This is a genomic window from Nocardia sp. NPDC004718 (assembly GCF_053601535.1).
Window position 1 is genome coordinate 1 of the sequence record NZ_JBSGCA010000030.1, and the last position, 57,025, is coordinate 57,025.

The window sequence follows — 57,025 nt, forward strand, 5'->3', positions numbered from 1 at the left end:
TCGGCTCACCCCGATCGAGTTTGAGACAATAAACCGGCCCGCAGTCGCGGCCTGAAAGACCAAACCCACGAGTCAACCAAACTCGGGGCAGTCCCAACCGGTCCGCGCGGAATCCAGCCGGGTCGCCACTTCGTCGAGATCGTCATCGAATAGATCCGAGTACACACCGAGCGTAATACTCGGCTTGTGGTGACCAAGCATCCGCTGAACAACCGCCAACATCGAAGCGCCTTGCGACACCGCCAAACGACACTGCTGTATGCCGCATCTCGTGGGGGTTAGTCCTTCGAGGCCAGCGTCCATCGCCGCACGGCCCCACCAACACCGGCGCATGTTGCACACTCGAAGAACTCCGCCACATCTCGAGGTGAAGACCTCGGTCTCGGCGCTCCTGCCCGCCACATGCTCAGCATGTATGGGGCGTGTCGAACCCATCGCAAGTCCGCATCCGGTGGCGTGGACTTGATCGCGCTGAACCTCGTCAGGGGATGCCCCCTTCTCGAGCAGGACTGCCCAGGGCCTCTCGTGGCCCAGCTTCTGCGCCCGCAGCCGAACGCGGCTCGGCCTTACCTCGACCGACGCGACGCAGAGCTGCTCGCCCGATGAAGTCGCGGTTGGGATTCAGGTCTCTCGGTTCTGCCAGTCGCCGAATGTCGTACCTGTCTCGGGGGTCCTCCACGATTCCCGCCCATTCGTATTGCGACCTGCGACGACGGCAGCAGCAGCGGACGGAGAAGAGAACGGATAGTCACGGGTGAAGGCGGCCACCTCACCGGAACTGGTTGCCTCGAGAACGCCTTCACCGACAAGGTTTTGATGCAACCGCTGATAGTTACTGGGCCAGCCCGACCATGATGAGCGCGCCAACGACCCGGCGCGGACGACGAATTCGCCGTCGATCTCCTGTGCCGTCGCGGTGATCCCGTGCTTGCGGATAGCCATCTCGAACACGGGCGAGAGTGATTCGGCCATGGGGTCTTTGGGAGCCGCCGAAGGGGTCGGCATCACGGATACCGATCGGAAGATGTTGACGTTGAGGACAGGGAGCACGATGCGCGCCTCTGCGATGAAGCTCTCCATATCGGAGATGTCTGCTTCGGGGAGGGGCGACAGCGGCGGCGCGGTGCCGTTGACGAGTTTGGCGCGGCCGGCTTGCTGGGCGAGCTGAATGAGCCTCGCCTCCAGATACCTCGCATGCGCCTTGGTGATGTTGGCGTCCTTGCTGGTGATTACTATCGCTCGATCCCAAAAGTCCTTGCCGTTCTGGGACTTGGGCTCGGCATGTCGCCGAATGCGGACACCGACCTCGTCCCCTTCGCCGATGTAGGCAAGGATTCCGCCGGTGTCCGGATCCTCACCGATCAGGACGTAGACACCCGTTCTGCCGACTTCGCGGCGAGCGAGCAGCCTAGCAAGATCCGAGCGGGGCGCCGCGACTATATGACCCGTCCAGTTCATGATCTCCGCCGTCTGCAGGCCGCCCGGCGTTCCATCGGCAAGGAACATCCTGACCGTTTTGCCGAGGTTCTTCTGCCCGCTGTCCACGTGGTGACTGTATCGGGTTGCGGCCGCAAGGCTCAGAGGATCGGGGTGGTTCGCCGCACCGGTATTCATCGTCCGCAGAGCGTCAGCAGTAGAGGCAACACGCACCCACCCGTCACCAACACACCCAACATCGAAACACGCTGGCCACGAAAATGTTCCAACGGCACCAACAATGCCCGTGACCAGCCGAAACACCCTCTTCTGTCGTTCGCATTTCGCCGTAGTCATCAGCGACTCAATCATCACGGACGACTACGCATTCATCACCGCCCGCATGCCTCCCGCACAAGGAAGCCAGGTAGAACGAGCGAATAGTTACCGATGCCGTGGATGACGGCCAGTCAGTCGCATTGGTCGTACCGGCCGAGAAACAGCAGAACAAGAGGCACCACCCGTCACTACAGCTGATAATTCGCTTCGACAACCAGCCGCCCACCCGAAATCCGCCTGTCGTCCCCGTTCCCATGTTCGACACGCCCCGCCGAGGGCACCGACCTGCGACAATGATTGCCGCAGGTCAGACGTTGCGGGGAAACACACTCCCGCGCGAGGCCGCCGCTGGCTGCAAAACCCCAGGGGGTGTTGCAGGTTCGATTCCTGGGGTTCACGAACCTGCGTCCGGAGTTTCCCTGGTCGGCAGAGCGCTCGCGACGGCCTCCCGGGAGCGCGCAGTCCAGCTTCTCGCTAGACGCGAGCGTCGTAGTGCTTCCGACAGTTCAGGGTGGACAGCGAGGACGCCGGTGCCGGTGTCGCCGAACTCGGCAGCGTCAACACTTTCGTCTCCGCGATCCTCAGCCCTGCCTCCGGAGCACAGAGCCTGCCCCCGACGGTTGATGTGGCTCGGTTCGCTGCTGAAAGTATCGACAGCTCAGGGGTTCGGGCTTGCTGGTGGTGGGGTCGCTCGAATTGTGGCGGGAGTGTGGGTCGGGGTTCTGTTGTTGCGGCGGTGACCTATCTCGATTCGTTCGTAGGGCACGCCCGCGGGGGCCGGCCCCGCGAGGGCGAGAGCCGTGGAGCGGACCGGCAAAGGCACTCGGTGAGTCGACTCCGGGGGCCGCCGCCCTGGGTGGATCGGAGTGTGCATTCCGTCCAATCTGTCACATGTGGTCGATATTCTCCGTTACGTTGTTGAGCCGCAATGGTCTTGGAGGGGTGCGATGGTAGAACAGCTCGACGTAGGCAACGCCAAGCTCAACGTAGGCAACGCCAAGGAGGGCATCGGCAGGACCGTCGACGGTATCGGCAAGGCGGCGCGAACTGCTTCATCGCAGTTCGCCGGGCAGGTCGGCAACGTCAAGGACGCTGCCAGAGGCAGGGTCGAGAAGCTGACTGCGAAAGGGCCGGACCCCTACGAAGTGGCCGTAGCGGAATACAACGGCGTCTTTACGGCGATGGCCGACAGGGGCCTGTGTCTGTTGCGTCAGCGCGAACGTTCGACGGACCTGATCGAGCTGGTCGAGCAGTTGGTGAACAGCATCGCCAACACCCCGAAATCATTCGATACCGACTTCGACGAGATCGAGGTACATCGGAAAAGGTTCCTGAACGCGGAGGATTTCGCTCGCAAAGAGTTGGAAGCGGCGCGGTTGTCGGCAGCAGGCGCCGGCGCCGGGTTCGCGGCGGGCACCGCGGTAGCGGGCCTGGCACCGTCGGCGGCGATGTGGGTCGCCACCACCTTCGGGACAGCGTCGACCGGCACCGCGATCTCGACCCTTTCCGGGGCGGCAGCCAGCCAGGCAGCACTGGCGTGGCTCGGTGGCGGCGCGCTGGCCGCCGGTGGCGGCGGCACTGCGGCAGGCACCACACTGCTCGCGCTTGCCGGGCCGATCGGCTGGACCATCGCGGGCGCAACCCTGCTCGCGTCGATCGCCCTGTTCGCGAAGAAGAAGTTCGAGAATCGAGAGGCGAAGCACGAAGCGCTGACTGCGATAAAGCGCAATACCGCCCTCGTCGAAGGCATGGATGCTCAGATCGATGACCTCCTCCAGCGGACGACCTCGCTGCGCGAAGGGCTGGTGAAGAGTTACGGCGAAGCCTTGGTGCACTTCCGCGCCGATTTCCACGCGCTCGCCCCTGCCGAGCGGTCGACACTTGCTATGTTGGTGAACAACACGAAGTCGTGCGCGAGCATGCTGAGCATGCGCATCGAACAGGATGCCGATAGTGCGTGACGCTGCCGAGTTCGTCACGGGCGCCCAGGAGCAGGCAGTTGCTTCCTGGGTGAGCTATCTCAACCAGCTCCGCATAGACAACCTCCTGAGCGCGCTCAGCCAGCAGGACGAGTACCTTCGGGACGCGCTCACCAGCGTCGATGAAGCCGTCAAGAAGATCGACCTCGAGGTGGTCGCCGCCAACCGCGGCGGACAGCGTGGCATGCACGGCTTCATCGCCGAGATCGCCGAGGTCGGGATCGGCAACGCCCGAAAGCAGATCCTCGGCCACGAGCCCGTCTACCAGTGGGTCAACGACAACGGCCCCGTCGACCTGATGCGCGGAAGTATCGAGATCCAGCAGAAATTCGTCGCAGCGGGTGGCCGCTTCTCACTGGGCGCGATCGCCGAGCACCTCCAGAAGTATCCCGAATACGTGCGCAACGGTGGGAAATACCAGATCCCTCGTGATCACTTCGAGGTGATCCAGCGGCTCCATGCCTTGCCGCCCGAGGAAGCGAGCAAGCTACTGTCACGCAGCGGCGACGGACCTTCTCTCAGAGACTGGCAGCGGGTTCAGGCGTTCTTCCAAACCGGATCGGTCGGCTTCGAATCGCTCGAGCCCTCGACGCTCGAATACAACCAAGTGCAGCGCGATGTCTACACCTCGACCATGGCGGCCGAAAAGGGCTCGCTCCACGCCACGGACCAGTCTTTGCGCGAGGATGCCTACCAGCGCAGCGGTCCGACGTTGCGAGAAGGAGGCACCGCCGCGCTCACCGCCGCCGCGACTGCGGGCGCGACTGCGTTCGTACTGGCCGTGGTCGCCAAGCGTCGGGAAGGCAAGCGGCTCAGTGAGTTCAGCGAGCGCGACTGGATCGACCTCGCAGGCGAGACCGGCTCAGGTTTCGGCAAGGGCGGCGTCCGAGGACTGAGCATTTACGCGCTCACAAATTTCACCGCGACCTCCGCAGCCGTCGCCAGCTCGATCGTCACCACATCCTTCAGCATCGCAGAACAAGCGAACAAGCTGCGCCGGGGCCAGATCGACGAACTCGAGTTCATCGAGAACTCCGAACTCATCGCCCTGGAGGCCGCAGTACGCGCGCTGGCCTCTTGCGTCGGCCAGGCGACCATCCCCCTCCCGGTCCTCGGCGCCGTCATCGGCACCACGGTCGGCACTGTGCTGTACAAGGCCGCCGCATCGTCGTTGACGAAGCGAGAGGCGGCGCTGATCGAGCGTTACCTCGACGAGCAACGCACGCTCGACGAGCAACTCGCCGCGGAATACCAGGCCATACTGGAAAAGCTGGACCAGAGCATGTCGGACTATCTCGGGCTGCTCGAACGAGCCTTCTCGCCCGACGTGCAGGTCGCGCTCGCCGGATCGATCGAACTAGCGGCGGAACTCGGCGTAGCTTCGGACGAGATCCTGGATTCCGATGAGAAGCTCGACGCCTACTTCCTCGACTAGCGAGAGGGAGGCCACAGCCGACGCAGCAACCTATCCATCACCTTGCGCTGCGGGCGGCGTGCACAACGGGGAGACAGGGGCGCAGCAGTTCGGCCGGGGCGCTGCCATTGGCCGGGCGCAGATCGTTGGAATGGGTGAATCTGCATTCGTAAATCGGATTGGCACCGCCCTTGTCGACTGCCATGTCTAGCGCGATCAACCGTGTCACGACCCCGTCCCTCGACGACATCGCAGCCATGCGGCATCCAGGGCGGTTGTTGGTCAAGACGATTGCTATTCGAATCCGCCGGCCCGGTCCCGGTGGACACAGCTGCACACGCGACCGCGTCGATTTCGGTGAACAGGATCTAGGACCAAAGCGGGGGTAAACGCGGGGCCTGACACAAAAAACAGGTCAGGCTCGGTCTAAGACCGGGCCTGACCTGCTATTTCTGTGGAGCTAAGGGGACTCGAACCCCTGACCCCCACACTGCCAGTGTGGTGCGCTACCAGCTGCGCCATAGCCCCTGGTTGTTGCGCTCCGGGCGTCCCCGCCGCGCTTGAATGAAGTTACACCAACGGTGTGTCGGCAACCAAATCGCCTTGATTCGGGGGTGACAGGAGGCGGCAGTTGAGGTTAGTATCGAACATGTGTTCGAAGTGATTTCGATCGTGCGGGGTGTGGGGAGGTAGGCGGTTGGACACTCGGGTTGGGCAGAGCAGATGGGGTTGCTGATTTGTTCGTTCCCGAGTGTCCAGCGGTCGTCTGGTGCGAGTCGGATGCGTGAGGGTGTGGGCGGTTGCAGTGCCGGACAGGGATGTGCCGATCGGTCGGCACGTTTCGCGGGTCGGGACGAATGCCGAAACAGCGAGCGGTACACCCGGTCTCGCAACTGGACATGGAGACATCTCGAGGCGCGGTCCAGGACAGGGGGCCGGATCGCGGCGTCGAGTGCGCGGGCCGGGCGGCGGCAGGTGGAGCCGTTGCCCGGCCCCAGACCAACTGAAAGCTCGGCGGATGGCGACCTCGGGGGCTGGGGATGTCGGGTCGCGCCGTCGAGTGGGCCGGGGCGTCGATTTGGTGGAGTCGGCGTTCCGGCCCTTCCCTTCGCCGCGAGACCGCATCGCCTTGCCGAGTCCGTGGCGGATCGGCGCTTCGTGAGGGAGATCACCAGATCATGGTCTACCGGGAACAGCGCAGGCGTTCGCTGCTCACCGGGTGAGCGAGACCACCCAGTTCTCGTCGTTGGTGTCGACCTTGGTCGTGCCGTCGAAGACCGCGGGTGTGGCCGCGGAGCCGCCCAGCGCCGCGCCGAGCGCGGCCGTCTGTGCCATGGCGCTGCTGCGGGCGGACTCGACCTTGGCGCCGGTGGCGATGCATTGCCGCACGGACTCGGCGGCTCCGGCGTCGCCCGCGATAGCGGCGAGTTCCTCGTTGCTCAGATCGGCGCCGCCTTCGCTGGGGCGCTTGGTAGTGAACAGTTCGGTGTGGAACTTGGAGTAGACCGGGCCCGAACCCGCCTCGGCCACACACTGGTTCGCCGCGACCGCGCGGGTGGAGTAGTCCTTGCTCCGCGAGCGGGCGTCGAGGAAGTTCACCAGGCGATAACGGACCGCCAGCGCGCCCTCATCGATCTTCTGCGCGATCTCTTGACCGTAGATGCGCTCCAAGCTGCCGCAGCCGGGGCACAGCGGGTCCTCGAAAATGTCGATGGTCTTCTTCGCGTCCGGGCGGCCGAGCAGGATCGAACCGTTCTGCTCGAGCACCGAGTGCACCGCCTCGTTCCGCACCGAACCGTAGCCGTCGTTGCGGACGGCCGCGTCGTCCCGCCCCCAGCGGATCGCCGCGATGACGATCACCACGATCAACACGAGAGCGACCGCACCGAGCGCATAGGTGGTCGCACTGGACATCGGCCGGGGTGTGTACTTCGAACGCGATTCGCTCACATTGACACTTTGCCGCAACGAACCGCCATCCCCGCCGCCGGGCCACCGATCCGACCTCCAATGGACACCCGCGCACCTGACCTGGTCAGCGGCAAACGGCTTGGCCACGCGTCCGGTTCGGTCCTCGCACTTCCATCGCTCGACAGCGCATGGAATGCGGTCATCGTCGCCGACCTGGTACCGGCTCGGCAGCGATGGCTCCGACGGCCGCGTTCCGGTGCCCTGCGGCGCGGCACTCGTTGCCGCCTGCCGGCTTCGTCTGTGGCCGGTTCCCCGATGCCATCGGCCGCTGCACGAGTGAGAGCCGGGCGACCCGCGCGCGACCACGGTGGTGACCGCATGTCACCGACCGGACAACCACGGCGGCCGCCACCCTGAGCCTGGCGACGAGGTCAGCGGTCCCGCTGGACGGGCGCGCTGCCGTAAGTGACGCCGGTGAAGGCTTCAGCGTCCGCGGCGGGTGCGCCGTACCGGCCGCGGACGTTTGCCACGGGACATCGGTCGCCCCGACGCCCCCGGGTATTCAGCTCCGTCCGAGTCGGCGACCGCCGTACCCGGCACCGCCCGCACAGGTCCGGCATCGACCGCCGTACCACGACGATCACCGCTCACAACCGACGGAGGGCTCACCGTGCCACCGGATTCAGCAGCCGTCCTGACGCCGTTCGTCATCGATCGGCGACGACCGGCCGCCGCACGGGAATCTTCGACGGCCGCTGCGCGATCACCCGGAAGCTCGGCAGACTCGGCCACCGCCGGCACCGGGCTGTCGGCGATCGGCGCGCCGGACACCTCGTTCAGCGCACGCTCGATACGAGCAGCGCGCCGCTCGGTGTCGTCCGCTCCGCCGGAATGTTCGGACGGGCTCTCCGAGGGAACCGAACTCCCCCGCCGCAACGGCTCGGGCACCACAGCCCAGACGAGCGCGGCGACAGCGAGCAAAGCTCCGGTCACACCGAGCGCGAGCGCATAGGACACCTGCTGCGCCAGGGCGCCCACGGCGACCGGGCCGATGACGGTGCCGAGGTCGGCGGCCATCTGGAAACCGGCGAGCACCGGGCCGCCGCGCGCCTTGGGCCCGATGATGTCGGCGACGGCGGCCTGCTGGGTCGGCGTGAACATGCCGGACCCGAGCCCGGCCAGGAACGAGGTGGCGAGCAGCCACGGGAGGTCGGTCGCCAGGCCGAGCCCCGCCGTTCCCGCCGCACACACCAGCGAGCCGACGATCACGAACGGTTTGCGCCCCCACCGGTCGGACAGTCGCCCCGAGGCGAACAGCACCGCGACGTTCCCCGCGGCGAACACCGTCAACGCGACACCGGCCATACCCGGCGCCTGGTGCAGCACCTCGACGACGAGCAGCGGCACCAACGCCATCCGGACACCGAACACGGCGGCCCCATTGGCGAAATTCGACAGCAGCACCGCCCGGTACTCCGGCCGCGCCAACCCCTCCCGGAAGGACATCATGCGAACACCGCCGACGGGCTCCGGCGCGGCCAGTTCCGAATGCCGCAAGCTCAGGTACACCACCACGCTCACGGCGAGCAACGCGACGGCGTAGATGACGAACGGCCAGCGCAGCCCGAGCCCGGACAACCCGCCACCGACCAGCGGCCCGCTCACCGAGCCGACCAGGAAGCTGGTCGACCACAACCCGGAGACCCGGCCGCGCTGCTCGGGCGGGGAGATGCGGATGACGAGCGCCAGCGACGACACGGTGAACATGGTCGATCCGATGCCGCCGAGCGACCGCAACAGCATGAGCTGCCAATAGTTCTGCGCCAACGCGCTGGCGCCGGTGGACACCGCGACGATCAGCAGCCCGCCGAGATAGACCGAGCGCTCCCCCAGCCGCTGCACCAGCCGCCCGCTGAGCGGCGCGAACAGCAGCCGCATCAGCGCGAACGCGGACACGATCGCCGAGGCGGCCGCCACGCCGACGCCGAAGCCGCGCGCGAACTGCGGCAGCACCGGGGCGACCAGACCGAACCCGATGGCGATGACGAACGCGCCCCCGACCAGCACCCAGATCTCGGTGGGCAGGGGCTTGGATCTACCGGTCACCGGACAGCGCCTGCCCCACCAATTCCTCCGCGGCCGTCTGCACCTCGGCGAGGTGCTCCGGGCCGTGGAACGATTCCGCGTAGATCTTGTACTTGTCCTCGGTGCCGGACGGGCGAGCGGCGAACCACGCGTTCTCGGTGGTCACTTTGAGACCGCCCAGCGGCGCTCCGTTGCCCCGCGCCCTGGTGAGCACCGCGGTGACCGGCTCCCCGGCGACCTCCTTCGTGGTGATCATGTCCGGAGTCAACTTCGCGAGCAGCTCTTTCTGTTCCGCGGTGGCCGGTGCGTCGATCCGCGCGTAGGCGGGGCTGCCGTAGCGGCGTTCGAGTTCGACGTAGCGCGCCGACGGGCTCTGCCCGGTGACCGCGGCGATCTCGCCCGCGAGCAGGGCGAGCAGGATGCCGTCCTTGTCGGTGGTCCAGACCGTGCCGTCCATCCGCAGGAACGACGCGCCCGCGCTCTCCTCGCCGCCGAAGGCAAGGCTGCCGCTGAACAATCCGGGAACGAAGAACTTGAACCCCACGGGCACCTCGTGCACGTCGCGCCCGAGCACGGAGACCACCCGGTCGATCATCGACGACGTCACCGCGGTCTTGCCGATCTTGGTCAGCGCGTCCCAGCCCATCCGGTTGGCGACCAGGTATTCGATGGCCACCGCGAGGAAGTGGTTCGGATTCATCAACCCGCCGTCGGGCGTGACGATGCCGTGGCGGTCGGCGTCGGCGTCGTTGCCGGTGGAAATGTCGTAGTCGTCCTTGATCGCGATCAGCGAGGCCATCGCGTAACGGGAGGACGGGTCCATCCGGATCTTGCCGTCGCTGTCGAGCGTCATGAACCGCCAGGTGGGGTCCACGAAGGGGTTGACCACTTCGAGCTCGAGGTCGTAGCGCTGGCCGATCTCCTCCCAATAGTCGACGCTGGCGCCGCCCATCGGGTCGGCGCCGAGGCGGATGCCCGCGCCGCGGATCGCGTCCAGGTTCAGCACGTTGGGCAGGTCGTCGATGTAGTGGTCGAGGTAGTCGTAGCGTTCCACGCCGGTGGCCAGCGCGCGCTCCAGCGTGGTGCGCTTGACTCCGGTGAGCCCGTCGCGCAGCAGTTCGTTCGCGCGTGCGGCGATAGCGTCGGTGGCCGTGTTGTCGGCCGGGCCGCCGTGCGGCGGGTTGTATTTGAAGCCGCCGTCGCGGGGCGGGTTGTGCGACGGGGTGACCACGATGCCGTCGGCCTGATGCTTGGCCCCGCCCCGATTATGGCGCAGCACAGCATGACTCAGCGCCGGCGTGGGGGTGTAGCGGTCGCGCGCGTCGATCACCGCGGTGACGTCGTTGGCGGCGAGCACCTCCAGCGCTGTGGTCCAGGCGGGCTCGGACAGCGCGTGCGTGTCCCTGGCCAGGTAAACCGGCCCGGTGATGCCGCGAGTGGCGCGATACTCCACGATCGATTGGGTGATCGCGAGGATGTGCGCCTCGTTGAAGGCGCCGTCCAGGCTGGAGCCGCGATGTCCCGACGTGCCGAACGTCACCCGCTGGGCCGGATCGTCCGTGTCCGGAACACGGCTGTAGTACGCCGTCACCAGGTGTGCGATGTCTTCCAGATCGGTGGGACGTGCGGCACGCCCGGCTCGATCGTGGGCCATGCTCGGGTCTCCCTTCCGTATCGGCTGCGCCCGGCTCGTCATCAGGATCATGTCCACGACCGCCCGGTCACCGCCGACCCCACGGCCACGTCGTTCATGTCGGCCGCCGGCCGGAACGTCGCGCAGCCCTCCATGCTGAACGTGGTCGGCACGGTGCGGAAGCCCGCTTCCGCGGCGGCGAGCGGTCGGTCGCCCGCCGGCGCGCCGCTCAGATCGCCGAGCCGCGCCGAACCGACAATGGTAACGGCCGACGTGCCCGGCGGCATCGGCGAGGCGAAATCCGCTGGTGCCGCCAGGGCTACGGGAGAACCGGCCGGTGCATCGGGCTTGCCGCGGGGTCTGGTCATCGCTCACCTTCCTGCCACTGGTCCACCGGTGCCAATGTGACGTTGACCGAGGTGAACAGTTCGGCGTTCCGCTCGACGAAGGCGCGCAGGCGTTCGAAATCGTCGACCAGCACCAGCATCAGCGGAAGGTGGTCGGCTATATCCAGGATCCGGGTGGTGTGCACATGCGAGGACGCGCCGTATCCCTCGATGCCGCGCCACACGCTGGCGCCCGCCAGGCCGATGTCCCTGGCCCGGCGCACGATCTCGTGATACAGGGGCGTGTGCCGCCATTTGTCGTCCTCGTCGAGCAGCACGGTGAGCCGTGCCGCGGGCCGCCACCGTCCCGCCGCGGCGGCATCCGCTTGCGAACCACTCATGCCTGCCCCCTTCCGTCGTACCGTTCCCGTCGATCGCCGAGCCGAACCAGGTACTCACCGTGCCATGCCCGCGCCGGGCTCCGACGCCCCGGCTACGCCACCGCCACCCCCGAGGCGGAGGAGCGCGGGAAGTGCCGCGCCCGGTCCGAGGAGTCTACGAACCTCGCGGGTGGGGTGGAGAAGGTGGTGCGACCGCCGGGTGCGCCGATACCGAGAAGGGTGCACAGCAGCCTCTTGGCTACCCACACCGAAGCGGTCGGAATCATCGGGTTTCCGATTGCAAAGCATCCCATGACATTTACCGCGTACGCCGGGTAGAGGACCGCCCACCTCTGCACGAGACCGGATCGAGCACAATGCCCATGGCGTTCAGCAAAGCCCGCCACATCTGCTTACCTCGTATTTTGCACCAATAATGGTGATTCGGGAGCGTTTTGCCGTGTGCGGCGGACGAGTACCGCGTGTCGTGCGCGATGCTCGGCGACGGGCTCCGCGATCCGGATCATTGCCACGGCCCATGGCGGAAGATTCATCCCCCCACGGGAGTAGACCGCCAGGAGTGGCCGATCAGGCAATCGCAGAGCACAGTCCCGCCACCCCTCCTCGCGAGGGCACCGCCGCGCTCGCCGACGAACCCGCGATCGTCCGGCTCGGACAGCGACGACGGCCGCCGCCCCCGCGACGGAATCGCGGGGACGGCGGCCGCTGTGCCGGAAACCGGGTCGGCGGTGCCGCACTCGGTTCAGTGGGCGAGCACCGGCTCTCCCTCGGCGGGCACCGGCGCCGTGCTCGGCATGAGCACCGCGGTGAGGATGCCGCCCACCACGAAGATCGCCGTGGCCCACCAGAAACTGGTGGTGTAGCTCTCGATCGCGGACTGGGCGATGGTGAGCGGGTCCGGGGTGCGGGCGGACAGGTAGTCCGTGGCCGCGGACGCCGCGATGGTGCTCAGCAGCGCGGTGCCGATCGATCCACCGACCTGCTGGCTGGTGTTGATCATGGCCGAGGCCACGCCGGCGTCCTCGTGCTGCACGCCCGAGGTGGCGCCCTGGAAGGCGGTCGACATCGAACCGCCGAGGCCGAGCCCGAGCAGGATCAGGGCGGGCAGGATGTGGGTGGCGTAGCCGGTGTCCAAACCGATCCGGGTCAGCCACGCCATGCCCGCCGCCGCGATCAGGAAGCCACCGCTGACCACGACCTTCGGGCCGAGTTTCGGCAGCAGCAGCGACGGGCCGGTGGTCGAGGAGGCCACCATGGCGGCGACCATCGGCAGGAACGCCACGCCGGTCATGATCGGCGAGTAGCCCAGGGTCAGCTGCATGTAGTAGGTGAGGAACAGGAAGATGGCGAACATCCCGATGCCCATGACGAAGACCGTCAGGTAGGAGGTGCCGCGCATCCGGTCGAGCACGATCCGCACCGGAAGCAGCGGGTGCGCGACCCGGGTCTCCAACCAGGCGAACACCGCGATCAGCGCCGCACCGCCGAGCAGGAACGCCAGGGTGACGCCGTTGGTCCAGCCGTCCGATTCCGCGTGCGAGAACCCGTAGACGATGCCGAACAGGCCCGCGGTGACCACCACCGTGCCGGGTATGTCGAGCTTGGGCCGCTCGGTGCTCGTGTGTTTGGCCAGCAACAGCACGGCACCCACCAGAGCGACGGCGGCGAAGGCGAGGTTCACGAACATCACCCAGCGCCACGAGGCCCATTCGGTCAGTGCGCCGCCGAGCAGCAGCCCGATCGCGCCGCCGGTGCCCGCGACGGCGCCGAAGATGCCGAACGCCTTCGCCCGCTCGGACGGTTCGGTGAACGTCACGGTGAGCAGCGAGAGTGCGGCGGGCGCCAGCAGCGCGCCGAAGACACCCTGTCCGACACGAGCCGCGACGAGCATCTCGAAACTGGTGGCCGCGCCACCGACGGCGGAGGCGACCGCGAAGCCGACCAGACCGATGATGAAGGTGGTGCGCCTGCCGAACAGGTCGCTGAGGCGTCCGCCGAGCAGCAGTAGGCTGCCGAACGCCAGTGCGTAGCCGGTGACCACCCAGGAGCGGTCGCCGTCACTGAAGCCGAGGTCCTGCTGGGCAGCGGGCAGGGCGATGTTCACCACGGTCGCGTCCAGCACCACCATGAGCTGAGCGACGCCGAGAACGGCCAGCACCCACCAGCGCAGGGCGTGCGAGCCGCGCCGCCCACTTCCCGTTCGCTCCGGGGCCGGGGCCCCGCGGTCGATCGCGGTAGTCATGTGTACCCTTTGTCTCGAGCATTGATCCGGAGAATGCTCCTCCGCTTACTCGAAGAAGCTATCACGATAACGGAGACAACACCTCCGGTTAATCCCCGATGTTGATAGAATGGCGGTGTGAATCACGCCACGGTCGCCTCTCCACCCCGGCGCCTGCGGGCCGATGCCGCGCGCAATCAGCAGCGGATCATCGCCGCGGCGCGGGAACTGTTCGCCGATCACGGACTCGAGATCACTCTCGACGACGTGGCCGAGCGCGCCGGTGTGGGTGTCGGCACGGTGTACCGCCGCTTCGCGAACAAGAAGGAACTGATCGTCGAAGTCTTCGACCAGAACCTGAACGATTTCGCCGACGCGGCCGACGCCGCCTACCGGCATCCAGATCCCTGGTTCGGACTCGTCGAGTTCTTCGAATACGCGTGTCGGCACATGGCCACGAATCGCGGATTCAGCGAAGTCATGCTGGAACTCGAAGACGACGAGACCGACCGATTCGCGGTCGTGCGCGATCGCATCAAGCCGAAGGTGCACGCCATCTGCGCACGCGCCCGCGACGCGGGCGTGCTCGCCGACGGCATCGAGCCCTCGGATTTCTTCGCGCTGGTGCACATGGTCGACGGTCTCGCCGAGTTCGCCAGGCCGGTCAATCCCGATGTCTGGCAGCGGTATATGGCCATCATGCTGAACGGCGTGCGCGGCGACAAGACGCCGCGTCAGCATCTCGTCGTCCCCCCGCTGAGCGACGACGAGGTCGAGCAGGCCAAGCAACAGCTGACCTGCAGCTGGCGCAAGAGGTAGCGAAAACGAACCGTAAGTAGCGCGGGTCACACACACTCCCGTAGAGTTGGACACATGACCAATTCGTGGGTGAACTGGGCCGGCGATCAACGCTGCGCACCCGCACTCCTTGCCACGCCGCGCTCCGTCGACGAACTGTCCGGCCTGCTCGCCGACGCCGAAGCCGACGACCGGACCGTGCGCGTCGCGGGCAGTGGGCATTCGTTCACCGACGCCGTCCTGACCGACGGCACCTTGCTGAGCCTGGCGAACCTGAACCGTGTGCTCGACGTCGACCGGGCGAACGGCCTGGTCCGGGTGGAGGCGGGCATCAGCCTGAACGCCGCCAGCACCGCCCTGCACGAGTACGGCCTCGCCTTCCCGAATCTGGGCGACGTCGACGTGCAGACCGTCGCGGGCGCCATCGCCACCGCTACCCACGGCACCGGCGCGACTTTGCAGAACCTCTCCGCCGCGGTGCATTCGGTGGAACTGATGCAGGCCGACGGAACCCTGGCGGAACTGAACGAGCAGACCGATCCCGACGGTTGGCGCGCGGCGCGCGTCGGCATCGGCGCATTGGGCGTCGTCACCGCCCTGACGCTGCGGATGGTGCCGTCCTTCGTGCTGGAGGGCATCGAGCGGCCGATCCCGGTGGAGGACGTGCTCGCCGATCTGGATTCGTTCGTCGACGGCAACGAGCATTTCGAGTTCTACATGTTCGCGCACAGCCCGCTGGCCATGACCAAGCGCAACAATCGCGTGCTCCTGCCCGAACAGCCGCGCCCCAAAGCGGTGGACTGGTTCACCGACATCTTGTTGTCCAACTACCTGTTCGACGCGCTGTGCGGCCTGAGCCGCAGGCAGCCGCGCCTGCTCCCGTTGATCCAGCGCAGCGCCGCCTACGCGGGCAGCTACCGGCGTCAGGTGGACCGCTCCTACCGGGTGTTCGCGTCGCCGCGCCTGATCCGCTTCACCGAGATGGAGTACGCGATCCCGCGCGAGCACTCCGTCGACGCGATCCGCGAGATCAAGGAACTGTCCACTCGATTCGACACCCCGATGCCCATCGAGGTGCGGTGGGTCGCGCCCGACGACGCGTTCCTGTCCCCGGCGGCCGGCCGCGACACCTGCTACATCGCGGTGCACCAGTACCAGGACATGGACTTCGAGCCATACTTCCGCGCCTGCGAAGCGGTTTTCGACCGCTTCCAGGGCCGCCCGCACTGGGGCAAACGCCACTTCCAGACCGCCGCGACGCTGCGCGGCCGCTATCCCGACTGGGATCGGTTCGCCGAGGTGCGCCGCCGCTTCGACCCGAAAGGGCGTTTCGCCAATCCCTACCTCGACCGGGTACTCGGCCCGGTCGGCTGAACCCGGCGCACCGCGGGCATCACTCCGGTCGATCGGCGAGGAGTTCCGCGACCAGACGGGGCACGGCCGTGCCGATGGGTTCGCGGATGATCTCGGTGGCCATGGCGTCGTACGGCGTCGGCTCGGCGTTCACGATCACCAGATCCGCGCCGCTGCGCACGGCGATGGAGCACATCGACGCGGCGGGCTCGACCTGCAACGACGTTCCGATGGCAAGGAAGATGTCGCTCGTCTCCGCGGTGAGCGCGGCCTTGGTCATGGTGCGGCGGTCCATCTGCTGGCCGAACATCACGGTGGCGGATTTGAGGATGCCACCGCAGCCGGGACACGGCGGGTCGGGTTCTCCCGCGGCCACTCGCTCCAAGGTGGCGGACATCGAGGTCTGGTAATCGCATTCGATGCAGACCACCTCGAACATGTTGCCGTGGATCTCGATCACCCGATCCGGCGATGACCCCGCCCGCTGATGCAGGCGATCGATGTTCTGGGTGATGATGGTGACCGTCCGCCCGGCCCGCTCCAAGTCGGCGAGCGCGTTGTGCGCGGCGTTCGGGACGGCCTGCCAAGCCGGATTGTCCCGCCGCGCGAGCCAGGCGCGTTCCCGCAAGCCGCGGTCGGCCACGTAGTTCTGATAGGTCGACAGCAATTCGGCGATCGGATCCTTCGTCCACACCCCGCGCGGGCCGCGGAAATCGGGGATGCCGGAATCGGTGGAGATGCCCGCGCCCGTGAGTACTCCGATCCGGCCGGTACGACTGCGCCACTCGGTCGTCATATCTGCACAGCCTAGGGGCAGCGACGAGATCGGACACGGGTAGACGATGAGAGATTGCTATGGCTATCATCTCATTGTATTAGTTCGGCCGATCAAGGGAGATCACGATGACCGCGTCCGTCGCACGCGAATCCACCGGCGCGCGTTCGCTGCCGCCCCGCCGCCCGATCGAACCGGGAACCCGCATGTGGGAACAGACCGGTCTGATCACGTTCTCCCTCACCGCGGGCTCGGCCTTCCTGTTGCAAACGATGGAGCCGACCATCTCCGCGGTGGTGGACGAGTACTCCACCTTCCGCACCGATCCGATGGGACGTGCCACGCGCAGCCTGGCTTCGGTGATGATGTGGGTCTACGGCGGCGACGAGGCGCTCGCCGAGGCCGACCGCCTGCGGGAGCTGCACGCGTCACTGAACACCACCGACGCCAACGGCGTGCGTCACACCGCGCTGTCCAGCGCCCCGTGGGCCTGGGTGCTGCACACCGGGACGTTCGCCTTCACCGAGAGCGCCAAGTACTTCGCCAAGCGCCCGCTCACCGCGGCGGACAAGGAAGCGTACTTCCAGGAGACGCTGCAGCTGTTGCGCAATTTCTCGGTGGCGCCCAAGGAGATCCCGGCGAACTACACCGAATTCGAGAAGTTCTTCGACGCCACCGTCGCCAACCATCTGGTCGCCACCGACACCGCGCGCGATTATCTGCGGGTGATCCGCTCCGTCGCGCCACCGAAGCAGCTGCCGCGCGTGCTGCATCCGGCCTGGAAAGCGGCGGTGGCGCCGATCGGCTGGCTGCAGTACTTCGTGACGGTCGGCACCACGCCCGAGGTGGCGCGCCAGAAGCTCGGCCTGACCTGGACCGCGGCCGACGAGCGCAAGCTCCGGGTGCTCGGCCGGCTGATCGCGCGACTGGTGCCGCTGCTGCCGGAGCGGTTGCGTTACTTCCCGATCGCCTATGAAGCCCGCCGCCTCGAACGCGATCGTCAGCGGCTGCGCAAGATGATCGACCTGCGTCCGATCTGATACGCCTTCGGACAACATTCCCTTCTCGATGGACATGGGCGGCGGGCGAGACGATTCGATCCCCGCGGCCATGACATTGCGCTGATTCGCACGTGTACCCCGGTCGACCTCGCATCGACCGGGGTACACGTGTCGGCGGCACAAGAGTCCGGAGCGCGTTTCGTCCCGCCGCCGAAACGTCGCGAGCCACAACGTCTCCGGATGTCGCAGGCCTTCCGCGATGCCTTCCGTTGCGCCCCTTCGGGCGAATACTCCCGCGTTACCGTCCAGTCCGCTCCGGCATGCGGGTACCGCGGCGGCGGCGCGATCTCGGATTCGGGCTCTGACCTGCGATCACCGTACGCGCGCGCACGCGAAGGCACGGCGCGCCGTAACGATTCACGGCTCGCTGGTATACGTATCTCATACGCTCCGAAAGCGTTTCGGCTCACCCAGCCGGGCAGTCGGTCCGGCAGCCAGCACACTTATGCTCCACCTTGCACATCGAAAGGCGTTCCCATGTCCCACAAGCCCAGTGTGCTGTTCGTCTGCGAACACAACGCGGGCCGTTCGCAAATGGCCGCCGGGTTCCTCACCGCCCTCGCGGGCGACCGGTTCGATGTGCGGTCGGCGGGCAGCGCACCGGCCGACACCCTGAACGCCACGGTGGTGGACGCCATGGCCGAGATCGGCATCGATATCTCAGGACACACCCCCAAGCCGCTCACGATGGACGCGATCGGCATCTCCGACGTGGTGGTCACCATGGGCGCGGGCGACGCCTGCCCGTTCTTCCCCGGCATCAGCTACCGCGACTGGATGCTGCCGGATCCCGCCGACCAGTCCCTCGATGTGGTGCGCACGATCCGCGACCACATTCGCATCCTGGTGGAGAATCTCATCGCCGAACTGGTCCCCGCACCCGCGCGGTAGGCGCTGTCCGATTCGTTCAAGACGCGCCCCCGCGGCACTGCCTACGCTGCCGGCATGACACCACAACTGGACGTGATCGGCATCGTCGTCCGCGATATGGCCGCCGCGATGGCCTTCTACCGCCGCCTCGGTCTCGACTTCCCGGACGGCTCGGAGCACGAGGGGCATGCCGAGGCGGCTCTGCCCAACGGCCTGCGGCTCACGCTGGACACCGAAGCCGTCATCCGGTCCTTTCACGCCGACTGGACGCCGTCGACCGGCGCGGGCCGTCTCGGAATCGCCTTTCGCTGCGCCGATCCCACTGAAGTCGACGCCGTCTACGCCGAACTCGTGGACGCTGGATACCACGGCGAACTGAAGCCGTGGGACGCCTTCTGGGGGCAGCGCTACGCGGTGGTGCAGGACCCGGACGGCAACGGCGTCGACCTGTACGCCGCTCTCTAGGACTGGGCGAGGAGCTTTCCCAGCGGGATCCCGGCCAGCGCGCGCACCTCGCGCGACAGGTGCGCCTGGTCGGCGAAACCGGCCCGCGTCGCGGTTTCGGCGAGCGGTACGCCCTGGCGCGCCGTCGCCAGCGCGCGTTGCAAGCGCAGCACCCGCGCAAGGGTTTTCGGGCCGTAGCCGAAGGCGTCCAGGCAGCGGCGGTGCAGGGTCCGCTCGCCGACCCCGGACGCGTCGGCGACCGCCGCCACCGACCTCCCGGCGTCGAGCGCGCCGACCACCTTCCGCAGGAGCGGATCGGCCGGTTCGGTCTCGGCCGCGCGCCGGCGCACGATGTGTTCCAGCGCCGCCGCCTGATCTCCGTCGGCCGCGATCCGGTCGACCAGCGGCCGGACCACCGCCGACGGCCACAGCTGAGCCAGATCGACTCGCCGGTCACGCAACTCGCACGCCGGGACGCCGAGCAACGCGGGCGCGGTTCCCGGGAAGAACCGGACGCCGACATACCGATCGCCGGACGTTCCACCGGGATGATGGGCACGGGTGTCCGGTCCCGCGACGACCAACCGGCCGTTCATCCAGATCAGATCCATGCAGCCGTCGGGCAGCACCGGCAGCGCGGAGCCACGGCCGTCGAAGGTCTTGGTCCACAACACGGCACCCGCGTGCCTCGACGGCCGCTCGCGGTAGGCGGCATCGTCCATGCCGCCGACGCTACTCCGGGCCTCCGACGAACACGAGCCGCCTGTCTCAAAAATAACGTCTCAATAAGACTCTTTATTTGAGATAACGGTACAGTGTGGCCCGCGAGACACCCAACTCCCGGGCGATATCCGGGACGCTGCGGCGCTCCGTGTCACGCATCCGCCGGGCGAGTTCGATCCGCTCCTCGGTCATCGCCGCGGGCCTTCCCCTGGACGTGGACGCGGGCGGCGTCCGGTCCGCAGGCGCCAACAGCAGGCGCACTCCTTCCAGCACCTCGGCACGCAACTGTTCGACCGGAGCCTCGGCGTACAGCACCACCGGGTCACTGAGCCCCGCCACCGCCTGGGTGGCCCGAATGCGCTCCGCGAAGGTGGCGTTGGGGCCCGCCACCAGGATGTTCGCCTGCATCATGGTCTTGCTGAACCGCTCGAAAATGGTTCCTGGAGCGGCCAATGCCAGGTCCCGGACATTGAGCCGGAGCAGATAGCGATGCGTGAGGAACACGTCGAGCAACCCTTCGATCACGCGACGGCGCGCCTCGCAGGGATCCGGGTCGGCCGCCTCGGCGACGACACGTTCCATGGTGACCAGCAACGGTTCGGCCAAACCGGCGAGGATGTCGTACTTGCTCGGGTAGTGGTACAGCACGCCCGCCTTGGAGATGCCCAGTTGCTCGGCGATCGCGCGCACCGACGTGCGGTGGTAACCATGCGTCCCGAACAGGTCCATGGCCACCTCGAGGATGCGCGCGCGGGTGGTCGTCTCGTCGCTCACGGTGCAGATCCTACCCGTTGACTGACCGATGGTCAGTGTCTTACATTCATGACTGACCAACGGTCAGTCGATACAGGAGGCACTCATGGCCCACGAACCCCGCATTCTCATCTCCGGCGCGAGCATCGCCGGACCGACGCTCGCGTACTGGCTGGTGCGCAACGGCTTCCGGCCCACGGTGGTCGAGCGCAGCCCGGCATTGCGCCCGGGTGGCAACGGCGTCGACATCCGCGCCAATTCGGTGCGGATCGCGGAGCGCATGGGCGTACTGCCGCGGCTGCGCGAACGAGCCACCGACATCCGCGAGCTGACCTTCGTCGACGCCGCCGACCGCCGCGTCGCGGGCATGAGCACCAGCACCTTCAACGGGGACGGCGACCTCGAGATCATGCGCGGCGACCTGGCCCAGGTGCTGTACGAGGCGACCGCCGACGACGTCGAGTTCACCTTCGGCGATTCGATCGCCGCGATCGACCAGCACGAGGGCGGCGTCGAGGTGACCTTCGACAGCGGCGCACAGGCCGAATTCGACTTGGTTGTCGGCGCCGACGGATTGCATTCGCGGACAAGGAATCTCGTCGTCGCACCCGAGGCGGACGCGCTCCACCACCTCGGCGTGTACTTCGCCACCGCGCGGATCGACACCGAACTCGGACGTCCGCACTCGGTGACGCTCTACAACACGCCGGGGAAGGTGGCGGGCGTCTACCGCTCGGGGAGCCACGACACCGCGACGGCCTTCTTCGCCTTCCGCGAGGACCGCGTGCTCGAGGTCGACCACCGCGACCAGGATGCCCAGAAAGCCCTGCTGCGCGAGTATTTCGATGACCAGGCCTGGCAGGTGCCCACCCTGCTCGACCAGGCCACCGCCGACGACGGCTTCTATTTCGACGCGGTGAGCCAGGTCCGCATACCGGCCTGGTCGAACGGGCGGGTCGCGCTGGTCGGCGACGCCGGTTACTGCGCGACGCTGCTGTCGGGCGCGGGCGCGGCGCTGGCCATCGAGGGCGCACACCTGCTCGCGACCGAGCTGGCCGCAGCGGGCGGTGACCACCGCATCGCCTTCCACCGCTACGAGCAAGCCCTGCGTCCGACCGTGCTGCGGGCACAGCGTTCGGTGCGGGCGAGCAGTTCCATGTTGATTCCAGCCACCGGCGGCCGCATCTGGTTGCGCAACCAACTGACCCGCCTGATGGTGCTGCAGTCCCTCGCGTCCCGCGTCTACCGGCCGGTCGAGGTGCGCGCCGCCGCCTGAACAGCCGGCCACCGCGCCGGTGGGATCAGCGCTGCGGCGGCGCGATCGGGACGATCTCGCGCGGCACGACGCGCAGATACGGATCACGATGAGCGGCGGCGATCTTCGACTCCGCGTCCCGGCAACCCACGGTGACGTCGCTGTTCGGGGCGGAGGAGAACGTCCACACCGTCACCCATTCCGTCCCGCCGAACGTCTCGGTCTTCTTCGCGTCCGACGAGCGCAGATCTTCATTCCGTCCGGAACTATCGGTGACTGTGCAGCGAATACCGCCGACGGCTTGACCCCACGCGGCGGGAGCCCGGATATCGAGCACCGCATCGGCGGGCACCGGAACTTTCTTTACTTCACCCAGCAAAATCCGCAGCCCGCCGTCCGCCGCCTCGTCGTCGCGCGCTCCGGCCGTCGTGGCCGGAGCGCTCGAGGCGGCGCCGACGGTCGTCGAGGCCGCCGCCGCCCCCTCCGAAGGATCGTCGGAACACCCGGACACAGCGGCGACTACCAGCGCGGCAATCGCCATCCAGCTCAGTTTCACAGTCGGACCTCTCGTCGCGCCCACTCGTCAGGCGGTTGGTTCGGATCAGCCAGGCACTGAGCATGACAACGCGGCAGGGGAAAATCGCGGATACACGCCGAGGAATCGGCAATTGGACCGCAATCGCCCGAATCAGCCCCAGGAGAAAGAAATAGGGTTTAATTTTGGAATTCGTCACGCCCAGACCTGTGGCCGCGGTCGGTTACCGCACGGGCGGTCGGCTCGCGTCGCGCACGGCGGCGACCCTCGGCGACCCTCGGCGACCGGATCGCGGCCGCGGCGAGTTCCACGGCGGCCATCCGGCCGACGACCGCCCGGACAGCCCGCGCCACCATGCGGCGGGCATCACGGCGCAGCTGCTGGTCGCTCATGCCGATCAGGACGGGCCCATGCCAGCCGATCGAATCGCGCGGCTGGAAGCGGCCCTGGCGAAGGAATAGAACGGGATTCATCCGCTGTTTGCCCCTGGGGGCGGCACGTGCCCTGCGTCAGCTCGGTTCGTGCCTCCGGGCTACCCGACGGTTTCGGAAAGGCATTTCCCCTGGACCGTCGGGTGCGCATAGTGTGTTCGGTAGGCGATCATCTGGAGGGCCACCATGGCGAACCTGTCGTGGGTAGCGAGGCGCGCGGGCAGAGCGGAGCCCGCTCGTGCCTGACGGTCAGGGAACCTCCAGCTCGCGCACACTGCGCGCCACCACCCTCAGCGGCTACCGGGAAGCCGCTTTCACCACCACGCCCGCCGCGCGCGCCACGCTGATCACCCTGGCGCTGCTGATCGCGGTGATCCTGGCCTACGAGGCCAACGCCACCTCGAACGAGACCGTCGACCACGGCTGGTTCGTCGCGCTCGCACTGTCGGGCGTCTTCGTCGCGCGAGGGCTGCACCTGCGCAGGCCGATCACGCTTCCGCACCTCACCGCCGCGGTGCTGGTGCTGGCCGTCGCGCATCTGGCCTACCGCGCCGAGCATCCCGACGCCGGGTTCGCGCTGCTGGCCGCCACCGGCTTCGTTCTGGTGCTGCCGATAGCCAGCAAACCGCAGCCCGACCAGCTGTACCGAGTGGCCGAGCTGGTCGGCCGCACCGAGGGCGATGCGCTGGCGCCGTTCGCCTTGCACTCGTCGAAGACCTACTTCTTCAACGCGTCGTCGACCGCCGCGATCGGCTATCGCGCTCGCTTCGGCATCGCCGCCGTGGCGGGCGACCCGATCGGCAATCGCGCGGCCTTCCCCGAACTGGTCGCGGCGTTCTCCGACTTCGCGGTCAACCAGGGCTGGCGCGTCGCCGTGCTGGGCGCGAGCCCGGAACTGGCGAACCTGTGGCAGGTGTGGGCGCTGGAGCATCGCGGGCTGCACGCGGTACCGATCGGCCGCGACGTGGTGCTCGATGTGGACGAGTTCAACCTGATCGGACGCAAGTTCCGCAACCTGCGCCAAGCCGTGAGCCGGACCAAGAATTTCGGCGTCACCACCGAGGTGGTGTACGAGTCGGCCCTCACCGAACAACGGCGTGAGGAACTGCTGGCCATCGTCGACGAATGGCGGCGCGGCAGGCAGACCCGTGGCTTCTCGATGATCCTGGACCACCTGCTCGACGGGCGGAATCCCAACATGCTGGTGGTCATCGCCAGCGACGCCGACGGCAATCCCGTGGGCTTCCAGCGCTACGGCATCTCGGACCGGGGCCGGGAACTGAGCCTCGATGTGCCGTGGCGGCGCAAGGACGCACCGAACGGCCTGGACGAACGCATGATCGTCGATCTGGTCGACTACGCCGTCGCGCACGATATCCACCGTATCTCGCTGGCTTTCGCCCCCTTCCCGGAATTGTTCGCCGAGAAGGACAAATCGCGCACGGCCACGCTGCTCTACGTGCTGGTGCACCTCGCCGATCCACTGATCCGGCTGGAATCGCTCTACCGCTTCCTGCGGAAATTCCACGCGCTGTCGGATGAGCGCTACGCCTTGATCCGCTGGCGCGAAGTGGTCATCGCCGCCGCCGCCCTGCTCACCCTGGAGTTCGCCCCGCACCGCCGCGAGTACTGAGCGGCACGGTACCGAGGAGTTCGATGGAACTGACACACAGCGACGTGAAGGCCGCTGCCGAACGGGTGGCCGGGCTGGTCAGACCGGTGGCCGTGGCACAGGCCGACCACACGGGCGAGCTGTGGTTCGCATTGGAGTTCCTGCAGCACACCGGCAGCTTCAAAGCCCGGGGTGCGCTGAACTTCTTGCTCACGCACCGCGAGAACGGGACGCTGCCTCGGGTAGGCGTGACGATCGCCTCGGGCGGCAACGCCGGACTCGCGTGCGCGTGGGCAGCGCGCAGCCAGGGGATTCCCGCCACGGTGTTCCTGCCGACCACCGCACCGCGGGTCAAAGTGGACCGGTTGACCTCCTATGGCGCCGACGTCCGCCTGGTGGGGACGCAATACGCCGACGCGCTCGCGGCCAGCCGCGAATTCGCCGACGCCACCGGCGCCCTGCTCTCCCACGCATACGACAACCCGCTGATCGCCGCCGGTGCGGGCACGCTCATGACCGAGATCCACCAGCGAATCCCCGATCTCGGCGCCGTCGTGGTCGCCGTCGGCGGCGGCGGGCTGTTCGCGGGTGTGGCGACCGCCGCCGATCACTACGGTGTCCGGACCGTCGCCGTCGAACCGGTTCATTGCCGCGCGCTGCACGCCGCGATCGAGGCCGAGCAGGTCGTGGACGTGGAGGTCGACTCGGTCGCCGCCGACTCGCTCGGCGCCCGGCGTGCCTCGGAGCTGGCGCTGACGGCCGCACAGCGCTACGACGTGGCCTCGGTGCTGGTCGACGACGACGCGATTGTGGCGGCGCGCCGCGAGCTGTGGGCGCAGCGCCGCCTCGCCGTCGAGCACGCCGCGGCGACCGCCCTGGCGGCGATACGCGGCGCGGAGCCGGCGTTCCGGCCCAGGCCCGGCGAGCGGGTGTGCGTGGTGCTGTGCGGAGCGAACACCGATCCGGCCGATCTGACCTGCTGAGAAGCCCGCCACGCCGACTGACCGTTCATCGGCGTATTTCCGACGAATCGGACGACACGGGGTTAGGCTCCCGCTGTCCTCTGCGATCCCGACGGAAGGCACACCATGGCGCATACCTCACACATGGTTCCCATCGGCACACCGCTACCCGACTTCGCTCTACCCGATCTCGACCAGCGGATCTACTCCCGCGACGACTTCGCGGACGGACCCGGTCTGCTGGTCGTCTTCGCGTGCAATCACTGCCCCTACGTCAAGCACATCGAGGCCGCGCTCGGCGAACTGGTCGACTCGCTGCCGTCCATGCCGACCGTGGCCATCTGCACCAACGACGCGACCGCCTACCCGGACGACGCCCCGCTGCGGCTGCGCGACCAAGCGATCCGCGCGGGCTGGACGTTTCCCTATCTCGTCGACGAGGAGCAGCACGTAGGGCGGGCCTTCCGCGCCGCATGCACTCCCGATTTCTTCCTCTACGACGCCGACCTCCGACTCGCCTACCGCGGCGCATTCGACGAATCGACGCCCGGGAACGGCAAACCGCTGACCGGAGACGACTTGCGCACGGCCGTCGAAGCCGTGCTGGCGGGTGAGCCCGCGCCCGAACCACACCGGCCGAGCATGGGTTGCTCGATCAAATGGCGGGACGCCTGAAGACCTTCCCGCGTTCGCGCACGCGACGGATCGCGCTGCGCCACGCCAGCTGCGGCACGGCGGCCGACAACCTGGCGAATTCCCCGAGGTCGCCCGGGTCCACCACGGTCCCGGCCTGCTGGGCGGTGGCGGCCCGCCGCACGGCGCGCGAGGACTTGCCGACGTGACCGGCACCGTACGGCGGCTGCGGGTCGTACTCGATGATCAACTGAGCGATCTGTGCCTGCTCCGCGCCGAAGACGTCCCCGGCCGGCCACAGTGCCAGATCGATGCCTGCGGAGACTCCTGGGCCGTGGCTGTTCTCCCGTCGCGCACCACTGGTTCCTCCGGGCGAGCGTCCGCCCCGAGTGCGCGCAGTGCCGACTGCGCCGGCCAACGCGTCGTGGCAGGCCGTCCGTCCAGCAGTCCGGCCGCAGCCAACTGCCGGACGCGCCGTGATGTGCGCACTCACCGCTTCCCGACGAAAGGATTTCCGTTGACCAACTCAGGCGACCCGGGCTCGGTGGCGCGTCGTTACGTCGAGGCGATCGGCGAGCAGGACTGGCAAACCGTCTCCGACTGCTGGCGGCCGGGTGCGATCGACGTGTTCGTCGGCGTCGCCGATCTGCGCGCTCCTGGCGAGGTCGTGGCCTTCTTCCGCGACGTGCACGCGGCGGTCCCCAACCTGACGGTGGAGATCCTCTCGGTCACGGCGCAAGACGAGCGTGCCGTGGTGCACTGGCGCATGCGCGGACGGTTCGACGGCACCGTGCCGCTGATCGGCTTGGCGCCCAACGGAAGACGCCTCGATCTGCTGGGCACCGACGTATTCGTCGTGCGCGAGGGGCTGATCGAGTCGAACACGGCGATCGTCAACGGGCTGGAACTCGCCCGCTAACTCGCCGTCCTGCCCCCGCAACATTCGATCGCCGAGCGGATGCTGTTCGGGCTCGCCAATTCGATTGCCCCACTGGGCAAAGCCATGCGCGCACGGAACCGTTCCGGACGATGAGCCACCGCTGCCGATCTCGCCTCCGATGAGGGACACTGTTCCCGACACCGGGGATCGAAAGGGGTGGGACGTTGGCGACGATCGTCCTCGTGCACGGCATCGCGCAGGAACAGGAATCGGCCGACACGCTGGAGGCGCGCTGGTTGCCCGGACTCGCCGGAGGCGTACGCAACTACGGCGCACCCGAATTGGCGGACCGATTGTGGCGCAACGGTACTCCCGGTGACTTGTCGACCCGCATGGCGTTCTACGGCAATCGGTTCCTGGTCGAAGGCGCCCAGGGCACAGGGGCCGAGCTCGACGACGAGCAACTCGACCTGATGGAGCAACTCGCGGCCACGTGGCTCGCGACAGCCGTGGAGCACGCCGGTGACCAGCGCGATCGGGCGACGGCCCGCCGGCTCGGCACTCCCCCGCCGCCGGACGCGGTGGCGCAGGGGACGAACGCGAGGCTGCGGCCCGCTTTGAACGCGCTGATGCGCTTGCGCTGGTTCGCGCCGTTCGGGTTCGGGCTGGCACAAAAATTCGTCATAGCGGCGCTGTCCCAGGTCGCCCGGTACTTCACCGACGACGAGGTGCGGGAGTACGCCCAGCGGCAGGTGCTCGACCAGATCGGCCCAGAAACGCGCCTGGTGATCGCGCACTCGCTCGGCAGCGTGGTGGCCTACGAGGCGCTGCACCGCACCGACCGCCCGGTGACCCTGCTGACCATGGGCTCGCCACTCGGCCTGCGCACGGTCGTGTACGACCGGCTGCGCCCGCAGCCGAGCACCGTGCCGAAGGCGGTGACGAACTGGCACAACCTGGTGGACGAGGACGATCTCGTCGCGGCGCACCTCGATCTCAGTGCGTTCTTTCCGCCGTATCCCGGCGGCACCGTCGCTCCGGTCACCGAGCCGCACTTCGACAACGGCGCGTCACCGCACGACTCCACGAGCTACCTCGTCAAATCGGTCACCGGCGGCATCGTCACGAAAGCGCTCGGACACTCCAGATAGTTCGCACCAGAACTGTCCGAGTCCGAAATGGCGAGCGCCGGATCGAAACTCAGCAGCAACCCCCTGCGCGATCCGGACAACCGGAGCTGACGCTTACCGAACGCCTTGGGACAGGTGTACTTTCGCGTCTTCGTACGTTCCGGCGAGCGCGGCCTCGTCGCGAGTGTAGACCAGGTGCAGCACCCCGGTGTCGAAGGTCTCCGAGGACAGCAGGCGCAGCGGAACAGTGGGCGCGCCGTCCTGGAACAGGCGCTCGCCTTTGCCGACCGCGATCGGATGCACCAGCAGGTGCAGCTCGTCCAGCAGCCCGGCGGCCAGCAACTGACGGACCACCGAGACCGAGCCGCTCATGCCGATGTCCCCGCCCGGCTCGCCCTTCAATGCCGTCACCGCCTCGATCAGGTCGCCGTCGATCACTTCGGAGTTGCGCCAGGTGAATTCGAGGTTCTGCCGCGTCACCACGAGTTTGCGCGCATCACCCAGTTTCTTCCCGAACGCCGCGTCCGGGCCGCCCGCCGCTTCGCGCTCCGGCCACGCGCCCGCGAAGCTCTCGTAGGTCCTACGGCCGAGCAACAGGGTGTCGGCGGCGCCGAGTTGGGCGTCGACGGCCGCCCCCATGGCGTCGTCGAAATACGGGAAGTGCCAGTCCTGCGGATCTTCGATGACGCCGTCGAGGGCGATGAACAGGCCTGCGGTGATTTTCCTCATGCGCGTTGCTCCTGGATCGGTGTAGCGAACTCGGTCGCTTGATCCGACGGGGTGACGCGCGAGAACTCATCGGTCGGCGTGAAAGGCCGCCCGGTAATTGTGCGGGCTGGTCCCGACCACGCGCTTGAAGCGGTCGCGGAACGCGGTCGGCGACCCGAAACCGACCTGGCCCGCGATCCGGTCCACCGGGTGGCTGGTGGCTTCGAGCAGATGCTGCGCCTGCCGGATGCGCGCGCGCAACAGCCATTGCAGGGGCGTCGTTCCGGTGTGCTCGCGAAACCGCCGGTTGAGCGTGCGGGTGCTCATTCCGGCTTGTACGGCGATCTCGTCGAGGGAGAGGTCGCGCGCGGAGTTGTCCTGGATCCACCGCAGCACCGGCTCCAGCACCGAGCCGCGCGGCGTCGGTGGCTGGTCGTGCACGATGAACTGCGCCTGTCCCCCTTCCCGCTCCAGCGGCACGACGGATTTCCTGGCCGCGTCCGCCGCCACCGCCGAGCCGTAGTCGCGGCGGACCATGTGCAGGCACAGATCGATTCCGGCCGCGGCGCCCGCCGAGGTGAGCAACGAACCGTTGTCCACGTACAGCACGCCGGGGTCCACGTCTATCTCCGGGTAGCGGGCCGCCAGTTCCGCGGTGGCGAGCCAGTGCGTGGTCGCGCGACGGCCGTTCAGCAATCCGGTCGCCGCCAAGATGAAGGCGCCGGAACAGATCGACGCGATGCGGGTGCCCGCGGCGGCGGCCCGGCGTAGCGCGTCGATCACCTCGTCCGGCACCGGCAGACCCGGATCGGCGCAGCCGGGCAGCACGATCGTGTCGGCGTCGGCCAGCGCGTCGAGCCCCCGGGACGCACACAGCGTGAACACGCCCGCGTCGACCGTCGGCGTGGGCGCGCAGACCAGCACGCGATAGGCGGGGCGTCCGTCGGGCAGGCGGGTCCGCCCGAACACCTCCACGGGCGTGGCCAGATCGAACGAGATCACTCCGTCCAGCGCGAGTACGACCACGGTGTGCATGGCAATAGCGTAGCTATTCGGTCGATTTCAGCCAATGCCGATCTAGTGCACCCTGCGGACGAGTACACAGTTCAAGGCTATTGGCGAGAATCAATCGCTATATGGCACTTTCGCCAATTTCTCGTACGCGCCGCGCTCACTAGTGTCGACCGCCGTGACGAAGTTCCTGCTCTCGGTCCACGTGCTCGCCGTGATCATCGCCGTCGGACCCGTGACGGTGGCTGCCAGCATGTTTCCCGCCACCACCCGCCGCGCCCTCACCCCATCCGGAGCCGGGCACAGCCCCGCCGTCCTCGGCACGTTGCATCGCATCTGCCGGGTCTACGCACTGCTCGGCGTGCTCGTCCCGGCCTTCGGTCTGCTCACCGCGCTGAGTCTCGGCGTGCTCAGCGACGCATGGCTGATCGTGTCGATCGGGTTGACGGCCGCCGCGGCGGGTGTGCTCGCACTGCTCGTGCTGCCGGGACAGCAGAAGATCCTGGCCGACCTCACCGGAACGACACCGACGCTGATCCGCCGTCTCGCCATGGACACCGGGGTGTTCAACCTGCTGTGGGCGGCGGTCACCGTTCTGATGATCGTCCGGCCGGGTTCGACGACCGGAGCGTGAGGCTCAGTCGGGCAGGTGGCGGACCATCATCGACAGGTCGCGGACGATCATGATCGGGCACGCCACCGACAGCAGCAGCGCCTGACTGGTCGAGCCGAGCAGCATGCCCGCGAACCCGCCTCGGCCCCGGCTGCCGACCACGAGCAACTGGGCTCGCTCGGAGCGTTCGAGCAGACAGCGCTCGGGCCGATCGGTCACGATCTCGCGGCGGATTTCGACGTCCGGAAAGCGCTCCTGCCATCCGGCGAGGCTCTCCGCGAGCACGATCTGCTTTTCGGTGTCGGCCGCGAGCTCCGCACTCGCCGACGGCAATTCGACACCGGTCCACACGTGCAGTGCCAGCAGAGGCACATCCCGCGCCGAGGCCTCGTGCAGTGCCGCTTCGATAGCGGGTTCACTGACCTCCGTACCGTCCACCCCGACCACGATCAGCTGCTTCCTGGCCTCCGGGCTGAGCGGCGCGCCCTCCCGGACCACGACCAGCGGGCAGCGCGCCCGGCGGGCCAGCGCCGCGCTCACCGAGCCGAGCAGAGCGCGCCGGACGGTCCCGCGTTCCCGGGTGCCGACCACCATCATCCGCGCTCCACGGGTACGGTCCAGCAGCGCCGGACCGACCGGCTCGGACACCAACTCGGTGGTGATCTCGATGTCGTGCAACGCCCGGACCGCGATGAACGCCTCCTCGGTCGCGGTGTCCAGCACCCAGCGACCGTGCCCCTCCAGTCGGGCGTAGTCGGTGCTGGTGAGCGGTTCGGTGACGCCGGGCCCGTAGTCGGCGACCGGATCCAGCACGTGCACCAGACACAGTGGCGCCCGATGCTGCGCGGCCGCCTGCGCTCCCCACGCGACCGCCGCCGCCGATCCGGCGGACCCGTCCACACCGACCACGATCGGCCCGTTGCTTCGCATGCTCACTCCCTTTCCCGACGAAAAGATCGAGCTCAGCACCGCCGATTTCGACACTACCGGCGCGGCGGACCCGTCAACCGCCGAGGACGACGCACGCGTACCCCAGGTGGACGCCCTCACCGACCCGCAGGTCGATACCCGCCACATACGGTGCGTACGGCTCTTGTACCGCGCTGACGGTGTGCGGCCCCGGTGTCGCGGGCACCCAGTCGATCAGTGCGACGCCGCCCGACGGCCGGACCACGCCGAACGGTATGCCGTTGTCGTAGAACGTCACCGGTGTGACGATGTCGGTCACCGTCGCTCGCGCGGTGTAGGTGCAGCCTGTGCCGTAGTTCGTCGCCAAGCCGAAATTGATGCCGGGATACATCCCCACCTGGGTCACCGTGGCTCCGGCCAGGGGTGGGCAAGCCAGCGCGACTGCCGCGCCGGTTCCGATCGCCGCCGCTATCGCGGCAACTCCTTTTCGCATGCGGAGTGGTCCTATCGGTCGTGAGTCGCTCTTCGTCGAACGGACGCCGGCCGCGCACCGGCGCGATAACTAGATACTCACTCCCCCACGGCTTCGACGGGGGCAAACCGCGGAATCTCGCTGGGACCCGCACCGCCTGACGGTCGTGTCGTCCCGGCGTGGTTGGGTGTCCGGAGGTCTTCCCGAGACGACGGAGGTGCGGCGTGGTGGCGATCGACTTCGAGCGGAGGGCGCGCGGGGCGCGGCCGGTCTCGGTCCGGCGTTCGGTCGCCGCTCAGGGGCTCGGTGGCGTACCGCCGACGGCGCTGGTGCTGGCGGGCATCGTCAGCGTGCAAGTGGGCGCGGCGGTGGCGAAGCAACTGTTCGCGGCGACCGGAGCGGCCGGGGCGGTCACGCTGCGGCTGGTCTTCGCCGGGATCGTCCTGCTGGTGATCTGGCGCTCGTCGCTGCGGGTGGCACGCGGCGCGCTGCCGGTCGTCCTCGGCTACGGCGCGGTGCTCGCGCTGATGAACCTCTCGTTCTACGAAGCGATCGACCGGATTCCGCTCGGCATGGCGGTGACCATCGAGTTCCTCGGACCGCTGAGCGTCGCGCTGGCCGGCTCGCGGCGCTGGATCGACCCGCTGTGGGCGATGCTCGCCGGGGCGGGAGTGCTGCTGCTGACCCGGGCCGACGGCGACGTGAACTGGGCCGGAGTGCTGTTCGCGCTGGCCGCGGCGGCGTGCTGGGCCGGCTACATCCTGCTGAGCGCCGCACTCGGCGAACAGACCAGCGGCGGCGGCGGTCTGGCACTGGCCATGGCGTTCGGCGGGCTGGTCATGCTGCCGGTCGGCGTCGTCGACGCGGGCGCCGCGCTGTTGCAGCCCGGCGTGCTCGCCGCCGGATTCGCGGTGGCGTTGCTGTCGTCGGTGCTTCCGTATTCGGTGGAGCTGGAAGCGCTGCGGCGGATCCCGCCCCGTGTCTTCGGTGTGCTGATGAGCCTGGAGCCCGCGGTCGCGGCGATCGCGGGCTTGGTCGTCCTCGGTCAGATCATGAATCTCGGACAGTGGGCGGGCGTCGCGTGTGTGGTGGCCGCGTCGGCGGGGGCGACGCGGACCGAAGCGAAGGATTGACAGCTCGGGCCGCTCAGCGCGTTTGCCGCGTCACGTCCGGCTGACCGGCGGGACGCTGCTCGTCATCTGCCGCCCCCGGGTTGTCGGCGATCAAACTGCCGAGCAGTGCCAGGGATCGCTCCGAGGGCGATCCCGGCTCCGCGTGGTAGGCGATGAGTATCTGGCCCGGCGCGCCGTTCACGCTGAACGTCTCGTAGGACAAGGTCAGGTCCCCGACCATGGGGTTGCGAAATTCCTTGACGCCCCCGGTCTTCGCCCGGACGTCATGGCGGGCCCACAGCTGCCGGAACTCCTCGCTCTTCAGCGACAACTCGCCGACCAGCTCGGTCAATCGCGGGTCGTCCAGGTCCGCGCCCGCGGTCGCCCGCAGGCTGGCGACGGTGTCGGCCGCGATGGTCGGCCAATCCCGGTAGACGTCGCGCGCCTCCGGATCGAGGAAGACCATGCGCACCTGATTCACTCCCGGAACCGAACACGAGTTGACGGCAGCGGCCAAGGGATTCGCCGCCAGGACGTCCAGGTACCTGCCCAGCACCAGCGCCGGCGTGTGCGGCCACGCGTTCATCAGGCGCAGCAAGCCGGGCGCCACACGCTCGGGCCGCCGCGGGGCTCTCGGGCGTCTGGCCGTCGGCCTTGCCAGTTCACGCAGGTGGGCCGTGCCCTCCTCGTCCAGCGCGAACACTCGCGCGAGTGACGCGATGACCTGTTCGGAAGGATGCCGGTCGCGCCCTTGCTCCAGTCGCACGTAATAGTCGGCGCTCACTCCGGCGAGCAGCGCGATCTCCTCCCGGCGCAAACCGGCGACCCGCCGCTGGCCGCCGCCCGGCAACCCGAAATCCTCCGGTCGCACCAATTCGCGGCGCGCGCGCAGGAAGGCGCCCAGTCGATTGTCGGAGTCCATGAACCGAGCGTAGGTCAGGGGCGCCGCTCCTGGGTGGCCCCGCGACTACCAGGAAGTCCGCAGCCTGTCAGGCGCACGCGAAGGGCCGGAAGGTAGTGGACATGACGAACAACAACCTCACCGGCCGCGTCGCGGTCGTCACCGGAGCATCGAGTGGAATCGGCGCCGCCACCGCACGGCGGCTCGCGCGCAGCGGCGCCAAGGTCGCCCTGCTGGGCAGGCGCAAGGATCGCATCGAAGAACTCGCCGCCGAACTCGGCGCGGATGCCCTCGCGGTCGTCGCCGACGTCGGCGATCAGCAGTCCGTGCGCGACGCCGCCGCCACGGTGCGTGCGGCGTTCGGGCCAGTGGACCTCGTCGTCGCGAACGCGGGCGTCATGCTCGCCGCGCCGTTCGAGTCCGCGCTCACCGACGAGTGGGACCAGATGGTCGGCACCAACGTCACCGGGCTGCTCTACACCGGACGAGCGTTCATCGATGACCTGCTCGCGGCCGCGACCGACGGCAAGCGCGCCGATCTGGTGCTGGTCGGCTCGATCGGCGGGCACACGGTCTTCCCCAACTACGCCGTCTACACCGCCACCAAGGCGGCGGTCGCACACCTGACCCGCAACCTGCGCGCCGAGTTCGGGCCGCGCGGCGTCCGGATCAAGAACATCGAACCGGGCTTCGTCGGCACCGAACTCGGCGACGGGATGCAGGACGAGCAACAGCGCTCCGGGCTGGCGCAATGGCGCACGGCGATCGAGATCCTGGAACCCGGCGATATCGCGGACGCGATCGCCTACGCCGTCGAGGTACCCCGGCATGTCAACATCGCCGAGATCGTCGTCGTCCCGACCCAGCAGGGCTGATCGCCGACGCGTTCGCTGCTACCGCCCTGGCGGATGACCGATAGTGCCCCGCAGCCGCGCCAGGCCCGAGGAGGCCCACCGCTATACGAAGCTGCCCTGACCGCGCTCGCGATTGCTGCGGACGACGCACTGTCGTACCCGGCAGGCGCACCGGGATGTCGCGGCAGACTAGTCGGTGTCCGCCCACTCGGGCCACGGTCGCATGCCCTCGTCACCGCGGATGTAAGCGAGGCGGCGCAGCGCCAGCTGCTGATGGCTGGGGTCGACGGCGGCGGCTCGCAACGACTGCAAGGCCATCCGGAACTCCTGAATGTCGCGCAGCAGATAGAAGCCGTCCCACCGCATCACATCCCGGCCGTATCCGGTACAGAACTCGGCGTACTCCGCTGCGGTGATCTTTTGAGCGGTCCAGCACTCGATCGCCATGTGCACCAGATCCCACTCCGGCGGCCCGATCACAGTTCGTTCCAATCCGACCAAGATCACGTCGCCGTCGTCGCCGACCACCACGCCGTCGCCCCAGCCCGCGCCCTGCACCACCGACCACGGCAGACCCCGCGGCAGCGCCTTCCAGCGGCCGCGCAACTCGTCCAGATGTTTGCACAACCAGCGCCGGTCGTCCTCGGTCACCGTCTGGGCGACGGCGATGTCCTCCTCCACCCGAGCCAGGGGCGCCATCCGGCGCAGCTCGAAACCGGGCAGCGGCAGCCGATGCAACTCTCCCAGCGCCTTGCCGACCTCGCCGGGTGCGCCGGAATGATGCGGCGGCAACTCCTGCCAAAAAGTCACCGGCCGTCCGTCGACCACGACCGGCTGCGGGATATCCGGGATGACCCGCGTCGCCGACACCCCACAGGTCTCCAGCCATCGAGACACGGCGACTTCCCGCGAAGTCGCCAGCTTCTGTTCCCGCCCGCCGATCCGCACGACGATTCCGTCGCGCAACCGATAGACCCCCTGGCCGCCCACGGGCTCGGCGTCGCTCGCATCGATACCGACGCTCACACAGGCGGCACGCAGAATCGACCGCATGCCGTTGCCCGCGACATCCGCGGTCATGTCGGCCCCCCGCACCAACCCCGGGGGGAGTAGCACCGCATCTCGACCTCGAGCCTCATGGCAGCCATCCAGATACCGGGGGGCAAACACCCCATTTTCCCTGGTCAATGGACATTACCCTGGAGATTCCACCGCGCTCAGCAACCAAACAGAATCCGACCGATTCGCCCGAATTACCCCCTTCGGCACCTCCCACATCCCGCCCATGCACCGGAAACGGTCCCGGACCCCCGCAGCACGATGCCGCCGCCCAACTGCCGCGACGCGCGAGCACCGCGAAGTAGCGGAGGCGAGAACGCGCCGCACAGTGGCGAAACAATCACAAGAGCGACACCGAACGCGCGGCCTCCAGCGAGCACGGAGCGGCACCGCCGGACACCGACCCGAACGAAACCAACTCAGAGGTCGGAAGGCAGTAGAACCCGCGCGGACCCACCCAACGCAACCGCCGAGGTGGGGGTCCGGGGGCGAAGCCCGCCGGGCGGGGTGTGGGGTTGCACCCCCACAAAAAACCCAGCGGAACGAGCGAGGCCCATGCTCTCCATGAGCATGGGCCTCGCACTCGTGGAGCTGCCGGGAATCGAACCCGGGTCCTCCGCCGCGTCTTCAGGGCTTCTCCGTGTGCAGTTCGCTGTGTCTCTACTCGGATCTCCGGGTCCCGCGAACAAGCCCGGATGACGATCCCAGCCGCTGTTCGATGTCCCGTCCTACTCCGCGACCGAGTAGAACGGTTAGCCCTCTAGCTGATGCCGGCACCGGAGCCGAGGGCATGCCCCGGGCCGACAGAGACGCTCTGCTGATCAGGCAGCGAGAGCGTACTCGCGCTGATTGGAATCGGCGCTTAATTGGTTGCAACGACGCTTACGGTGGTCTCTTGCCTGCACCGACACGCTTCCCCTAAATCTACGTACGCAGTCGAAACCGTTCAGCCCCGTACGCCCCAGCATCTTGCCGGGCTGTTCATGTTAACACCGGAGAAGGCGCGGATCATCCCGATATCCGGCGGTGGCGGTCGCCACACCCGAAGGCGATCTACGGACGCGGCCCGGAGATGAACGCCGGCCCACGAGGGCGCGCCGCGAGCACATGCGCCGACCGCCCCGCGACCGGAGCTCGAGTCACCCGCTCCGGCGAGCGCCTCGCCTCCCCCTTCCCGGATGCTGGTAGTCGATTCTCGAGGTCCGACGACGAACCCGACTTACACTGCACGGGCCGTACGATCGGCTCTGAGCAGCGGATCTCGATTTCAGACTAAGGAAACACTTTGGCATTTCGCACCATTCGGGACAGGTTGCTGCGCTTGTCCGCCCTCACCGTCATCGCCGGGCTCGTCCTGACCGGATGTTCCATCCTGCGTGACGAGTCGACCGGAGCCATCGAACCCGGAGTCACCGCCGACCCGTGTCCGAACGCGGTGGACTCCCGCAAAGGGTGTATCTATCTCGGCGTGCTGTCCGATCTGACGAGTGGGCCGTTCGCCGCGCTGGGCAAGGACATCGACAACGGCCAGTTGGCGTTCTGGAAGGCGGTGAACGAAGCGGGCGGGATCGGCGGCAAGTACGAGGTGGACATCGCCACGTACACCGAGGACACGAACTACGATCTGCAGAAACATGCCGAGGCCTACCGGCGGATCGAGCCGCATGTCCTCGCGCTCTCGATGAGTTTGGGCACGGTGCAGACGCAGAAGGTACTTCCCGAGATGGACGCGGCGAACATGGTCGCCATTGCCGGAACCCTCTGGTCGGGTTGGCAATTCGAGAACAGCGACAAGGGTCTGCTGCTGGAGTCCGGCTACTCCTACTGCTCCGAGGCGATCATCGCCCTGGACTGGATCGCCGAGCACGAAGCCAAGCCGAGTTCGATCGCCACTGTCAGCTACCAGGGCGACTACGGCGGCGACTACGCCACCGGCGCCAAGAAATGGGCGTCGGCCAATCGGGTCGACCTGGTGGCGCAGATCGACACCGAGCCGAACACCCAGATCGGCAACCAAGACGCGGCGGTCGCGAAGATCCTCAACACCAGAGCGGATCTCGTGCTCCTCGCCACGGGACCCGCGGAAGCGGGCGAGATCATGGGCAAGGCGGCACTGGCCGGCTTCCCTGGCAGGTTCCTCGGCTCCGGCCCGACGTGGAACGGCGGCCTGTTGAAAAGTCCTGCGGCCTCGGCGATCACCGCTCGCTACAACATGACCTCACCGCTGGACGGCTGGGACGGAACCAGCGCGGGCGCCAAGAAGGCCAGGGCCTCGGCGACCCGAGAACCCTCCACCTGGGGTTACAGCGCGGGCTGGATGTTCTCCTATCCGATGAAGGCGCTGCTCACCCGGGCGGTCAACGAAGGCAAGCTGACCCGCAAGGGTGTCCGTCAAGCCGTGCACGGCCTGCGTGTCGACTACGAGGGCGCGATACCCGAACACACCTACGGCGCGGTCAAGCCGGACCTCACCCGGCAGCGCGCCGTGATCGAAGCGCCTGATCAGACCGCGCCGCTGGGCGCGAGGACCCTGGCGACCGACTATCACGGCCCGACTCAGGACCGCATCACCCTCAACGAGCCCTGCGTGCAGCCGTAAGCGAGCAAGAAATGCCTTTTCCTCATACTTTTCGTCGGCTACTTCGTCTCGTGGCCGCTCCCCTCACGCTCGGGCTCGTCCTGACCGGCGGCTGTTCGGCCTCGTCGCCCGCCGCCGCACCCGGCGTCACCCGCGAAGCCTGCCCCCACGCGATTCAGCGTGACAAGGGCTGTATCTATCTCGGCGTTCTGTCCGACCTGAACAACGGCCCCTTCGCTCCGCTCGGAAAGTCCTTGCAGGACGGGCAAGTCGCGTTCTGGAACGAGGTGAACAAGCAGGGCGGCATCGGCGGCTACGAGATCGACATCACCACCTACACGCGCGACACGGCCTACGATCCGCGCAGGCACGTCACGGAATTCGAGAACATTGCGCCGCATGTACTGGCGCTCGCGATGAGTTTCGGGACCGCGCAGACGCTCGCCGTGCTGCACGAGATGGACGAGGCGGACCTGGTGACCGGGGCCGGCACACTCTGGTCGGGTTGGCAGTACCGCGACACCGACCGCGATCTGGTGCTGGACGACGGTTTCTCGTACTGCACGGAAGCCGTGCTCGGCCTGGATTGGTTCGCGCAGAACTTCTATCAGCCACGCACGCTCGGCGTGGTCGCCTACCGCGGCAACTACGGCGGCGACTACGCCAGCGGGGCGCTGAAGTGGGCATTGGACAACGGCGCGACGATCACCGAGCGGATCGACACCGGACCCAACACCGAAGTCGGCACACAGGACTACCCGGTCGCCGAACTGTTGGCCGACCCGCCGGATGTGGTCCTCTTGGCCACCGGCCCGGCCGAAACCGCCGAAATCGTCGGCAAGCTGGCGAAATCCGGTTACACGGGCCGATTCCTCGGGTCCACCCCGACCTGGAACAGCGCGCTGCTCAAGACACCGGCCGCGCCCGCGCTCACGGCGCTGTACAACTACACCTCGCCGTTCGACGGCTGGGACGGCGCGAGCACCGGAGCCCAGCGCGCCAGGAACGCCGCGCCGAGCGAACCGACGAACTTCGGCTACAACCTGGGCTGGGCTATCTCATATCCGCTGAAGGCGCTGCTCACCAAGGCCGCCGAGACCGGCGGCATGAACCGGCCGACCCTGCGCAAGGCCCTTGCCGGGCTCGCGGTCGACTCCGAGGGAATGGCGGCGCCGCAGATCTACGGACGTGACGAACCCGATGTCGCGGCGCAGCGCGCGGTGGTCAACGTGCCCGACCCGTCCACGTCGCTGGGGTCGCGCACCGTGGTGGCCGACTATCGCAGTCCCACGCTGAAGCGGATATCGATCCACGAACCGTGCACGCGGTGATCCGCCCGATCGGCGTGCGTCGATTACACCCCGGCCCGGGTGCGCGCTCGGTTCGCGCACTCGGGCCGCGTCTTCGGCGCTCGGGCGGCGGACCCGTCACCGAGTGCCCGGCCCGCACCACGTCCGAGCGGGCGCGTGACCTTCAGGCCGCGGCGATGAGCGCGACCGCGGCCAGCGCGAGGATCAAACCGATCAACTGCTGCCGGTGCACCCGTTCGCCGAGCAGAACCATCGCCAGCAGCACGGTCACCGCCGGATACAGCGAGCCGATCACGCTCACCAGCGACAACAGCGATCCGTGGAAGGCGTACAGCAGCGCCGCGTTGCTGATCACGTCCAGCACGCTGATATAGCAGGCCAGCCGCAGCGGTTCGCCGCGTAACCGCCCGAAGTCCGTGGCGGCCAGCGCGGTCAGCCAGACCACCGCGGTGGCGGCGATCCGCTGCATGACCAGGGGCCACAGTCCGGAGTCCGCGGAGGTCTCATGCAAGAACACGAAGGCAAGACCGTACGCGGCGCCGGACCCGATGGTCAGCGCGGCGACCTTGCGGGTGAACCGTAGTTCGCGGCCGCCGGTGATCTCCTCGGTCACGTCGTCCGGCGACTCCCGGCTCACCAAGAGCACGGCGACCAGTGCGAATACGATGCCGGCGAAGGCGAGCGGGCCGGGACGCTCGCCGGTCGCCAGCCCGGCGAGTACCGGAATGCCGGCGACCAGCACCGCTGTCAGCGGTGACACGACCGCCATCGGACCGCCGGCCAGCGCGGCATAGAACCACCACACCGCGACGCCGCTCGCAAGGCCCGCCGCAGCACCCCACCACAACGACGCGGCGTCCGGGTTCCCGGGCACGAGCGGGAGCGCTACGAGGACCAGCAGCACCGAGAACGGATAGGAATAGATGACCACACGCAGCGCGGTCACCCGCCGCGACGCCACACCGCCGTAGAAATCGCTCACGCCGTAGCCCACCGCGGCCGCCAGCGCGAGCAGGACGGCGGTCACCTCATGCCTTTGACCCGCCGTCCGAGTTCACGGGTGACCTCTCGCTCGGCGGTGCGCCGGGCCAGGTCCTGCCGCTTGTCGTAGTCCTGCTTGCCCTTGGCCAGCGCCAGCTCGACCTTCACCTTGCCGTCGGAGAAATACATCGACAGCGGCACCAGCGTCTGGTTGCCCTCCCGCGACTTACCGACCAGCCGCTCGATCTCCCGCTTGTGCAGCAGCAGCTTGCGCACCCTGCGCGGCGCGTGGTTCGTCCAGGTGCCGTGGCTGAACTCGGGGATGTGCAGCCCACGCAGCCACACCTCGCCGTTGTCCACCGTCGCGAAAGCGTCCACCAGTGAAGCCTTGCCCTCACGCAGGCTCTTCACCTCGGTGCCGACCAGCGCGATCCCGGCCTCGTAGACGTCCAGGATCGTGTAGTTGTGCCGCGCCCGGCGGTTGGTCGCGATGACCTTGCGCCCCTTCTCCTTCATAACGGTCCACTTTAAGTGACCCGGCAACCGGATTATTCCCGCAGGTCGCGGACGCGCTAACCGCCCTGATGCAGCACGACGTAGAGCGTGAGCACGGCGAGGAACGCGACGAGCAGCGCCACCGTCGACATCCGCGGTACGCCAGGGCGCGGCGGCGGCGGACTGCGGCGCAGCCATACGTTCTCGACCGCCGGATCGGTCCGGCCGCGTACATACGGCGGCGTGTCCGGCGTCTCACCCCCCACCGAGCTGATGGAAATGTCATCGCCCGCGTCACTGGAACCATCACCCGGTGCCATAGCCAGAACGGTAGCCGCCGAGCGAGCGGCGCGCCGCAATTCTCGCACGGCGCAACATAGTTGGAACTCAGGCCAGACGCCGCCGGAACACCTCGACGGACGCGCCGGTCGCCGGGTCGACCGTGTGCACGCCCAGGTCGACTCCGCCCTCGGTGAGCTCGAGCACCATGAAGCCCAGCTCCTGGTAGTTCTCGTACAGCGCACCGTGGCCCGCGCTCGCGGCGAGCCGCGGCTCCGCGCCGACCGTCTTCGCGGCCGCGCCGGACACGACCTGCCTGGTTCCCTTCGACGCCGCCGTGGGTTCGAGCACCTGCAGCGAGTGGTCGTGCCCGGACAGGATGAACTGGCACCGTCCGATCACGTGGTCTTCGAAGAAGCGTTTCACGTGCACGCCGTTGATCGGCTCCAGCGACAGGCCCTCGTAGCGGCCCGCGTCCCCGTGCGGGCCGTTGTTCAGATACGGGTGGTGGGTGCAGGCGATCTTCCAGGTGGCGGGCGAGTCGGCGAGGGCGCGATCGAGCCAGTCGCGCTGCTCGTTCATGAACTGGCCGTCGACTGCCCAGTACGGCGAGAAGACCGGCGGCACGTAGGCCGCCAGCGGGTTGACGTCGAGGACGAAGAACTCGACGACGGGGTTGCGCTCCGGAATCCGCACCGAGTAGTAGCGGCTCGGCATCCACCAGCGCCGGGAGTTCGCGTGGTACTCCACCTCGGCGTTGCCGCGCAGCAGCCAGCCGCCGTCACCGCCGAGAACCGAGCTGTTGTCGTGGTTGCCCAGCACCATCAACCAGGGGAAATCCAATCCTGCATTGGGATTTTCGAATTTGTCGGCGAACTGGACGTCGGCCGCGCCGTCGGGCCCGTGCTCGTAGATGTTGTCGCCGAGGCCCAATGCCAGCGAGACCGGTTCGCGGCCGTGCAGCGCGCGCATGGCGTCGGCGACCGCCCACTGAGTGCGGGTGCCGGTGCCCGCGTCGCCGGTCACCAGCACCCGCACCCGGCGCTCGTCCGGGAAGGGAAACTTGGTGACACCCTCGGCGACGGGTACCGCATGAGCCGGCGTGCGCCCGACCAACGTGGTCCCGGCCGCGAGGGTGGCCGCACCGGCCAGAAACGCCCTGCGCCCGATCGTGTCGCTCCGGCTCACGCTGTCCTCCATAGTTTTCGGCGGCCTTGCCCGGCAACCGTCCCCGCCCAGCGGTGACCCGCGTGACGGTAGCGGCTCATCCGGTGGCCAGCACCTCGAGCACCTGTTCGCCGTATTTCGCCAGTTTGTTCTCGCCGACACCGCTGACGCCGCCGAGCTGGGCGAGGCTCGCGGGCTTGCGCGCCGCGATCTCGCGCAGCGTGGCGTCGTGGAAGACGACGTAGGCGGGAACACCCTGTTCCTTCGCGGTGGCCGCGCGCCATTCGCGCAACTTCTCGAACAGCGGCAGGTCGGTGGGCGTCAGATCGACGGAGGCCGCCTTGGCGGCCTTCGCGGTCCGGGCGGGCTTGGCCTGGCGTTCGGGCTCGCGGCGCAGCGCTACCTGCCGTCCGTCGAACAGCACCTCACTGCTGGCCTCGGTGAGCGTCAGCACGCCGTAGTCGCCGTGCACGGCCAGCAGCCCGTGCGCGAGCAGTTGCCGCACCACGCCACGCCACTCCGTGTCGCGCAGGTCGGTGCCGACCCCGAAGACCTTCAGCTCGTGGTGGTCGTATTGCAGGACTTTGGGACTCTTCTTACCGAGCAGGATGTCCACGATGTGCCCCGCGCCGAAGCTCTGGCCGCGTTCCCGCTTCAGCCGCAGCACGGTGGACAGCAGCTTCTGCGCGGCCACCGTGCCGTCCCAGGATTGTGGTGGCGACAGGCAGGTATCGCAGTTGCCACAAGGCAGACCGGGCTCGCCGAAGTAGGCGAGCAGCTGCGTGCGCCGGCAGGCGACCGTCTCGCACAGCGCGAGCATCGCGTCCAGGTGCAATTGGAGCTGGCGACGGTGCGCGGCGTCGCCCTCGGAGGAGTCGATCAATTTGCGCTGCTGCACCACGTCGCTGAGGCCGTAGACCATCCATGCGGTGGAAGGCAGCCCGTCGCGGCCCGCGCGCCCGGTCTCCTGGTAGTAGCCCTCGACCGACTTCGGCAGGTCGAGATGGGCGACGAAGCGCACGTCGGGCTTGTCGATGCCCATCCCGAAGGCGATGGTCGCCACGACGACCAACCCGTCTTCGCGCAGGAATCGCGCCTGGTTCTCCGCGCGGGTGCGGTTGTCCAAGCCGGCGTGGTAGGGCACGGCGGTGACGCCGTTCTCGGTGAGGAACGCCGCGGTCTTCTCCACCGAGTTGCGCGACAGGCAGTAGACGATCCCCGCGTCCCCGGCATGCTCGGTGCGGATGAATTCCAGCAGCTGACGCTCGGGACGATTCTTCGGCTCGATCCGGTACTGGATATTGGGGCGGTCGAAGCTGGACACGAACCTGCGGGCGGCGCCGAGGTCGAGGCGCTGGATGATCTCGTCACGGGTCTTCTCGGTGGCGGTCGCGGTCAGCGCGATCCGCGGTACGTCCGGCCAGCGCTCGTGCAGCAGTGAAAGGCCCAGGTAGTCGGGCCGGAAGTCGTGACCCCACTGGGAGACGCAGTGCGCTTCGTCGATGGCGAACAGCGCGACCTTGCCGCGATCGAGCAGCTGCGCGGTGGAGTCCAGGCGCAATCGTTCCGGGGCCAGGTACAGCAGATCGAGTTCGCCGGCGACGAATTGCGCTTCGACGGTCCGGCGCTCGTCGGGGTACTGGGTGGAGTTGAGGAATCCCGCGCGCACGCCGAGCGCACTGAGCGCGTCCACCTGGTCCTGCATGAGGGCGATCAGCGGGGAGATCACCACACCGACGCCGGGGCGCACCAGCGCGGGGATCTGATAGCAGAGCGACTTGCCGCCGCCGGTCGGCATGAGCACGAGCGCGTCGCCGCCGTCGATCACGCGCTGCACGATCGTCTGCTGCTCACCGCGGAAGCTGTCGTAACCGAAGACTCGGCGTAGAACCTCTTGCGCCGCAACGGATCCGGCGTCCGATCCGGACGCGGCTTCGGTCGCTACAGCAGCGAAATCATCGGGGGGAGTCACCCGGCCCATCCTACGAGCGCACGGGCGGGGCGGTACCCGCACCGTTCGGCGTTCGCCCTGTTGGGCCGCCGAGTTGCCCACATGTGGACAACCGAGCCCCTCGCTTTCCGTCACAGTGCGCCGACCTCGCGTTTTCTCCACTCGAGCGAAGTTCGCCGGCCTGCTCGGATGATCCGACGCTGTTATGTTGTCGCTCATGGCAAAACGGATAGGGATTCGGGCGTGCGCCGCGGTACTGAGCGCCGTCGCGGTGACTGCCGGAGTCACCGCGGCGATACCGACGGCGCGGGCGGAGACATTCCCCGCCAGGTGCTCGGACGGCTGGGAGACCACGACCGTGGTCGAAGGGGTCGGCAACCTGGAGAATCTCGATTCCGACGGGCGGGGCGGCTTCTACGTCACCGGTCTGATGGACGGCTACTTGGCGCACGTCGACCGGGCCGGACGATTGGAGAAGCTGGTCACGGACCTGTACCGCCCGGCAGGCGTGCGCGTCGCCGGACGCTACGTCTACTTCCTCACCGGGGACGGGCTCAGCGAACCGCCGGGCACACTCCAGCGCTACGACACCGAGACCGGCGCCGTGCAGGTTCTGCTCACCGGGCTGAACGGGCCCAACGGCCTGCTGCTGCTGCCCGATGGCAGCCTGCTGTTCACCACGATCGGCCTCGGCGGGTCGAACGGGATCTCCCGCTACTGGCCGGCGACCAGCGAGTACGAACGGGATTGGTCGGTGCTGCCGCCCGCCAACGGCCTCGCGCTGGCCGCGGACGGCGAATCGGTCTACGTCGACACCATGACGTTGCAGATCCTCCGCGTCCGGCTGGACGATCCGGCTCATCCCACCACTGTCTCCGGTATCCCGGATCTGGTAGCTCTGCCCGACGATATGGAAGCCACCAAGGCGGGGGCGCTCTTCGTGGCCGATCACATACTCGGCGCGGTCTATCGGGTGGATACGGCGACCGGCGCCACGTGCGCGATCGTCACGGGCCTGATCAAACCCGCTCCGGTGCGCAACCCACCGGACGGCGCCACGTCGGTGCGCATCGACCGTGATGGGGACTCCTGGGCGCTGTTCGTCACCAGCATGGACGGCACGCTGCGCCGCCTGCGTCCTCCGGCCGGGATCGACCTCACGCCGGCGACCCCGTGGCGGGCCGGTTAGCTCCGAACATCGCGAGCGCCGTCAGGGGCGCAGGCGGTCGAGGACCTCGTCGTGCAGCAGCCCGTTGGTGGCGATGGCGTCGCCACCGTGCGGGCCGGGTTCACCGTTCAGCGAGGAGAAACGCCCGCCCGCTTCGCGGACGAGGATGTCCAGCGCGGCCAGGTCCCACAGGGAGACCTCCGGTTCGGTGGCGATGTCGACGGCGCCCTCGGCGAGCAGGCAGTAATTGAAGAAATCGCCGTAGCCGCGCACGCGCCACACATCGTCGGTCAGAGTGATGAACTGCTCGCGCAGGCCGCGGTCGCGCCAGCCGGACAGACTGGACAATGCCAGGCTGGCCGAACCCAACTCACCGACGGCGGAGACCGAGATCGCTCGAGCCGCCCGCCCTTCGAAGCTCGACCACGCCCCTGATCCCGCCGCTGCCCACCAGCGCCGTGCCAGAGCGGGCGCGCTCACCACGCCCACGACCGGTTCACCGTCTTCCAGCAGAGCGATCAGCGTCGCCCAGATCGGCACTCCCCGCACGAAGTTCTTCGTGCCGTCGATCGGGTCGACCACCCATTGCCTCCCGCTGAATTCGGCGGCCCCGCCGAATTCCTCACCCAGCACCGCGTCGTCCGGCCGCGCCTCGGACAACACCTGCCGGATCGCCCGCTCGACGGCCAGATCGGCATCCGACACCGGCGTCAGGTCCGGCTTCGCGTCGACCTTCAAATCGAGCGCACCGAAGCGAGCCCGCGTGATCTCGTCGGCGGTATCGGCCAGCCGCAGGGCGAGTTCGAGGTCGGAGGAGTACACAGCCACGCCCCGCACCCTATCGGCCCGGCGATCACCCCACGGGTTCCAGGGATCGCGCCGCCGTCAACGCGCTCGCCCACCAGTGCAACTGATCCAGCATCGCCGTCGCGGCGGCCGCGGGCTCCTGCGGCTCGCGCGGCTTGCCCTCGTCGTCGAAGAGCAGGTAGTAGCGCGGGAACGACACATAGTTGCGCACGGTGTGCGCGTTGAGCTCGTTGAAGATCTGCCGCAGGTGCTCGATGGCGAGCAGGCCGCCGGACGCTCCGCTGTAGCCGACGAAACCGATCGCTTTCGCGTTCCACTGGGTGAAGTGCCAGTCGATAACGGCCTTGAGGGACGCGGGGATGCTGCGGTTGTAGTCGGGCGTGACGATGACGAAGGCGTCGGCTGCCGTGAGCCTGCGCGTGAGGTCGGTCATCCCTTCTGGTCGCTGCGGGTCCGGATCCATCGCAGGCGGCACCGCGGGCAGTTCCCAGGGGATGTCCGCCTCGGCCAAGTCGATGACGTCCACCTCGAACGAACCGTGTCGCCGCGCCTGCTCGGTGAACCATGTGGCCACGACCGGCCCGAAACGTCCCTCGCGGACGCTGCCGATGATCACCGCGAGCTTCAGTGGGGCGTTGGACATGCTGTTTCCTCCTCGGATCACGGAACGGCCCGGCCGGGCCGCCCACTCAATCTGCTGCCGGGCACGGGGGACAGGGAGACCGCCGTAAGAGTGGTAGTGGCAGGGACACCCTCCGAGCGTTTCGCCTTGTTAGGTTCGACAGGTGAGCGACAACGAGCTGGGGCTGTTCCTGCGCACCCGCCGCGAGGCGGTGACGCCCGCCCAAGTCGGCCTGCCCACCGGTGCGCGGCGGCGCACCCCCGGATTGCGCCGCGCCGAGCTGGCCACCTTGGCCGGTGTGAGCGTGGAGTACGTCACGCGCCTGGAGCAGGGGCGCGACCGGCGTCCCTCCCCTCCGGTGCTTTCCGCGCTGGCGAACGCGTTGCGTTTGAGCCCCGCCGAACGCGTGCACCTGCACCGGTTGACCAAGTCGGTGGACAGCGGCTTCACCTGCATGGGGTCCGCACAGCCGCTGCGCGAGGTGCGACCGACGGTGCGGACGATCCTGGACCGGCTCGAGCCGACGCCCGCCGTGGTGGTCAACCGCCTCACCGAGGTTCTCGCCTACACCGACGCCTACCACCGGCTGATGGCGCCGACCGGACTCTTCGACGGGCCGCATACCCCACCCAACCTGGCACGTTTCGTCTTCTGCGTCCCCGGATCCCGCGATGTCTACGCGGACTGGGAGCACGTCGCCGACGAGACGGTCGCCGCGTTGAAGCAGGGCCCGTTTCGCGCCGACTCGCACATCGCCGCGCTCGCCGACGAGCTCACCGTCACCGTGGGCCCGGCGTTCGCCGACCGGGTCGACACCGTGCCCAGCTTGGCCGCCGCCACCGGCATCACCCGCCTCGCCCATCCCGAAGCCGGGTCGCTGCGCCTGGCCTACGAGTTCCTGGAGCTCTCCGCCGACGACGACCAGCGAGTGATCGTCTACCTACCGGCCGACGACGCCACCGCCACGGCCCTCGACACACTCGCTGGACGCCGCCCGGGCGGACTGCGCGCCGTCTCGGGCTGAGCGGGCCACTCACGGCACAGCCGGATCGATCGCGGCAAATCGAGTACGCCCGCGCGCGGCCGGAGCCGACCAGGCATATTGATCGCTGACCCCGTGGGGTGAGGAAGCCGGAAGCGGCGCGGTGCTTCCGGGGTCCCGGTGACCGCACCCCCGATATCGGCTGTGACCAGCCGGAACGGCGAAACGCTCTGCCGTGGGCGCAAGTCCCCCGGGCGAACCTCCTCGGCCACGGGGTTTCGGCTGCCGAGCACGCCGAGCGCCGCTTCGGCCGGAATCGCCTCGGCCGGAATCGGCACGGCCGGAATCGGCACGGCCGAATCGGCACGGCCGGAATCGGCTTGGCCGAGAGTCGCCGAGCAGTTGCGTGAGCTCCGAGCGGCGGCGATCCGCGGCCGCAGGAGTGGAGTTCGCCACACCGCTCCTCTCACGCACAAACCGTCCGCCCGGTAGGACGACTGATCAGGCACGACCGGCATCCCGTCGCGTGGCCGGAGCAGCATCTCCGCCGCGAATTCCAAACACCAACTGCGCCAAGCGCGGTCGCCGTTTAGGGTAGAAACCCATGAGGCGTCCGTCACAGCTCACCCGTCCGGCGCGGGCTGCCGAGCGAGCGCGCGACGTCCCGGCGATCCGCCCGCTTGGCCCGCGCCGGGCGCGAGCCACCCGCGCAGGCGCCGTCCCCGGTCACACCGCGCGCACTCGTGTGCTGCGGCCGAAGAGGGGCAGCTAGGCTTGACGATCGTGCATCCTGACGTTTCCGCTGATCTCGCCGAACTCGACGCCACTCTCAAGACGGTCGAATCGGTCCTCGACATCGACGAGCTGCGTCGTCGTATCGACGAGCTCGAGCATCAGGCCGCCGACCCCGAGCTGTGGAACGACCAGGACCACGCCCAGCGGGTCACCAGTGAGCTGTCGCACGCCCAGGGCGAGTTGCGCCGGGTGGAGGAGCTGCGTCAGCGGCTCGACGATCTGCCGGTGCTCTACGAACTGGCCGAAGAGGAAGAGGGCGAGGCCAAGACCAACGCGCTCGCCGAGGCCGACGCCGAGCGCGCCGCGCTGCACAGCGACGTGGAGGCCATGGAGGTCCGCACGCTGCTGTCCGGCGAGTACGACAAGCGTGACGCGCTGGTGAACATCCGCTCCGGCGCCGGTGGCGTGGACGCCGCCGACTGGGCCGAGATGCTCATGCGCATGTACATCCGCTGGGCCGACCGGCACAAGTACGGGGTCGAGGTCTACGACACCTCGTATGCCGAAGAAGCGGGCATCAAGAGCGCCACCTTCGCGGTCAAGACGCCCTATGCCTACGGCACGCTCTCGGTCGAGATGGGCACGCACCGGCTGGTGCGGATCAGCCCGTTCGACAACCAGGGCCGCCGCCAGACCTCCTTCGCCGAGGTCGAGGTGCTTCCCGTGGTGGAGACCACCGACCACATCGAGGTGCCGGAGACGGAGATCCGCGTCGACGTGTACCGCTCGTCGGGCCCCGGTGGCCAGAGCGTCAACACCACCGACTCCGCGGTCCGGATCACCCACTTGCCCACCGGCATCGTGGTCACCTGCCAGAACGAGAAATCGCAGCTACAGAACAAGATCTCGGCCATGCGGGTGCTGCAGGCCAAGCTGCTGGAGCGCAAGCGGCAGGAAGAGCGCGCCCAGATGGACGCGCTGAAGACCAACGAGGGCGCGTCCTGGGGCAATCAGATGCGCTCCTACGTGCTGCACCCGTACCAGATGGTCAAGGACCTGCGGACGAACTACGAGGTGAACAACCCGTCGGCGGTGCTCGACGGCGACATCGACGGGTTCATCGAGTCGGGGATCCGCTGGCGAATGCGAGAGCAGGCGAGCTAGATGAATGTCGCGGGCATCCAGGCGATCGCTTCCACCGGTTTCACCACGTGGCTACGCGGTTCGGGCCTGGAGATCGTGCTGCTCATCCTCGGCGCCATCCTGTTCAGCCGGCTCGCCACCTACCTGCGGGACCGGGTCACCCGCAGGATCGACGCGGGCTTCCGCAGCAGCGACGCGCTGGTGCGCACCGAGGCGGCCAAGCATCGGCACGCGCTCGCCCAGGTGATCACCTGGGTGGTGCTGACCATCGTCTACGTGCTGATCACCATGGAGGTGCTGCGGCGGCTCGGCTTCGCCGTCACCGGGTTGGTCGCGCCCGCCGCGGTGCTCGGCGCCGCGCTGGGTTTCGGCGCGCAGCGCATCGTGCAGGACATCCTCGCCGGATTCTTCCTGATCACGGAGCGGCAGTACGGGTTCGGCGATGTGGTCCGCATCGCCGTGACCGGAGCCGCGGAGCAGGCCGAAGGTACGGTCGAGGACGTCACGCTGCGGATCACCACGTTGCGCAACGCCGACGGTGAAGTGATCACCGTGCCCAACGGCCAGATCGTGAAGGTCACGAACCTGTCGAAGGATTGGGCGCGCGCCGCGATCGACGTTCCGGTGTCCGCCAGCGCCGACATCACCAGGGTCAACGAGATCCTGCACGAAGTGGGCGCGAAGGCGTACGAGGACGCTCGCCTGAAGCCGTTGCTGCTGGACGAGCCCACCGTCATGGGTGTGGAAGACCTGACCGTCGACCAGATGAACATCCGAATGGTTGCCCGAACGTTGCCGGGTAAACAGTTCGACGTCGGACGCGAGCTGCGGGTACGAGTCGCCGCGGCGCTGCGCCGGGAGGGAATCAGTGAGACCACGTAGATCCACGGCGATCCTGATGGCAACTTGGGTCGCCACGTTCGTGCTGTACGTATTCGTCAAACCCGAGGAGACCACCACCGCTCCGGCCACCCTGGTCAACGCTGTTCCGGCAGCGGTATTCAGCGAACAGCCGGGCCACTGAGGCGAGAGGGACCGACCGCCGCCGCACTGTCTCCCATGGTTGACAACGCAGGCCGGGAACGGTTGCTGGTTACACTGGCTCCCCGTGATCACCATGCGGAACGTGACCAAGTCGTACAAGACCTCGACGCGACCCGCGCTGGACAACATCACCGTCGATGTGGGCAAGGGCGAGTTCGTCTTCATCATCGGACCGTCCGGCTCGGGAAAGTCGACCTTCATGCGCTTGCTGTTGAAGGAGGAGACTCCGACGGCGGGCGAGATCAAAGTGGCCGATTTCCGGGTCGACCGCTTACCCGGCCGCAAGGTGCCCAAGTTGCGCCAGCGGATCGGGTGCGTCTTCCAGGATTTCCGGCTGCTGCAGCAGAAGACCGTGTACCAGAACGTCGCCTTCGCGCTGGAGGTCATCGGCAAGCGACGCCAGGTCATCGACCGCACGGTCCCCGAGGTGCTCGACATGGTCGGCCTCGGCGGCAAGGCCGACCGGCTGCCGACCGAGCTGTCCGGCGGTGAACAGCAGCGCGTCGCGATCGCGCGCGCCTTCGTGAACCGGCCGCTGGTGCTGCTGGCCGACGAACCCACCGGCAACCTCGATCCCGACACCAGCGCCGACATCATGCTGCTGCTGGAGCGGATCAACCGCATCGGCACCACGGTGGTGATGGCCACCCATGACAACCACATCGTCGACGCGATGCGCAGGCGGGTGGTCGAACTCGACCACGGACGCCTGGTGCGGGACGAGGCGACGGGCGTATACGGGGTGGGCCGGTAATGCGCGCGAGCTTCCTGTTCGGCGAGGTCTTCGCGGGCCTGCGCCGCAATGTCACGATGACCATCGCGATGATCCTGACCACCGCGGTCTCGCTCACCATGCTCGGTGGCGGTCTGCTGGCGGTGCGCATCGCGGACAAGACCGAGCAGTACTTCCTGGACCGGCTCGAGGTTCGGTTGTACCTGACCGAAGACGTGTCGGCCAACGACCCGGACTGCTCGCTGGACCCGTGCCGCTCGCTCATGGCGGATCTGAAGGCGACCAGTGGCGTGGAGTCGGTCCAGTTCCTCAACCGGGAAGAGGCGGTCCGCGAGGCCAAGGAGAAGACGTTCAAGGACCAGCCCGAGCTGGCCAAGTACGTCAGCGAGACGCCGTTGCCCGCGTCACTGCGGGTCAAGATGGAGAACGCGGAGCTCTACCCGACGATCTACGAGAAGTTCTACGACCGCCCCGGCGTCGGCATGGTGCGCAACGACAAGGACATCGTGGACCGGCTGGTCAGCCTGTTCGACGGGTTGCGCAACGCGGCGTTCGGCCTGGCCGTGCTGCAAGCGCTGGCCGCGGTGATGCTGATCTCGAACATGGTGCAGATCGCCGCGTTCACCCGGCGCACCGAGGTCGGCATCATGCGATTGGTCGGCGCGACCCGGTGGTACACCCAGCTGCCCTTCCTGCTCGAGGCCGTGGTCGCCGCGCTGGCCGGCTCCCTGCTCGCCATGTTCGGCCTGCTCATCGCCCGCCCGCTGGTGATCGACCGCGCCCTCGGCGACCTGTTCGCCAGCAAGGTCTTCCCCCGCATCACCGGCGACGACATCGCGATGACCGCGCTCGTCATCGCCCCGGTGGGCATCGTATTCGCGGGGATCACGGCCTACGCGACACTGCGCTACTACGTGCGCGAGTGATCCTTCGGGCCGGTGGCCGCAGCGCCACCGGCCCGCTCGGGCCGCGTACGAGTCGGCTCCGGCCCCTCTACAGCACGAGATCGGTGAGCCGGTCCCAGTCGAGCTGGATGCGGATCGGCAGATCGACGGCGAACGCGGTCTGCGGCTTCAGGACGCGGGCAAGCCGATAGTCCAGGCCGTAGGTCTCGATGGCGGTCACCTCTGTGTCCGACACGCTGCCGACCGCACCACCGCCAGGTTCGAGACAGCTCTGCCGATCGCTCCACACAGCCCGCATGTCACCTGTCGACGGAATAACGAATCAGCATCGATCGCCCTTCTGGCCTTGGATCGCGGCGAATCGGCGGCGGTCGATCCGGCTATCCGGCTCGGAGTGTGCGCGTGTGTTCCGAAGCCGCAGCTCATCGCGCTGCGCGGCCTAGCACGACGCGCGCCGGGGGCGACGGCCGACCCCGGGACGCAACTTCGGGCACTTGTCCAGCAAGGCGCGGATTCGCCGCGTATGCTGCACCTCGACGCACTTCTTACTCAGCAGTAAGATAGCCTTACTCTGGAGTAAGATAGCTGGGAAAGACCGCACCAACCCATCCGAGAAAACAGGTGATGATGAGCACTCGAGACAGCGCAACGAAGCGACGTCCAGACACGTCCGCGGTCGGCCTGAACCATCCCAAGCGGGATTGGATGGGCGCGGCGATGCGGGTCATGACGAGCATTACCGGGTCGGAACTGGCCGAGAAATACAACCTGCGCAAGCCGATCGAGCGCGTCACCTACGAGGGCACCAAGACCGGCTTCCGCACGCTCGGCGCGGCGACCCGCGCCTTCGCCAAGGTCGCCGGCGGCGGCGCGCCGAAGCGCCTGGCCACCAACGAGGCGAAGAACAAGGACTTCTTCGACCTGACGCCCAGCGACGAGCAGCAGATGATCGTCGAGACGGTGAAGGAGTTCGCCGCCGAGATCCTGCGCCCGGCCGCCTACGAGGCCGACAACGCCGCCAAGGCGCCGCGCGACCTGCTCGAGCGCGCCGCCGAGCTCGGCATCACCCTGATCAACGTCCCCGAGGAACTCGAGGGTGCGGCCTCCGAGCGCGGCGCGGTGACCAACTCGCTGGTCGCCGAGGCGCTAGCGCACGGTGATATGGGCTTGGCCCTGCCGATCCTCGCTCCCAGCGGCGTCGCTGTCGCGCTCGCGCAGTGGGGCAGCGACGCGCAGCAGAAGACCTACCTGCCCTCCTTCACCGGCGAGAACGTGCCGCAGGCCTCGGTGGTGATCAGCGAGCCCCGCGCCCTGTTCGACCCGTTCGCCCTGGACACCAAGGCCGTGCGCTCGCCGAGCGGCTACCGCATCTCGGGCGTGAAGAGCCTCGTGCCCGCCGCGGCCGACGCCGAACTGTTCCTGATCGCCGCCGAGCTCGACGGCCGTCCCGCGCTGTTCATCGTCGAATCGGACGCGCCCGGTCTGGTGGTCGAGGCCGATCCGAGCATGGGTCTGCGCGCCGCGGGCCTGGGCCGGCTGATCCTGGACAACGTCGCGGTCGGCGCCGACGCGATCCTGGGTGACGGTGACGCCGCGACCCGCGCCGAGGAGTACGCCGACGCCGTGCGCCTGGCCCGCCTCGGCTGGGCTTCGCTCGCCGCTGGCACCGGCCGGGCCGTGCTGGACTACGTGATCCCGTACGTCAACGAGCGCGAGGCGTTCGGCGAGCCGATCTCGCACCGGCAGGCGGTGGCCTTCATGGTCGCCAACATCGCGATCGAACTCGACGGCCTGCGGCTGGTTACCCTGCGCGGCGCGTCCCGCGCGGAGCAGGGCCTGTCCTTCGGCCGCGAGGCGGCGCTGGCCCGCAAGCTCGCCACCGACAAGGGCATGCAGATCGGCCTCGACGGCGTGCAGCTGCTCGGCGGCCACGGCTTCACCAAGGAACACCCGGTCGAGCGCTGGTACCGCGATCTGCGGGCCATCGGCGTCGCCGAAGGTGTCGTGCTCATCTGACCGGCCCGTTCCGTTTTCCAGGAGACCTCCCAACATGATCAACCTCGAACTCCCCAAGAAGCTGCGGGCCAGCGCGAACCAGGCGCACCAGGTCGCGCAGGAGATCTTCCGCCCGATCTCGCGCAAGTACGACCTCGCCGAGCACGACTACCCGGTCGAGCTGGACACCATGGCCGCCATGGTCGAGGGCTTGGCCGACTCCGGCACCCAGAAGATCGGCGGCGCCGCCGGCGGCCGCTCGGATGACAGCGAGGGCGACCGCCACGCCACCGAGCTGCTCGGTAACACCAACGGCGGCAACATGTCCGCGCTGTTGAACGCGCTGGAGACCTCGTGGGGCGACGTCGGCCTCATGCTGTCGATCCCCTACCAGGGCCTGGGCAACGCGGCCATCGCCGCTGTCGCCACCGACGAGCAGCTGAAGCGCTTCGGCAAGGTGTGGGCCTCGATGGCGATCACCGAGCCGTCCTTCGGCTCCGATTCCGCCGCCGTGTCCACCACCGCCGTGCTCGACGGCGACGAGTGGGTACTCAACGGCGAGAAGATCTTCGTCACCGCGGGTCAGCGCTCGACCCACATCGTGGTGTGGGCGACGGTGGACAAAAGCCTCGGCCGCGCGGCGATCAAGTCGTTCGTCGTGCCGCGTGACGCTCCCGGCCTGTCGGTGGCGCGGCTCGAGCACAAGCTCGGCATCAAGGCCTCCGACACCGCCGTGCTGCTGTTGCAGGACTGCCGGATTCCGAAGGACAACATCCTCGGCAGCCCGGAAGTCAACGTGGAGAAGGGTTTCGCCGGGGTCATGCAGACCTTCGACAACACCCGTCCGCTCGTCGCCGCGATGGCGATCGGCGTGGCCCGCGCCGCACTGGAAGAACTGCGCTCGATCCTGACCGCGGCGGCTGTGGAGATCTCCTACGACACCCCCGCGAACAACCAGCACGCCGCCGCGGCCGAGTTCCTGCGGATGGAAGCCGATTACGAATCCGCCTACCTGCTCGCCCTGCGCGCCGCGTGGATGGCCGACAACAAGAAGCCCAACTCGCTCGAGGCGTCCATGTCCAAGGCGAAGGCGGGCCGCACCGGCACCGACGTCACCCTCAAGGCCGTCGAACTGGCCGGCGCCATCGGCTACTCGCAGCGCACGCTGTTGGAGAAGTGGGGCCGCGACTCGAAGATCCTCGACATCTTCGAAGGCACCCAGCAGATCCAGCAGCTCATCGTCGCGCGCCGCGTGCTCGGCAAGACCAGCGCCGAGCTGAAATGACGACGCGTTAGACGGTCGACAACGAAATCCGGTGCGAGCTTCTCGGACTCGCACCGGATTTTTCGTTCTCTCCGCCGTCGGTAGGCGAATGACGTGTCCCCGAACACTTTCAGTGACGCGTAGCTATGGATTTCGTACCGCGGCTTCCGTACTCTTCGCCCCCATGTGGAGCATCGTTCTCATTTCGATCGTCAGTTGTTTCGTGATAGCCGCTGGATTCGCGTGGGGGCTGCCCGGCGACTGAGACGCCTGGCGGAAGGCCGGTCGATCACCGGATCACGCGTTCGCAGTGGTCGTTGGCGACTCGGGCACCACCGAGCGTTTCAGTCCGGGTTTCGGCGAGCGAGCCGGGCGGCGGTGACGTCGGCCGTCCAGAGGGGCTGGAGCATGTGCCAGTCGGCGGGGTGGGCGGTGATGCCCGCCGCGAATCGATCGGCCAGCGCCTGGGTGGTCTCACGCACTCCACGGCTGGTGTCGATAGGTGGATCCACCCGGACTCCCCAGCCGTCGGGCGTATACCAGCAGTGCACGGGGAGAAGTGGCGCGCCGGTGTCGATGGCCAGCCGAGCCGGACCGGCCGGCAGCCGAGCCTGCTCACCGAAGAAGGTGACCGGTACGCCTGTACCGGACAAGTCGCGTTCCCCGAGCAACCCGACTATCCGCCCCTGCCGGATCCGGGCGAGCAACTGCGGGAACGGCGGCGTCGCGGTGCCGGTGAGGGGGATGATCTCGAAGCCCAAGCGTTCACGGAAACGAACGAAGCGCCGGAACAACGATTCAGGCGCGAGCCGCTCCGCGACAACGGTCGGCGACCCGACGCGCTGCACCAGCCAGACCCCCGCCAGGTCCCAATTACCGCTGTGCGGCAGGGCGAGCACCGCTCCGGTGCCGCGTTCGACCGCCCGGTGGATGTGTTCGAGTCCGGTCGCCGAGGATTCGATGGCGTCGGCCAGGCGCAGCGGGTCCATCGACGGCAGCCGGAAGGCTTCGCGCCAATACCGGGCATAGGAGCGCAGGCTCGCCAGGATCAGCGGCTGCGGCACCTCCTCCGGCGCGGTGCCCAGGACCCGGGAAAGGTTCCGCCGCAATTGGTTCGGTCCGCCGTTCCGAGCCGCGCGTTCGGCCCCCACATCGAAGAGGCGGACGGCCAGTGGTTCCGGCAGGGCGCGCACCAGCCGCCAACCCGCGGCGTAACCGAGATCCCATGCCCTGGCCGCCGGCTGCATCGGTCACCCGCCTGCGGCCTGCGTCGTTTCGTCGGTCGCC

The 57,025-nt window shown here is 68.1% G+C and carries 55 protein-coding genes, 1 tRNA gene, 1 other RNA gene and 1 pseudogene; 28 read left to right on the top strand and 30 right to left on the bottom strand.

Translation table 11 applies throughout. The features are described 5' to 3' along the window. Positions 1-621 precede the first annotated feature (621 nt). Complete coding sequence (locus ACWEH3_RS22375; RefSeq protein ID WP_450026098.1) at positions 622-1,545, bottom strand: GIY-YIG nuclease family protein; 924 nt, start codon at positions 1,543-1,545, stop codon at positions 622-624. A 1,157-nt stretch (positions 1,546-2,702) separates the two neighbouring features. Here ACWEH3_RS22375 and ACWEH3_RS22380 point away from each other — a divergent pair. Together ACWEH3_RS22380 and ACWEH3_RS22385 are read left to right on the top strand one after the other, a co-directional pair. Next, positions 2,703-3,716: a hypothetical protein gene (locus tag ACWEH3_RS22380; protein WP_450026100.1), complete on the top strand. Its 1,014-nt coding sequence runs from the start codon at positions 2,703-2,705 to the stop codon at positions 3,714-3,716. Continuing rightward, complete coding sequence (locus ACWEH3_RS22385; protein WP_450026102.1) at positions 3,700-5,169, top strand: hypothetical protein; 1,470 nt, start codon at positions 3,700-3,702, stop codon at positions 5,167-5,169. Before ACWEH3_RS22380 ends, ACWEH3_RS22385 begins: the two co-directional genes overlap by 17 nt. 37 nt (positions 5,170-5,206) lie before the next feature. Here ACWEH3_RS22385 and ACWEH3_RS22390 read toward each other — a convergent pair whose 3' ends face one another. The 8 genes and pseudogenes from ACWEH3_RS22390 to ACWEH3_RS22425 form a co-directional block, all read right to left on the bottom strand. Continuing rightward, positions 5,207-5,377: a hypothetical protein gene (locus tag ACWEH3_RS22390; protein ID WP_450026104.1), complete on the bottom strand. Its 171-nt coding sequence runs from the start codon at positions 5,375-5,377 to the stop codon at positions 5,207-5,209. 226 nt (positions 5,378-5,603) lie between these two features. Beyond that, positions 5,604-5,676, bottom strand: a tRNA-Ala gene (locus ACWEH3_RS22395). 684 nt (positions 5,677-6,360) lie between these two features. Continuing rightward, complete coding sequence (locus ACWEH3_RS22400; RefSeq protein ID WP_450026106.1) at positions 6,361-7,062, bottom strand: DsbA family protein; 702 nt, start codon at positions 7,060-7,062, stop codon at positions 6,361-6,363. A gap of 861 nt (positions 7,063-7,923) precedes the next feature. Beyond that, a pseudogene (locus ACWEH3_RS22405) lies at positions 7,924-9,165 on the bottom strand (MFS transporter); the annotation flags it as partial. Continuing rightward, on the bottom strand, positions 9,155-10,798 hold the full coding sequence (gene pgm / locus ACWEH3_RS22410) for a phosphoglucomutase (alpha-D-glucose-1,6-bisphosphate-dependent) (protein WP_355077830.1): 1,644 nt from the start codon (positions 10,796-10,798) through the stop codon (positions 9,155-9,157). The gene pgm and the pseudogene ACWEH3_RS22405, both read right to left, overlap by 11 nt. Positions 10,799-10,845: 47 nt before the next feature. Then, positions 10,846-11,145: a hypothetical protein gene (locus ACWEH3_RS22415; RefSeq protein WP_450026108.1), complete on the bottom strand. Its 300-nt coding sequence runs from the start codon at positions 11,143-11,145 to the stop codon at positions 10,846-10,848. Continuing rightward, positions 11,142-11,504 (bottom strand): DUF190 domain-containing protein, encoded by a 363-nt coding sequence (locus ACWEH3_RS22420; RefSeq protein ID WP_450026110.1) that lies wholly within the window; start codon positions 11,502-11,504, stop codon positions 11,142-11,144. The genes ACWEH3_RS22415 and ACWEH3_RS22420 overlap by 4 nt, the downstream gene beginning before the upstream one ends. Before the next feature lie 742 nt (positions 11,505-12,246). Further along, on the bottom strand, positions 12,247-13,746 hold the full coding sequence (locus ACWEH3_RS22425; protein WP_450024817.1) for an MFS transporter: 1,500 nt from the start codon (positions 13,744-13,746) through the stop codon (positions 12,247-12,249). Between the two features lie 117 nt (positions 13,747-13,863). Between ACWEH3_RS22425 and ACWEH3_RS22430 the strand changes: the two genes are divergently transcribed. Together ACWEH3_RS22430 and ACWEH3_RS22435 are read left to right on the top strand one after the other, a co-directional pair. Then, positions 13,864-14,544, top strand: coding sequence for a TetR/AcrR family transcriptional regulator (locus ACWEH3_RS22430; protein WP_450024819.1), 681 nt, complete (start codon positions 13,864-13,866; stop codon positions 14,542-14,544). A 54-nt stretch (positions 14,545-14,598) separates the two neighbouring features. Next, positions 14,599-15,897, top strand: coding sequence for a D-arabinono-1,4-lactone oxidase (locus ACWEH3_RS22435; RefSeq protein WP_450024821.1), 1,299 nt, complete (start codon positions 14,599-14,601; stop codon positions 15,895-15,897). A 19-nt stretch (positions 15,898-15,916) separates the two neighbouring features. Here the strand turns inward: ACWEH3_RS22435 and ACWEH3_RS22440 are convergent, their stop codons facing one another. Continuing rightward, a complete protein-coding gene (locus tag ACWEH3_RS22440; protein ID WP_450024823.1) occupies positions 15,917-16,672 on the bottom strand; it encodes an SIR2 family NAD-dependent protein deacylase in 756 nt (251 codons plus the stop codon). 107 nt (positions 16,673-16,779) lie between these two features. On the opposite strand from ACWEH3_RS22440, the gene ACWEH3_RS22445 reads away from it, so the two are divergent. From ACWEH3_RS22445 to ACWEH3_RS22455, 3 genes are all read left to right on the top strand, one after another. Next, positions 16,780-17,691, top strand: a complete 912-nt coding sequence (locus tag ACWEH3_RS22445; protein ID WP_450024825.1) for an oxygenase MpaB family protein — start codon at positions 16,780-16,782, stop codon at positions 17,689-17,691. 498 nt (positions 17,692-18,189) lie between these two features. After that, positions 18,190-18,603: an arsenate reductase ArsC gene (locus tag ACWEH3_RS22450; protein ID WP_450024827.1), complete on the top strand. Its 414-nt coding sequence runs from the start codon at positions 18,190-18,192 to the stop codon at positions 18,601-18,603. A 54-nt stretch (positions 18,604-18,657) separates the two neighbouring features. Continuing rightward, positions 18,658-19,047 carry a VOC family protein gene (locus tag ACWEH3_RS22455; protein ID WP_450024829.1) on the top strand — a complete coding sequence of 130 codons (390 nt, stop codon included), beginning with the start codon at positions 18,658-18,660 and terminating at the stop codon, positions 19,045-19,047. Here ACWEH3_RS22455 and ACWEH3_RS22460 read toward each other — a convergent pair. Together ACWEH3_RS22460 and ACWEH3_RS22465 are read right to left on the bottom strand one after the other, a co-directional pair. Then, on the bottom strand, positions 19,044-19,748 hold the full coding sequence (locus ACWEH3_RS22460; RefSeq protein WP_450024831.1) for a helix-turn-helix domain-containing protein: 705 nt from the start codon (positions 19,746-19,748) through the stop codon (positions 19,044-19,046). The genes ACWEH3_RS22455 and ACWEH3_RS22460 overlap by 4 nt on opposite strands. A 73-nt stretch (positions 19,749-19,821) precedes the next feature. Further along, positions 19,822-20,523, bottom strand: a complete 702-nt coding sequence (locus tag ACWEH3_RS22465) for a TetR family transcriptional regulator (protein WP_450024833.1) — start codon at positions 20,521-20,523, stop codon at positions 19,822-19,824. 85 nt (positions 20,524-20,608) lie between these two features. Between ACWEH3_RS22465 and ACWEH3_RS22470 the strand changes: the two genes are divergently transcribed. Further along, the gene (locus ACWEH3_RS22470; protein ID WP_450024835.1) at positions 20,609-21,778 is read left to right on the top strand and encodes an FAD-dependent monooxygenase; all 1,170 of its coding nucleotides are present in this window, start codon (positions 20,609-20,611) and stop codon (positions 21,776-21,778) included. A 25-nt stretch (positions 21,779-21,803) separates the two neighbouring features. Here ACWEH3_RS22470 and ACWEH3_RS22475 read toward each other — a convergent pair whose 3' ends face one another. Continuing rightward, on the bottom strand, positions 21,804-22,298 hold the full coding sequence (locus tag ACWEH3_RS22475) for a hypothetical protein (RefSeq protein ID WP_450024837.1): 495 nt from the start codon (positions 22,296-22,298) through the stop codon (positions 21,804-21,806). Between the two features lie 179 nt (positions 22,299-22,477). On the opposite strand from ACWEH3_RS22475, the gene ACWEH3_RS22480 reads away from it, so the two are divergent. The 4 genes from ACWEH3_RS22480 (at position 22,478) to ACWEH3_RS22495 (ending at position 25,972) form a co-directional block, all read left to right on the top strand. Further along, positions 22,478-22,753 carry a dienelactone hydrolase family protein gene (locus ACWEH3_RS22480; protein WP_450024839.1) on the top strand — a complete coding sequence of 92 codons (276 nt, stop codon included), beginning with the start codon at positions 22,478-22,480 and terminating at the stop codon, positions 22,751-22,753. A gap of 208 nt (positions 22,754-22,961) precedes the next feature. Continuing rightward, a complete protein-coding gene (locus tag ACWEH3_RS22485; protein WP_450024841.1) occupies positions 22,962-24,356 on the top strand; it encodes a bifunctional lysylphosphatidylglycerol flippase/synthetase MprF in 1,395 nt (464 codons plus the stop codon). Between the two features lie 23 nt (positions 24,357-24,379). Continuing rightward, a complete protein-coding gene (locus ACWEH3_RS22490; RefSeq protein ID WP_450024843.1) occupies positions 24,380-25,318 on the top strand; it encodes a threonine/serine dehydratase in 939 nt (312 codons plus the stop codon). Positions 25,319-25,423: 105 nt separating this feature from the next. After that, positions 25,424-25,972, top strand: coding sequence for a thioredoxin family protein (locus ACWEH3_RS22495; RefSeq protein ID WP_355077846.1), 549 nt, complete (start codon positions 25,424-25,426; stop codon positions 25,970-25,972). On the opposite strand, the gene ACWEH3_RS22500 is transcribed toward ACWEH3_RS22495, so the two are convergent. Next, a complete protein-coding gene (locus ACWEH3_RS22500; protein ID WP_450024846.1) occupies positions 25,953-26,348 on the bottom strand; it encodes a hypothetical protein in 396 nt (131 codons plus the stop codon). The two genes, ACWEH3_RS22495 and ACWEH3_RS22500, sit on opposite strands and share 20 nt — an antisense overlap. Positions 26,349-26,447: 99 nt before the next feature. Between ACWEH3_RS22500 and ACWEH3_RS22505 the strand changes: the two genes are divergently transcribed. Further along, the gene (locus tag ACWEH3_RS22505; RefSeq protein ID WP_450024848.1) at positions 26,448-26,849 is read left to right on the top strand and encodes an ester cyclase; all 402 of its coding nucleotides are present in this window, start codon (positions 26,448-26,450) and stop codon (positions 26,847-26,849) included. A 185-nt stretch (positions 26,850-27,034) separates the two neighbouring features. Beyond that, positions 27,035-27,961 carry a hypothetical protein gene (locus ACWEH3_RS22510; protein WP_450024850.1) on the top strand — a complete coding sequence of 309 codons (927 nt, stop codon included), beginning with the start codon at positions 27,035-27,037 and terminating at the stop codon, positions 27,959-27,961. A 93-nt stretch (positions 27,962-28,054) separates the two neighbouring features. Here ACWEH3_RS22510 and ACWEH3_RS22515 read toward each other — a convergent pair whose 3' ends face one another. Continuing rightward, positions 28,055-28,669 carry a dihydrofolate reductase family protein gene (locus ACWEH3_RS22515; RefSeq protein ID WP_450024852.1) on the bottom strand — a complete coding sequence of 205 codons (615 nt, stop codon included), beginning with the start codon at positions 28,667-28,669 and terminating at the stop codon, positions 28,055-28,057. 66 nt (positions 28,670-28,735) lie between these two features. Next, positions 28,736-29,683 (bottom strand): GlxA family transcriptional regulator, encoded by a 948-nt coding sequence (locus ACWEH3_RS22520; RefSeq protein WP_450024854.1) that lies wholly within the window; start codon positions 29,681-29,683, stop codon positions 28,736-28,738. A 154-nt stretch (positions 29,684-29,837) separates the two neighbouring features. On the opposite strand from ACWEH3_RS22520, the gene ACWEH3_RS22525 reads away from it, so the two are divergent. Continuing rightward, positions 29,838-30,293 (top strand): hypothetical protein, encoded by a 456-nt coding sequence (locus ACWEH3_RS22525; RefSeq protein WP_450024856.1) that lies wholly within the window; start codon positions 29,838-29,840, stop codon positions 30,291-30,293. 3 nt (positions 30,294-30,296) lie between these two features. Here ACWEH3_RS22525 and ACWEH3_RS22530 read toward each other — a convergent pair whose 3' ends face one another. Next, entirely contained in the window at positions 30,297-31,202 is a 906-nt protein-coding gene (locus ACWEH3_RS22530; RefSeq protein ID WP_450024858.1) for a universal stress protein, read from the bottom strand. 73 nt (positions 31,203-31,275) lie between these two features. Continuing rightward, on the bottom strand, positions 31,276-31,674 hold the full coding sequence (locus tag ACWEH3_RS22535; protein ID WP_355077854.1) for a hypothetical protein: 399 nt from the start codon (positions 31,672-31,674) through the stop codon (positions 31,276-31,278). 206 nt (positions 31,675-31,880) lie between these two features. Between ACWEH3_RS22535 and ACWEH3_RS22540 the strand changes: the two genes are divergently transcribed. After that, positions 31,881-32,786, top strand: a complete 906-nt coding sequence (locus tag ACWEH3_RS22540; RefSeq protein ID WP_450024860.1) for an EamA family transporter — start codon at positions 31,881-31,883, stop codon at positions 32,784-32,786. A 13-nt stretch (positions 32,787-32,799) separates the two neighbouring features. Here ACWEH3_RS22540 and ACWEH3_RS22545 read toward each other — a convergent pair whose 3' ends face one another. After that, positions 32,800-33,687 (bottom strand): helix-turn-helix transcriptional regulator, encoded by an 888-nt coding sequence (locus ACWEH3_RS22545; protein ID WP_450024862.1) that lies wholly within the window; start codon positions 33,685-33,687, stop codon positions 32,800-32,802. A gap of 101 nt (positions 33,688-33,788) precedes the next feature. Between ACWEH3_RS22545 and ACWEH3_RS22550 the strand changes: the two genes are divergently transcribed. Then, a complete protein-coding gene (locus ACWEH3_RS22550) occupies positions 33,789-34,541 on the top strand; it encodes an SDR family oxidoreductase (protein WP_450024864.1) in 753 nt (250 codons plus the stop codon). Positions 34,542-34,709: 168 nt separating this feature from the next. Here ACWEH3_RS22550 and ACWEH3_RS22555 read toward each other — a convergent pair whose 3' ends face one another. After that, a complete protein-coding gene (locus ACWEH3_RS22555; RefSeq protein WP_450024866.1) occupies positions 34,710-35,600 on the bottom strand; it encodes a phosphotransferase in 891 nt (296 codons plus the stop codon). 562 nt (positions 35,601-36,162) lie between these two features. Further along, positions 36,163-36,533: a transfer-messenger RNA gene (ssrA, locus tag ACWEH3_RS22560) on the bottom strand. 331 nt (positions 36,534-36,864) lie between these two features. Here ssrA and ACWEH3_RS22565 point away from each other — a divergent pair. Beyond that, a complete protein-coding gene (locus tag ACWEH3_RS22565) occupies positions 36,865-38,178 on the top strand; it encodes an ABC transporter substrate-binding protein (protein WP_450024045.1) in 1,314 nt (437 codons plus the stop codon). A gap of 50 nt (positions 38,179-38,228) precedes the next feature. Further along, the gene (locus ACWEH3_RS22570) at positions 38,229-39,488 is read left to right on the top strand and encodes an ABC transporter substrate-binding protein (RefSeq protein ID WP_450024043.1); all 1,260 of its coding nucleotides are present in this window, start codon (positions 38,229-38,231) and stop codon (positions 39,486-39,488) included. Between the two features lie 142 nt (positions 39,489-39,630). Here the strand turns inward: ACWEH3_RS22570 and ACWEH3_RS22575 are convergent, their stop codons facing one another. The 5 genes from ACWEH3_RS22575 to recQ form a co-directional block, all read right to left on the bottom strand. Continuing rightward, positions 39,631-40,494 carry an EamA family transporter gene (locus tag ACWEH3_RS22575; RefSeq protein WP_450024041.1) on the bottom strand — a complete coding sequence of 288 codons (864 nt, stop codon included), beginning with the start codon at positions 40,492-40,494 and terminating at the stop codon, positions 39,631-39,633. Then, positions 40,491-40,964: an SsrA-binding protein SmpB gene (gene smpB / locus ACWEH3_RS22580; RefSeq protein WP_174186417.1), complete on the bottom strand. Its 474-nt coding sequence runs from the start codon at positions 40,962-40,964 to the stop codon at positions 40,491-40,493. The genes ACWEH3_RS22575 and smpB overlap by 4 nt, the downstream gene beginning before the upstream one ends. Before the next feature lie 56 nt (positions 40,965-41,020). Then, positions 41,021-41,263 (bottom strand): hypothetical protein, encoded by a 243-nt coding sequence (locus ACWEH3_RS22585; RefSeq protein WP_356960909.1) that lies wholly within the window; start codon positions 41,261-41,263, stop codon positions 41,021-41,023. Positions 41,264-41,330: 67 nt separating this feature from the next. After that, positions 41,331-42,410, bottom strand: a complete 1,080-nt coding sequence (locus tag ACWEH3_RS22590) for a metallophosphoesterase (RefSeq protein WP_450024038.1) — start codon at positions 42,408-42,410, stop codon at positions 41,331-41,333. A 76-nt stretch (positions 42,411-42,486) separates the two neighbouring features. Further along, entirely contained in the window at positions 42,487-44,361 is a 1,875-nt protein-coding gene (gene recQ, locus ACWEH3_RS22595) for a DNA helicase RecQ (protein WP_452358382.1), read from the bottom strand. A gap of 196 nt (positions 44,362-44,557) precedes the next feature. Between recQ and ACWEH3_RS22600 the strand changes: the two genes are divergently transcribed. Next, positions 44,558-45,529, top strand: coding sequence for an SMP-30/gluconolactonase/LRE family protein (locus ACWEH3_RS22600; RefSeq protein ID WP_450024034.1), 972 nt, complete (start codon positions 44,558-44,560; stop codon positions 45,527-45,529). 21 nt (positions 45,530-45,550) lie between these two features. Here ACWEH3_RS22600 and hisN read toward each other — a convergent pair whose 3' ends face one another. Next, entirely contained in the window at positions 45,551-46,336 is a 786-nt protein-coding gene (gene hisN, locus ACWEH3_RS22605; protein WP_450024032.1) for a histidinol-phosphatase, read from the bottom strand. A gap of 25 nt (positions 46,337-46,361) precedes the next feature. After that, the gene (locus tag ACWEH3_RS22610; protein WP_355077867.1) at positions 46,362-46,958 is read right to left on the bottom strand and encodes an NADPH-dependent FMN reductase; all 597 of its coding nucleotides are present in this window, start codon (positions 46,956-46,958) and stop codon (positions 46,362-46,364) included. Between the two features lie 142 nt (positions 46,959-47,100). On the opposite strand from ACWEH3_RS22610, the gene ACWEH3_RS22615 reads away from it, so the two are divergent. The 6 genes from ACWEH3_RS22615 (at position 47,101) to ftsX (ending at position 52,500) form a co-directional block, all read left to right on the top strand. Further along, positions 47,101-47,961, top strand: coding sequence for a helix-turn-helix transcriptional regulator (locus ACWEH3_RS22615; protein ID WP_450024030.1), 861 nt, complete (start codon positions 47,101-47,103; stop codon positions 47,959-47,961). Between the two features lie 741 nt (positions 47,962-48,702). Next, a complete protein-coding gene (gene prfB, locus ACWEH3_RS22620; RefSeq protein WP_450024028.1) occupies positions 48,703-49,818 on the top strand; it encodes a peptide chain release factor 2 in 1,116 nt (371 codons plus the stop codon). Beyond that, complete coding sequence (locus ACWEH3_RS22625) at positions 49,819-50,679, top strand: mechanosensitive ion channel family protein (RefSeq protein WP_355077870.1); 861 nt, start codon at positions 49,819-49,821, stop codon at positions 50,677-50,679. A 16-nt stretch (positions 50,680-50,695) separates the two neighbouring features. Beyond that, positions 50,696-50,821 (top strand): hypothetical protein, encoded by a 126-nt coding sequence (locus ACWEH3_RS22630; RefSeq protein ID WP_379253216.1) that lies wholly within the window; start codon positions 50,696-50,698, stop codon positions 50,819-50,821. A gap of 84 nt (positions 50,822-50,905) precedes the next feature. Then, a complete protein-coding gene (gene ftsE / locus ACWEH3_RS22635; RefSeq protein WP_450024025.1) occupies positions 50,906-51,595 on the top strand; it encodes a cell division ATP-binding protein FtsE in 690 nt (229 codons plus the stop codon). Next, a complete protein-coding gene (gene ftsX, locus ACWEH3_RS22640) occupies positions 51,595-52,500 on the top strand; it encodes a permease-like cell division protein FtsX (protein WP_450024023.1) in 906 nt (301 codons plus the stop codon). The genes ftsE and ftsX overlap by 1 nt, the downstream gene beginning before the upstream one ends. A gap of 67 nt (positions 52,501-52,567) precedes the next feature. Here ftsX and ACWEH3_RS22645 read toward each other — a convergent pair whose 3' ends face one another. Then, positions 52,568-52,714: a hypothetical protein gene (locus ACWEH3_RS22645; RefSeq protein ID WP_450024021.1), complete on the bottom strand. Its 147-nt coding sequence runs from the start codon at positions 52,712-52,714 to the stop codon at positions 52,568-52,570. A gap of 386 nt (positions 52,715-53,100) precedes the next feature. Between ACWEH3_RS22645 and ACWEH3_RS22650 the strand changes: the two genes are divergently transcribed. Next, complete coding sequence (locus ACWEH3_RS22650; protein ID WP_450024019.1) at positions 53,101-54,495, top strand: acyl-CoA dehydrogenase family protein; 1,395 nt, start codon at positions 53,101-53,103, stop codon at positions 54,493-54,495. A 34-nt stretch (positions 54,496-54,529) separates the two neighbouring features. Next, positions 54,530-55,759: an acyl-CoA dehydrogenase family protein gene (locus tag ACWEH3_RS22655; RefSeq protein ID WP_450024017.1), complete on the top strand. Its 1,230-nt coding sequence runs from the start codon at positions 54,530-54,532 to the stop codon at positions 55,757-55,759. Positions 55,760-56,082: 323 nt separating this feature from the next. Here the strand turns inward: ACWEH3_RS22655 and ACWEH3_RS22660 are convergent, their stop codons facing one another. Then, positions 56,083-56,985, bottom strand: coding sequence for a phosphatidylinositol mannoside acyltransferase (locus tag ACWEH3_RS22660; RefSeq protein ID WP_450024015.1), 903 nt, complete (start codon positions 56,983-56,985; stop codon positions 56,083-56,085). Between the last annotated feature and the right edge of the window lie 40 nt (positions 56,986-57,025).

Coding starts and splice junctions, on each gene's coding strand:
- ACWEH3_RS22600 (WP_450024034.1), top strand. CDS start 44,558: ATGGCAAAACGGATAGGGATTCGGGCGTGCGCCGCGGTACTGAGCGCC.
- ACWEH3_RS22625 (WP_355077870.1), top strand. CDS start 49,819: ATGAATGTCGCGGGCATCCAGGCGATCGCTTCCACCGGTTTCACCACG.
- ACWEH3_RS22555 (WP_450024866.1), bottom strand. CDS start 35,600: ATGACCGCGGATGTCGCGGGCAACGGCATGCGGTCGATTCTGCGTGCC.
- ACWEH3_RS22445 (WP_450024825.1), top strand. CDS start 16,780: ATGACCGCGTCCGTCGCACGCGAATCCACCGGCGCGCGTTCGCTGCCG.
- ACWEH3_RS22610 (WP_355077867.1), bottom strand. CDS start 46,958: ATGTCCAACGCCCCACTGAAGCTCGCGGTGATCATCGGCAGCGTCCGC.
- ACWEH3_RS22400 (WP_450026106.1), bottom strand. CDS start 7,062: ATGTCCAGTGCGACCACCTATGCGCTCGGTGCGGTCGCTCTCGTGTTG.
- ACWEH3_RS22550 (WP_450024864.1), top strand. CDS start 33,789: ATGACGAACAACAACCTCACCGGCCGCGTCGCGGTCGTCACCGGAGCA.
- ACWEH3_RS22440 (WP_450024823.1), bottom strand. CDS start 16,672: ATGACGACCGAGTGGCGCAGTCGTACCGGCCGGATCGGAGTACTCACG.
- ACWEH3_RS22490 (WP_450024843.1), top strand. CDS start 24,380: ATGGAACTGACACACAGCGACGTGAAGGCCGCTGCCGAACGGGTGGCC.
- ACWEH3_RS22545 (WP_450024862.1), bottom strand. CDS start 33,687: ATGGACTCCGACAATCGACTGGGCGCCTTCCTGCGCGCGCGCCGCGAA.
- ACWEH3_RS22535 (WP_355077854.1), bottom strand. CDS start 31,674: ATGCGAAAAGGAGTTGCCGCGATAGCGGCGGCGATCGGAACCGGCGCG.
- ACWEH3_RS22420 (WP_450026110.1), bottom strand. CDS start 11,504: ATGAGTGGTTCGCAAGCGGATGCCGCCGCGGCGGGACGGTGGCGGCCC.
- ACWEH3_RS22585 (WP_356960909.1), bottom strand. CDS start 41,263: ATGGCACCGGGTGATGGTTCCAGTGACGCGGGCGATGACATTTCCATC.
- smpB (WP_174186417.1), bottom strand. CDS start 40,964: ATGAAGGAGAAGGGGCGCAAGGTCATCGCGACCAACCGCCGGGCGCGG.
- ftsX (WP_450024023.1), top strand. CDS start 51,595: ATGCGCGCGAGCTTCCTGTTCGGCGAGGTCTTCGCGGGCCTGCGCCGC.
- ACWEH3_RS22475 (WP_450024837.1), bottom strand. CDS start 22,298: ATGGCGATTGCCGCGCTGGTAGTCGCCGCTGTGTCCGGGTGTTCCGAC.
- ACWEH3_RS22435 (WP_450024821.1), top strand. CDS start 14,599: ATGACCAATTCGTGGGTGAACTGGGCCGGCGATCAACGCTGCGCACCC.
- ACWEH3_RS22530 (WP_450024858.1), bottom strand. CDS start 31,202: ATGCGAAGCAACGGGCCGATCGTGGTCGGTGTGGACGGGTCCGCCGGA.
- ACWEH3_RS22385 (WP_450026102.1), top strand. CDS start 3,700: ATGCCGATAGTGCGTGACGCTGCCGAGTTCGTCACGGGCGCCCAGGAG.
- ACWEH3_RS22415 (WP_450026108.1), bottom strand. CDS start 11,145: ATGACCAGACCCCGCGGCAAGCCCGATGCACCGGCCGGTTCTCCCGTA.
- ACWEH3_RS22460 (WP_450024831.1), bottom strand. CDS start 19,748: ATGGACGATGCCGCCTACCGCGAGCGGCCGTCGAGGCACGCGGGTGCC.
- ACWEH3_RS22655 (WP_450024017.1), top strand. CDS start 54,530: ATGATCAACCTCGAACTCCCCAAGAAGCTGCGGGCCAGCGCGAACCAG.
- ACWEH3_RS22660 (WP_450024015.1), bottom strand. CDS start 56,985: ATGCAGCCGGCGGCCAGGGCATGGGATCTCGGTTACGCCGCGGGTTGG.
- ACWEH3_RS22515 (WP_450024852.1), bottom strand. CDS start 28,669: ATGAGGAAAATCACCGCAGGCCTGTTCATCGCCCTCGACGGCGTCATC.
- ACWEH3_RS22380 (WP_450026100.1), top strand. CDS start 2,703: ATGGTAGAACAGCTCGACGTAGGCAACGCCAAGCTCAACGTAGGCAAC.
- ACWEH3_RS22425 (WP_450024817.1), bottom strand. CDS start 13,746: ATGACTACCGCGATCGACCGCGGGGCCCCGGCCCCGGAGCGAACGGGA.
- ACWEH3_RS22495 (WP_355077846.1), top strand. CDS start 25,424: ATGGCGCATACCTCACACATGGTTCCCATCGGCACACCGCTACCCGAC.
- ACWEH3_RS22630 (WP_379253216.1), top strand. CDS start 50,696: ATGGCAACTTGGGTCGCCACGTTCGTGCTGTACGTATTCGTCAAACCC.
- ACWEH3_RS22520 (WP_450024854.1), bottom strand. CDS start 29,683: ATGCACACCGTGGTCGTACTCGCGCTGGACGGAGTGATCTCGTTCGAT.
- ACWEH3_RS22450 (WP_450024827.1), top strand. CDS start 18,190: ATGTCCCACAAGCCCAGTGTGCTGTTCGTCTGCGAACACAACGCGGGC.
- pgm (WP_355077830.1), bottom strand. CDS start 10,798: ATGGCCCACGATCGAGCCGGGCGTGCCGCACGTCCCACCGATCTGGAA.
- ACWEH3_RS22470 (WP_450024835.1), top strand. CDS start 20,609: ATGGCCCACGAACCCCGCATTCTCATCTCCGGCGCGAGCATCGCCGGA.
- ACWEH3_RS22455 (WP_450024829.1), top strand. CDS start 18,658: ATGACACCACAACTGGACGTGATCGGCATCGTCGTCCGCGATATGGCC.